Genomic DNA, 57,671 nt, shown 5'->3' with positions numbered 1-57,671 from the left:
TACCTGCCCGCCTTCAACGCGGGGGCCTGATACCACCAGTGCGTGTGCCGGGCCCGTTCGGCCGTCCGACGGGCAGGAGACCTCTGTTCGCAGGGGTCTCCGTCCGGCTTGACGCGGGGCGGTCCGCAGTCCATGGGCGGGGCCGCGGCCGGAGCGTTTCCGTCCGTTTCCGTTCTGTCCAACTCGCCCTGAAATCAGGCGGATTCATGAGCGGGGTGTCAACCTCCGTATGTGTGTGCGCAATCCTGCGACCGGGATACACGAGTGTCACCGCGGGGCGATAGGGTTAACCTGCCCGGGCCGGGTGCCCTCGTACGGGTGGGGAGTGACATGGAACAGATAGCGATGCGGAGCAGGCCGCGTGTGCCTGCCATCACATGCGGGAGCGGTGCGACGAGTTCGCGCCTCGACCGCCATCTCGCGGTGCTCGGCGGCCCTGCCGTGCCACAGCGCGAGGCTGCGGAGGCGACCCTGCTGATGCGTGAGCTCACCTCGCGCGATGCCGCCCACCGTCGTCGGAGCAAGAGTGCGCGGGTCTCGCTCTTCGCGCCGTTGCGACGGCTGAGGCGTTCGCTCTTCGGCAGCCGCCGCTGACCCGACGGCCCGTCACGACCGCTCGACCGGTCCTCCGCCCGGGCTCCCCGGCCAGGGTCCGTCGCCCGGCCCCGCTCGGGGTCGCGAGTGACCACACCGTCCCGGCGCTGCGCTGCTGTCCGCCCTCCCGTCATCCCCAGGGCCCACAGCAGCGCTTCGGTGTGTTCGCGGGGCATCGGAGGGTGACGGCCGGGAGTTCCGAAAAATACTTCGGCGTCGAAGCACTTCTAGACTGTATGTATGTCCGGAAAGCGAGCAGCGCGCCTGAGCCCCGACGAACGACGGGCCCAGCTGGTCGCCATCGGCCTGGACATGCTCACCGACCGGTCACTGGACGAACTCTCCACGGACGACGTGGCGCGACGGGCCGGCATCTCGCGGGGGCTGCTCTTCCACTATTTCGACTCCAAGCGCGACTTCTACCGCGCCGTGGTGCAGCAGGAGTGCGACGACTTCGTCGCAGCCACGGAACCGGACCCCTCGCTGGGGCCCGTTCCCTGGCTGCGATCCTTCATCGCCGGTTTCGTGCGGTACGTACTGGAGCACCGCAGGGTCATCTCGCCCTGGTCCGCGGTGCCGCGGGCAGTCACCCCGCGGTGGAGGACATCGTCGACTCGACCAGGGCCACCCTCGCCCGGCGGGTGGCGGAGGGGCAGCGGCGGCTCGGGATGCCGGACTCGCCGAGGCTGGCCGTCGCCGCCCGCGCCTGGACGGCGTTCGCGGAGGAGGCCGTGACCAGCTGGCCGCACGGTGGACCCGATGCGCCGGCGGAGCTCGGGGCCTTCCTGGAGTCGAGCTTCATCAGCCTGCTCGGCGCCCTGGACCGGCCCTGCGCGCTGCCCCGGTGAACGGGGCGGGCGAGGGTCACTCGCCGCCGCGCGCGTAACGCCGTACGGACAGCGGGACGAACACCACGAGGAGCACCACCGACCAGGCGAGCGTTCCGGCCACCGGGTGGGCGACCGGCCAGGCGGCGTCGGCGGCCGGGGACGCGTTGCCGAAGAGGTCGCGGACGGCCGAGGCCACGGCGCTGATCGGGTTCCACTCCGCGACAGTCCGCAGCCAGTGCGGCAGATTGTCGGTCGGGATGTACGCGCTCGACAGCAGCGGCAGGACGAAGGTGGCACTGCCCAGCTGCCCGGCCGCCTCCTCGTTGCGGATCAGCAGGCCCAGCCAGCAGCCCACCCAGGACGTGGCGAAGCGGAACAGCAGCAGCAGCCCGAAGGCGCCCAGGGCGGCGAGCGGGCCGCCCTCGATCCGCCAGCCGACCGCGAGCCCGACCAGGATCAGCGGGACGATGCCGACGGCCGTGGTCAGCAGGTCGGCGGCGGTCTGGCCGAACGGAACGGCGGGCCGGCTCATCGGCAGCGCGCGAAAGCGGTCCATCACCCCGCGATGGCAGTCCTGTGCGGACTGGAACATCCCGGTCATGATGCCGCCCGCCGCCGTCGCGGCCAGCAGCCCCGGCACCAGGAACGCCCGGTACTCCTGGCCGGGCACGGCCAGCGCGCTGCCGAAGACGTACCCGAAGAACAGCAGCATGGTGATCGGCATGGTCTGGGTAAGGATCACCACGCCCGGGGCCGCCTTGATCCGCTGCAGATGGCGGCCCAGCATGGCCAGGCCGTCGGCGACGGGGCTGCTCGTGGCGGGCGCGGCGGGCCGTTCGTGGACCAGTGTCGTGCTGCTCATGCTGCCGTCTCCTTCAGGGGTGGGGAGGTGCGGCTGTCGCCGCGGTCGGTCAGGCGGAGGAAGACCTCGTCGAGGGTGGGCGGGCGCAGGCTCGCGTCCACCAGCGGTACACCCGCGGCGTCGAGTTCGCGGACGATACGGGGGAGGGTGAGCGTGGCATCCGTCGCGACGGCGCCCACGGTGCGGCGCTCGTGGTCGAGCACCGGTTCGGCGCCGGTGAGCTGGTCGAGCACACCGGCCGCCGGGACCAGTGCCGACTCATGGGCGACGATCACCTCGGCGTAGCTGCCGATGCGGGACTTCAGCTCGGCGGGGGTGCCGCGGTGGGCGGCCCGGCCCCGGTCGATCAGCACGATGTCGTCGGCCAGCTGGTCGGCCTCCTCCAGGTACTGCGTGGTGAGCAGCACGGTGGTGCCCCGGCCGGCCAGCTCCCGTACCGCCGCCCAGATCTGGTTGCGGCTGTGCGGGTCGAGGCCGGTGGTCGGCTCGTCCAGGAAGAGCACCTGCGGGCGGGTCAGCAGGCTGGCGGCGAGGTCGAGGCGGCGGCGCATGCCGCCCGAGTAGGTGCGGGCCGGGCGGTCGGCCGCCTCGGCCAGCTCGAAGCGTTCCAGGAGTTCGTCGGCGCGGGTGCGTGCCGCCTCTCCGCGGAACCGTTGCAGCTTGGCGAAGAGCCGCAGGTTCTGCCGGCCGGACAGCTCGCCGTCGACCGAGGCGTCCTGCCCGGTGACCCCGATGGCCGCGCGCACCGCGCCCGCCTCGCGCACCACGTCGTGGCCCGCGACCAGGGCGCTGCCGCCGTCCGGCGCCGTCAACGTGGTGAGGACCCGGACGGCGGTGGTCTTGCCCGCCCCGTTCGGCCCCAGCACCCCGCAGACGGTGCCCTCGGCGACCGCGAGATCGAGCCCGCGCAGCGCGTGGACATCGCCGTATCGCTTCTCCAGACCTTCACTAAGTACAGCGTACGTAGTCGTCATGCGCCCACCGTATCGCACTACGTACGGTGTACGTAACTACGATGGTGGGCGAGGTGATGATCGATGGTGGGGCGACCCGCTGTACCCGAAGTGATCTGGGCGCGCCCCGAGCGTGCGGGCCGGGGCCCCAAGCCCGCGTTCAGCCGTGCGGACATCGCGGCGGCCGCCATCCGTATCGCCGATGCGGAGGGCTTCGACGCGGTGTCGATGCGCAAGGTCGCGGCTGAGCTCGGCTGCGGCACGATGTCGCTCTACAACTACGTGCCGCGCAAGGAGGACCTGCACGAGCTGATGCTCGACGCGGTCAGCGGCGGGTACGAATTTCCCGAGCCGTCCGGCGACTGGCGTGCCGACCTCGCCGCACTCGCCCACCAGGCCCGCGCGATGATGCACCGCCACACCTGGGTGCCCCGGCTGATGTCACCCGTGTACGGCTTCAGCCCGAACGCCCTGCGGTACATGGAGTACGCGCTCAGCTGTCTGGACGGGGTCGACGCGCGGTTCGGCGAGAAGATGGAACTGATCGCGATGGTCAACGGAGTGGTCACTACCTATGTGTCCAGCGAGATCGCGATGGCGGAGCGCAGCCGGTCGCTGCCCTGGTCCGAGGAGCAGGAGAACGCCGTGCGCACCGGCTATCTGATCAGCCAGATCGCGACCGGGAAGTATCCCCGGATGGCGGCCGGGTTCGCCGAGGACCCCGGGCCGATCGACATGGACGGGGTCTTCGACCGGGCGCTCGGCCGGGTGCTGGACTCCTTCGGCCGGTAGTACTTGAGGCGCCCCGTCACAGCAGTGCGAACTGCCCGTCCGGGCCCTCCTCCTGATGGCCGAGCACCGAAGCGGGCCGCCGGGCCGTGGCCGCGACGGGCAGGACGCCCGCCGCCCGGAGCTCGGCGGCCGTGATCGACGGGCCGTCGGCGAGGCCCTCCTGGCGGGGGCGGAGCCCATCGAGCAGGGCGAGCAGGGTGATCAGCTCCAGCAGCTGGGAGGTCCACTCCTGGGGCCAGGCGTGCGGCCGGACCGCCTCCAGACCGTCCGATCCCTGCGCACCGGCCGCCGACCGCCGCTCGAACCAGAGCTCCAGCATCCGGACCCCGCCCACCCGGAACTCCCAGGCCCCGGGCGGTACGGGCGAGATGCGGCCCGTCCCCACCGTGAGCGTCTCGCTGTCCGCGTCGTACGCCAGCCCGGCCGGTACGGGCGGAACCGCGGCCCGCACATAGGGCCGCCGCCCGCCGGGCAGCCGTGGCCGCTCCGCGCCGCGGGCCCCTCGCAGGTGCAGCCGCAGCAGCTCCTGGCCCAGCTCCACCCCGGCGGACCAGCGCGCGGGGTCGGCGGGCAGCGGCACCACGCATCCGGCGGGGGAGTGGCGGGCCGCCGCGAGCACCCAGGCCAGCACCGAACGGGCGGTCACCGAGTCCCCGTGGCGGGTGCGCAGCAGGTTCAGCAGCCCGGGGGCCAGATTGGGCTCGTGGCCCTCGGGGCGCCGGAACAGCGGCCGGATCCGGCCGGGCCGGCCCGCGGGGGAGTGGCCGTCCGGCAGCAGCGCCGTCACCGACAGGGCGGGGCCGGTGTCCTGGGGCACGTACCCGTGTTCCACGGCGAAGAGCTGGTGCCCGTCGGCGACCCGCCACAACTCGGGGCGGGCGGCGTCGATCAGCCGGTGGTCGGGGAGCAGCCACTGCTCGTCGAACGGGCCGTGCGCGATCCGTACCGGCTCCGGGCAGGGCCCCTCCTCGCGGGCGAACCGGCCGGTTCCGGTGGCCTGTCCGGGCAGCGCAGCCACCGGGGTCAGCGGGGTACGGGAGCGGGTCGCCCGGAACAGCCGCTCGCGTTCGCCGGCCGGGGCCCGCACCAGCCGTTCCCAGCGTGCCCTGAGCGAGGCGGCGTCGGGGGCGATCACCCAGGGGCGGCCGGTGCGCAGCGGCCGCACGGACCAGGGCATCAGGTCGTCGAGGAGCGGGGCGTCCATGTCCCGGGCATCACCGGAGCCGCCCGCCGCCCGTGCCGCCACCGTGTCGTCCTCCCCGTCGCCACGTCCGCCCGCCTTCCCGGGCATCGTAACCGCGCCCGTGCGGCAGGTCTCAGGGACCGCTCGGCCGGTTCAGTGCGCCTCCACGGTGACCGAGAAGGAGAACCGGTCGCCCCGGTAGCGGATCTGCGCCACGTCGACCACCTGGCCGCTCTCGTCGTACGTCACGCCCGTGTAGAACAGGATCGGGCTCAGCAGCGGGACCTGGAGGAGTTCGGCGGTGGCCGGGTCGGCCAGGCGTGCCTCGACGGTGTCGGTGATGCGCGCGATGCTGACGCCGACCCGGTCGCGCAGCACCTTGGTCATCGGCCAGCGTTCGAGATCGGCGACGTCCAGACGGGCCGCGACCTCCGGACGCACCACGTTCTCCGCCCAGTTGGTGGGTTCGTCGCTGTCCCCGTCGCGGCGCAGCCGGCGGTAGCTGACCAGCTCGGCGCAGTCGGGGAAGTACTCGGTGAGCTCTCCCGGCACGGGGACCGGGCCGTGGCCGAGCACCGAGGTCCGCTCGCCCGACTGCTGGGCCACGATCGCGTCGATCGAACCCAGCAGCCGGACCGGCGACACCCGGCGGGCACGCGGCTCGATGAAGGTGCCGCGCCGCCGGTGCCTGCTGATCAGCCCTTCCGTCTCCAGCTCCTTGAGCGCCTGGCGCATCGTCAGGACGCTGACGCCGTAGTGCGCGGCGAGCTGTTCCTCGGTCGGCAGCCGCGCCGAGGCGTCCTTGGCGCGGCCCAGTATCGAGGCGCGCAGGGACTGCGAGACCTGGTACCACAGCGGCAGCTTGCGGTTGAGCACCAGCGAGTCGGGGGCGAAGGCCGGCCCCGGGGAGATCTTGGGCGTCTGAGGCACCTGGGGCCTTTCGTTCGGACCGGGCCGGGGAGCGGTGGTGTCGCCTACGGCCTGAAGTTGCGGCTCAGACCCTGCCACACGTCGTCGTAGCCGTGCTGAAGGTGTCCGGCGGTCGCCGCCTGCTCCGTCGCCGTCACCGGCCAGCGGGTCTCGAACATGAAGGCGAGGCCGTCGTCGATCTTCTGCGGCTTCAGCTCCGCCTCGCTGGCCCGGTCGAAGGTCTCCCGGTCCGGGCCGTGCGCCGACATCATGTTGTGGAGCGAGCCGCCGCCCGGGACGAAGCCGCCCTTGCCGGCCGTCTTCGCGTCGTACGCGCCCTCGACCAGGCCCATGTACTCGCTCATCACATTGCGGTGGAAGTACGGCGGCCGGAAGGTGTCCTCGCCGACCAGCCAGCGCGGCGCGAAGACGACGAAGTCGACCCCGGCCAGGCCGGGGGTGTCGGACGGCGACGTCAGCACCGTGAAGATCGACGGGTCGGGGTGGTCGTAGCTGATCGAGCCGATCACGTTGAACCGGCGCAGGTCGTAGACGTACGGGGTGTGGTTGCCGTGCCAGGCGACCACATCGAGGGGCGAGTGGTCGTAGGTCGCCGACCAGAGGTTCCCGCAGAACTTGTTGATCACCTCCACCGGGCGGTCGTCGTCCTCGTACGCGGCGACCGGGGCGAGGAAGTCCCGGGCGTTGGCCAGGCCGTTGGCTCCGATCGGGCCGAGGTCGGGGAGGGTGAACGGCTGGCCGTAGTTCTCGCAGACATAGCCGCGGGCGGTGGCGTCGAGCAGCTCCACGCGGAAGCGGACGCCGCGCGGGATCAGCGCGACGTTCCCCGGTTCGGCGCGCAGCAGGCCCAGTTCGGTACGGAGCAGCAGGCCGCCGCGCTCGGGGACGATCAGCAGTTCGCCGTCCGAGTCGCTGAACACCCGGTCCGTCATGGACGAATCGGCGTGGTAGAGATGCACGGCCATGCCGGTGCGCTGAGCCGCGTCGCCGTTGCCGCCCAGGGTCCACAGGCCCGCCAGGAAGTCCGTTCCGGCCGCGGGCTCGGGCAGCGGGTCCCAGCGCAGCCGGTTGGGGTCGGGCACGGATTCGGTGAACGGAGCGGTCCGGACCGCGCCGTTGCCGATGCGGACGAAGGGGGGATGCGCGGCCGACGGGCGGATCCGGTAGAGCCAGGAACGCCGGTTGTGGGCGCGGGGTTCGGTGAAGGCCGAGCCGCTCAGCTGCTCCGCGTAGAGCCCGAGGGGCGCCCGCTGGGGGGAGTTGCGGCCGTGCGGCAGTGCCCCTGCCACCGCCTCCGAGCTGTGCTGATTGCCGAAACCGGCGGAATGCTCCAGCGCCTCCGCCGTCTTCCTCGCCTGCTCGATGCCGCTCATGTGTGCTCCCGGTGCCGAAGGAATCCTATGGGTAACCGTAGGAATCGAATCGGGGTGAGTCAACGGCATCCGTGAGGCACCCGGGTGTCCGGGGGCCCAAATGCGTGGCGCACAGGGGGGTTCCAAAAGTTGAACAATGCTCTACTCTCCCGCACATGTCGTGGACACGAAGACTTCTGGTGATCCTGGCGGCCCTCGCCGCCGCCCTCCTCGCGGCCCCGGCCGCCCAGGCGCACGAGGAACGTCCGGTCACCCTGCCCGACGGCACCGGAAGCGTCCCCGTGTACCGCACCGGCGAGCCCGATCTGCTGGTCTGCAAGACCGACCGGGCGGACTTCGAGCGCCGGGTGTCCGGCTTCCCGGACGCGCTGCGGGAGCGGAACCTGAAGCTCTTCGAACGGTGCCGCAAGTCCGGCTACCGCCATCTGCAGCAGGCCGTCGACGCGGTGGACCGGCCCGGCATGAACATCGCCGTCCTGCCCGGCCTGTACGAGGAGGAGCCCTCGCTGCCCAAGCCGACCGGGGAGTGCGCCCGGCTGAAGGCGCGCAAGTCCCAGCTCGGCTACCAGATCCTGTCGTACGCCCAGCAGGCGCGGTGCCCGCACAACCAGAACCTGGTGGCCGTCCTCGGCAAGAAGGACCTCCAGATCGAGGGCACCGGCGCCGAGCGCACGGACGTGGTCATCGACGCCAAGTACCAGAAGCTCAACGCGATCCGCGCGGACGGCTCCGACGGCGTCTACTTCCGCAACTTCACCGCTCAGCGCACCACCTTCAACTCCCTGTACGTCCTGGCCCAGGACGGCTTCGTCATCGACTCCGTCCTCACCCGCTGGAACGACGAGTACGGCTTCCTGACCTTCGCCAGCGACCACGGGCTGTACAAGAACTGCGAGTCGTACGGCAACGGCGACTCCGGCATCTACCCGGGCAGCGCGTCGGACATCAACGACGGCTACGGCTACGACGTGCCGCGCTACTCCATCGAGATCACCGGCTGCCGCAGCCACCACAACATGGTCGGCTACTCCGGCACCGCGGGCGACTCCGTCTACGTCCACGACAACGAGTTCGACCACAACATGGGCGGCGCCTCGATGGACAGCGCCTTCCCCGGCCACCCCGGACTGCCGCAGAACCACGCCCGCTTCGAGCGCAATCTGATCCATGACAACAACGCCGACTACTACCGCTACGTCGCCGACGGCACCTGCGCCGAACCGCCCGTGGACCGCGGCTACGAGGAGGGCGTCGTCTGCCCGCAGATCTCCATGCCGCCGGGCTCCGGCATCATCACCGCGGGCGGCAACTGGAACCGGTACGAGAACAACTGGATCTACGGGCAGCAGCGCGCCGCCTTCGTCCTGACCGCTGTCCCCGCCTACATCCGGGGCGAGGAGGCGCTGTCCAAGCAGGCCGACACCTCGCACCACAACCGGTACGCGGGCAACCACCTCGGCGTGGACAAGGCGGGCAACTCCCGGCCCAACCGCACCGATGTGTGGTGGGACGGCCAGGGCGAGGGCAACTGCTGGCAGTCGGACGCCGGACCCTCCTCCCCACGCGCCCTGCCCGCCTGTGGCGCCGAACGCGGCGCAGTGTCCGGGCACGCCGACCGGCTCTTCGGTGAACCGGTCAAGCTCGCCCAACTGCTCGTCTGCGCCGACTACAACGTGCAGGCGCGCCGGCTGCCGGCCGGCTGCGACTGGTACGGGGCGCGGGGCATCGAGCGCATCGAGGTGCAGATCGCGCTGACGGTCGCGGTGGTGCTCGCGCTGGTCGGCGGGGTGCTGTGGTGGCGCAGACTGCGCGGCAGCCGGCTCGCCACGGTGGTCACGGGGCTCGGTGCGATCGGCCTCGGGCTCGATGTGGCCGGGTCGACGATGGGGCTGTCCGCCTCATATGTGCCCGCGCTGGCGCTGCTGCTGACCGGGGTGTGGTGGACCGGGATCGGTCTCGTGCTCCGCAGGGAGCGGCCCTGGCTGGGCTGGACCACGGTGGTGCTGGGTGCGCTCACGCTGCTGGACGCCGTGGACAAGGCCGTGTTCATGATCCCGTGGATTCCGCTCAGCCCGGCCTGGGTGCGTGGGCTGCTCGGCGTGGTCTGGGTGCTGTGGGCCGTGGTCGCCGCCGCCCGCCACGGCGAACGGGACACCACTGACGCCCCGGGTTCCCCGGACGCGCCCGATGCCCCGGGCTCCGTGGATGCGTCGGATGCGCCGGCCGAAGGTGCGGCCCCGCGTTCCGCGCAGACCTCTGCCCCTGCTCCCGCTCCTGGCCCTGCGCCCGCCCCGGAAGGAGACGCGTCGTGAAGCGTTCCCCCAGGCCCCTTCGGGCCACTCGGCCGACCCCTGCCACTCGGCCGACCCCTGCCACCCGGCCGACCCCGGCCGCTCGGCCGCGCCGGGCCGCCCGGCCGGTCGCAGTCGCCGTCACCCTGCTCACCGCGGGCGCACTCGTCCTTGGCGTGAGCGCCTGTGGCGGGCGGGCCACCACCCATCACAAACCCGGCACCAGCCATGAGCAGGCCGGCGGCAGCGTCGGCAAGCTGCTCGCCGCCGACGACGGCGCCGGCAGCCGGCTTCGCCAGGTCGACGCCGAGGGCGCCCCCTCGGTGGCGGTCGCCGTACGGCCGGACTCCGAGGACGGGTGGAACGTCCACCTCTCCGTACGGAACTTCAAGTTCACCCCGGACAGCGTGGGCGGCGCCGCTCTTCCCGGGCGCGGCCACGCCCGGCTGTTCCTCGACGGCCACCCCCTAGCCCGCCTGTACGGCTCCTGGTTCCACCTCCCCGCCTCCCTCGTCCGCGGCGCAGGAAAGGGCGGCACCGAACTCACCGCACGGCTCTACGCCGACGACCACACCGCCTGGGCCGTGAACTCCGCCCCCGTCCAGGCCTCCACCCCCCTCTCCCCGGTCACCCCCTCCAGAGCGGCCACCGCCCCCGAAGGGAGCGGCTCCGCGACACCCCGGCCCGACACGACACTTGTCGAGATCGTCGTCTCCGACGGAAAGGTCAGTCCCGCCCCCGGCCGGACCGAGGTCAAGAAGGGCCGGACCGTCGAACTCCGGGTGCGCAGCGACCGCGCCGACCACCTCCACGTCCACGGCTACGACAAGGAGGCCGTCCTGCCCGCGGGCAGGACCGTCACCCTGACCTTCACCGCCGACCGCAGCGGGCTCTTCGAGGTCGAGACGCATGAGTCCGACCTGCTACTGACCCAACTCGTCGTACGGTGAGCGTCCTCGCCCACGGCATCGGCGCCCAGCACGACCTTCCGCTGTCCCCCTTCTACGCCTTCGCGGGTGCCTTCGCCGCGCTCTTCGTCTCCTTCCTCGCGCTCGGCCTGCTCTGGTCCGCCTCCCGGTTCCGCGGCGACCGGGCGGGCCGGCCGCTCCCGTCCGCCGTCCAGCGTCTTGCCGACGCCCGTCCCACCCGTATCGCCCTGCGGGCACTCGGCCTCGCCGCCGCCCTGTACGTCACGCTCCAACTCCTCCTCGGTCCGGACGACCCGGACCGCAACCCGGGCCCCGGCGCCGTGTACGTACTCCTCTGGGTCGGGCTGGTCCCGGCCTCGCTCCTCCTCGGTCCCGTCTGGCGGATGGTCAACCCGCTGCGCACCGTCCACCTCCTCGTCTGCCGTGCTCTGGGCCGTGACCCCGCCGCGGGCCGCCCCCTTCCCGCACGGCTCGGTCTGTGGCCCGCCGCCACCGGGCTCCTCGCCTTCACCTGGCTCGAACTCGTCGCCCCCGATCCCGCGTCGGCCACCGCCCTCCTGCTCTTCCTCGCCCTCTACACCACCGTCCACCTCGCGGGCGCCGCCCGCCACGGCGCCGGATGGTTCGACCGGGGGGACGCCTTCGAGGTCTACTCGGGGCTGCTCGCCCGGCTCTCCCCGCTCGGCCGCCGCCCCGCCGACCGCCGCCTCGTGCTCCGCTCCCCTTTCAACGGGCTCGACTCCACCCCGCGGACTCCCGGGCTCGTTGCCACCGTCTGCGTCATGCTCGGCTCCACCGCCTACGACGGCTTCTCCGACGCCCCGTCCTGGATCAACACCGTCCAGACCTCACCCCTGGGCCGCACCACCACCGCCACTCTGGGGCTCCTGGGCGCCGTCGCCCTCGTCGCCACCCTCTATGCCCTCTGCGCCGGTGCCGTACGGCTGATCTCCGGTCAACTGCGCCACCCCCTCACGGCCTTCGCCCACTCGCTCGTCCCGATCGCCCTCGGCTATCTGATCGCCCACTACTTCACACTCTTCGTCACCGAAGGTCCACGCACGGTCATGGTGGCATTCGGCACTGACAATCCGTCCCCGCCCGAGTCGCCCCTGGGCCCCGGCGGTGTCGCCACGCTCCAGGTCGCCGCGATCGTCCTCGGCCACGTACTCGGCGTCATCGCCGCCCACGACCGTTCCGTACGCCTCTTCCCGTCCGGCCGCGCCGTCGCGGGACAACTCCCACTGCTGGTCCTGATGATCACGTACACCATCGGCGGGCTGTCACTGCTCATCGCGTGAGGACCACGCTGCCCGGCGCATCAGGATCACGCCGCTCGTCGCGTGAGAACCGACGTCGCTCATCGTGTGAGAACCACGCCGGAAACAGGCGGTCACCGCCGCAGAGGAGACCCACGGCATCATGGAGCCCGTGCCCCATACGAACACGAACCTCCGCCGCGCCCCCGTGCAGCAGCGCAGCGCCGAGCGCCTCGCCCGGATACTCGACGCCTGCGCCGAACTCCTCGACGAGACCGGCTACGAGCAGTTGTCCACCAGGGCCGTGGCCAGCCGTGCCGGGGTCCCGATCGGCTCCGTGTACCGGTTCTTCTCCAACAAGCGAGCGCTGACCGACGCGCTGGCCCGGCGCAATCTGGACAGTTACGCCGAACGCGTCACCGCCCGTCTGGCCGTCATCCCGGCCGCGGACTGGCGCGGCGCCATCGATGCCGTGCTGGACGAGTACCTGGCGATGAAGCGCTCCGTGGCCGGATTCGCGCTCGTCGACTTCGGTGCGGCGGCCCCCGAGGAGGACCCCGCCAACGACGCCAACCAGCGGGTCGCGGGCCGGCTCGGCGAACTCCTCTCCGGGCATCTGGGCACCACCTCCGACGAGGATCTGTCGCGCACCGTCCTGGTCTGCGTCGAGGCCGCCGACGCCCTCCTCCAACTCGCCTTCCGCGCCGACCCGTCGGGCGACCAGGCCATCGTCGCCGAGACCCGCACCATGCTGCGGGCCTACCTGGCGCGCGTACTGGAATGACGAGCACGGCGGCCTCCCCGCCGTGCGTACCGGTCGGTATGCTCGCCGTGCTTGTCCACGTACGCGCGCCACCGCTGTCGCCGCCCCGGGGAGGGCCCATGTCGCACGACCCCAGCAGCTCCCGTACCGCCCTGCGCATCTGCCCCCTCTGCGAGGCCACCTGCGGGCTCAGCCTCACCATCGAGGGGACCAGGGTCACCGGCGCCCGCGGCGACCGGGAGGACGTGCTCAGCCACGGCTTCATCTGCCCCAAGGGCGCGTCCATCGGCGGGCTGGACGCCGACCCCGACCGGCTGCGCACCCCCCTCGTCCGCAGGGACGGCGTCCTGACGGAGGCGACCTGGGGCGAGGCGTTCGACGTGATCGCCCGCGCTCTGCCCGCCCTGACCGAGGAGCACGGGCCGCAGGCGGTCGGCGTCGTCCTCGGCAACCCGAACGTGCACACCGTGGCCGGCGCGCTCTACCCGGGTGCGCTGCTCTCCGCCCTGCGCACCCGGGCCCTGTTCACCGCGAGCACCCTCGACCAGATGCCCAAGCACGTCTCCAGCGGACTGCTCTTCGGGGATCCGAACGCCATCCCGGTGCCCGACCTCGACCGCACCGGCCATCTGCTGATCCTCGGCGCCAACCCGCTGGAATCCAACGGCAGCCTCTGCACCGCCCCCGACTTCCCCGGCCGGCTCAAGGCGCTGCGCCGGCGCGGCGGCACCCTCACCGTCGTCGACCCGCGCCGCACCCGTACCGCCCGCCTCGCCGACCGGCACGTCGCCATCCGCCCCGGCACCGACGCCCTTCTCCTCGCCGCCCTCGCCCACGTGCTGTTCGACGAGAAGCTCACCGACCCGGGCGCGCTCGCCGGCCATGTCGAAGGGCTCGACGAAGTGGCGGACGCCATGGTGGAGTTCACGCCCGAGGCGGTCGCCCCGGCCTGCGGCGTGGACGCCGCCACCATCCGTACGATCGCCCGCGAACTGGCCGCTGCCCCCTCCGCCGCGGTCTACGGACGCATCGGCAGCTGCACCGTCGAGCACGGCACCCTCGCCAGCTGGCTCGTCGACGTACTCAACATCATCACCGGCAACCTCGACCGCCCCGGCGGTGCGCTCTTCCCGCTCTCCGCCACCGCCCGCGCGCCCCGCCCCGCCGCCCCCGGCAAGGGCTTCGCCCTCGGGCGCTGGACGAGCAGGGTCTCCGGCCACCCCGAGGCCAGGGGCGAACTGCCCGTCGCCGCGCTCGCCGAGGAGATCGAGACGCCGGGGGAGGGCAGGATCCGCGCCCTGATCGTGCTCGCCGCCAACCCGGTGCTCTCCGCACCCGACGGCGACCGGCTCGACCGGGCCCTCGGCGGGCTCGACTTCATGGTCAGCGTCGATCCGTATCTCAACGAGACCTCGCTCCACGCGGACGTGGTGCTGCCCCCGCCGCCGCCCTCGCGCAGCGCCCACTTCGACTTCGCGTTCAACGCCCTCGCCGTGCGCAACCAGGTCCGCTACACCCGGCCCGCCGTGCCCCTGGAGGACGGCCTGCTCGACGAGAGCGAGATCCTGGCCCGGCTCGTCCTCGCCGTCTCCGGGACGCACGGGGCCGACCCGTCCGCGGTGGACGACCTGGTCATCGACCGGACGCTGACCAGGGCCGTGGCCGACCCGCACTCGCCCGTGCACGGCCGCAGCCCCGCCCCGCTCGCCGCCGCCCTCACCGGCCGCACCGGGCCCGAACGCCGCCTCGACCTGATGCTCCGCCTCGGACCGTACGGCGACGGCTTCGGCGCCGACCCGGACGGCCTCACCCTGGAACGCCTGCTCGATCATCCGCACGGCATCGACCTCGGACCGCTCCGGCCCAGGATCCCGGAGGTCCTGGCCACCCGCAGCGGGCGCATAGAACTTCTCCCCGGACCGATCGCCGCCGACCTGCCCAGGCTCCGCCACGCGCTGGCCGACCGGCAGGGACCGGACGCGCTCGTCCTCGTCGGCCGCCGCCATCTGCGCTCCAGCAACAGCTGGCTGCACAACATCGCCGAACTGAGCGGCGGCTCCAACGTCTGCACCCTGCAGGTGCACCCCGCCGATGCGGCCCGGCTGGGGCTGGTGGACGGCGGCCCGGCCACCGTCGCATCGGACGGCGGCGCGGTCACCGTCCCGGTCGAGATCACCGACGGCCTGCGGCCGGGAGTGGTGAGCCTCCCGCACGGTTGGGGCCACCACCGCCCCGGCGCCCGGCTCTCCGTCGCCGCCGCCCGCCCCGGTGTCAACGTCAACCAGCTGCTCGACGGCACCCGGCTCGACCCGCTCTCCGGCACCGCCGTGCTCAACGGGTTCCCGGTGACGGTCACCCCCGCCAAACCATGACCCCCATGTTGACCTGGGGTTTTGCTCGTATTGCTCGCATGTCAACATCTTGTTAACGCTTCGAGTCGCGCCCTAACGTCATCCGCACCGCCGAGTCCGGTGGGAGTTCAAGGGTGAGCGATAGGTATCCACATGCTGACAATCCTCGGCTTCGCCATGATTGCGACCTTCCTGGTCCTGATCATGCTGAAGAAGATGTCGCCGATCGCGGCGCTGGTCCTGATCCCCGCGCTGTTCTGCGTCGCGGTCGGGCAGGGCGCGAAGCTCGGTGACTACGTCATCGAAGGCGTCGGCAATCTGGCCCCGACCGCCGCGATGCTGATGTTCGCCATCGTCTACTTCGGCGTGATGATCGACGTCGGCCTCTTCGACCCGATCGTGCGGGGCATCCTGCGCTTCTGCAAGGCAGACCCGATGCGGATCGTCGTGGGTACGGCGGTGCTCGCCGCCATCGTCTCCCTCGACGGTGACGGCTCCACCACCTTCATGATCACCGTCTCGGCGATGTATCCGCTCTACAAGCGCCTCAAGATGAGCCTGGTCGTGATGACCGGTGTCGCCGCCACGGCGAACGGCGTGATGAACACCCTTCCCTGGGGCGGCCCCACCGCCCGCGCCGCCACCGCGCTCAAGCTCGACGCGGGCGACATCTTCGTCCCGATGATCCCGGCGCTCGGCGTCGGACTGGCCGCCGTCCTGCTGCTCGCCGTCGTGCTCGGCCGGCGCGAGCGCAAGCGGCTCGGCATGCTCACCCTCGACGAGGCGCTGGCCACCGGGACGGCCATGGAGCCGGAGACCGTGCTGGTCGGGGCGGGCAGCGGCAGCGACCGCACCCGCAAGAACTCCGGCGGAGCCGGAACGGGTACGGGTACGGGTACGGGCACGGGCGGCGACGCGGCGCAGGACGCGGGACCGGACGCGGACGGGGACATCGACACCGACACCGACGGGGACGAGGGCTTCAAGGGGCTGGACCCGAACCGGGCCACCCTGCGCCCGAAGCTCTACTGGTTCAACGCGGGCCTCACCATCGCCCTGCTCACCGCGATGATCATGGAACTGATGCCGATCCCGGTGCTCTTCCTGCTCGGCGCGGCCCTCGCCCTCACCGTCAACTTCCCCCACATGCCCGACCAGCGGGCCCGGATCGCCGCCCACGCCGACAACGTCCTCAACGTCTCCGGAATGGTCTTCGCCGCCGCCGTCTTCACCGGAGTCCTCTCCGGCACGGGCATGGTCGAGCACATGGCCGACTGGCTCGTCGGCGCGATCCCGGCCGGCATGGGACCGCACATGGCGATCGTCACCGGCATCCTCAGCATCCCGCTGACGTACTTCATGTCCAACGACGGTTTCTACTTCGGTGTCGTCCCGGTGCTCGCCGAGGCGGGCGCCGCCCACGGTGTCTCCCCGCTGGAGATCGCCCGCGCCTCCCTGGTCGGTCAGCCCCTGCACATGTCGTCCCCGCTCGTCCCGGCCGTCTATGTGCTCGTCGGCATGGCGAAGGTCGAGTTCGGCGACCACACCAGGTTCACCGTCAAGTGGGCGGCGCTCACCTCGCTGGTGATCCTCTGCGCCGGCCTCCTGTTCGGCATCATCTGACCGTGCGCACCTCCCAGGAACCCGGCAGGAGCTGGCTGCTGCGCCTCGTCATCGCCTTCGCCTTCGCGCAGGGGGCGGTGTCGATGGCGCGGCCCGCCGTCTCCTACCGGGCTCTTTCGCTCGGCGCCGACGAGCGCGCCATCGGTGTGATCACCGGGGTGTACGCGCTCCTCCCGCTCTTCGCCGCCGTCCCGCTCGGGCGCCGCACCGACCACGGACGGTGCGCGCCCCTGCTGCCCTTCGGCGTCGTACTGATCGCGGGCGGCTGCGCCCTGAGCGGCCGGGCGGACTCGCTGACCGCGATGGCGGCCTGGAGCGGGGTGATGGGCCTGGGCCACCTCTGCTTCGTCATCGGTGCCCAGTCGATCGTCGCCCGCCAGTCCGCCCCGGCCGAACAGGACCGCAACTTCGGGCACTTCACCATCGGCGCCTCCCTCGGCCAGCTCATCGGCCCGATCGCCGCCGGGTACCTGATCTCCGAGCGGGACGGCGCCATGGCTTGTACCAGCGCGCTCGCCCTGCTCGTCTCGGCGGCCGTCGCCGCCGTCTCCTTCGGCTCGCTCTGGCGCATCGAGCACCGGTCAGCGCCCGCGGCCCGCCGGGCGGAGCCGGCCGCGAAGGTACCCGTCGGCCGCATCCTGCGGGCCCGCGGGGTCCCGGCCGGGATCTTCATCAGCCTCGCCGTGCTCTCCGCGACCGACATCCTCACCGCGTATCTGCCCGTCGTCGGCGAACACCGGGGCATCGCCCCCGCCACCATCGGTCTGCTGCTCAGCCTGCGTGCCGCCGCCACCATCGCCTGCCGCCTGGTGATGACCCCGATGCTCACGGTCCTGGGCCGTACGGCGCTGCTCACCACGACCTGCCTGCTGGCCGGGGTCCTCTGCGCGGGCCTCGCCCTGCCCGTACCCGTGGCCGCGCTGGCCGTGATGCTCGCCGTGCTCGGCTTCTGCCTCGGGGTCGGGCAGCCGCTCTCGATGACCACCGTCGTCCAGGCCGCCCCGCCGGAGGTCCGGTCCACCGCGCTCGCCCTCCGGCTGACCGGAAACCGCCTGGGGCAGGTCGCGGCCCCCGCGTCCGCCGGTCTGATCGCCGGGATGGCGGGCACCGCGGCACCGTTCGTCATGCTCGGCGCCCTCCTGGTCGCGGCGGCGGGACTGGGCGTACGAGGCGGGCGTCGGGACCGGAAGGCCGGTGCCGCCCCTACGCGGGACGGGGAGCCCGGTGCCGCCCCGGCACCGCGGCCCCGGCGGCGCCCCACCGACCGGAACCGCGCCTGACCCCCGGCGGAGGCAGTGAGCTGCCGCCCGAACCCATTCGTTGACCTCAAGTCCACTGGAGGTCGTACGTTCCTCCCATGAGCATGGAAACCACGGCGTGGACACAGCTCCACAACGTCATGAACGCGCAAGCGGACCGACGCCCCTTCGACCGGAACACCCTGCGGCGCATCGCCGCGTTCGCCCGCCCGCACCGGCGCCGGGTCGCCCTCTTCCTGATCCTGAGCGTGGCGACGGCGCTGCTCGCGGTCGCCACCCCCGTCCTCGCCGGCCGCGTCGTCAACGCCATCGTGACCGGCAAGGAGTCGGGCACCGTCACCCGGCTGTCCCTCCTCATCGCCGTGATCGCCGTGGCGGAGGCCGCGCTCGGCCTGGTCAGCCGCTGGCTCTCGGCCAATCTCGGCGAGGGCCTGATCCTCGATCTTCGCACCGCCGTCTTCGACCATGTGCAGCGCATGCCGGTCGCGTTCTTCACCCGGACCCGCACCGGCGCGCTCGTCAGCCGACTCAACAACGACGTCATCGGCGCCCAGCGGGCCTTCAGCAACACCCTGTCCGGCGTCGTCAGCAATGTCGTGACCCTGCTGCTCACGCTCGGCGTGATGCTCTCCATCTCCTGGCAGATCACCGTGCTCGCACTGGTGCTGCTGCCGGTCTTCGTCCTGCCGGCCCGCCGGATGGGCTCCCGGATGGCGAGACTCCAGCGGGAGGCCGCGGCCCACAACGCCGCGATGGGCACCCGGATGACCGAGCGCTTCTCCGCCCCCGGCGCCACCCTGATCAAGCTCTTCGGCCGCCCCGCCGACGAGTCCGCCGAATTCGCCGTCAGGGCGGGCCGGGTGCGTGACATCGGTGTACGCACGGCCATGGCCCAGTCCGCGTTCATCACCGCCCTCACCCTCGTCTCCGCGCTGGCCCTCGCCCTGGTCTACGGGCTCGGCGGGTTCTACGCGCTGCGCGGGCAGCTGGACGCGGGCGCGGTCGTGGCCCTGGCCCTCCTGCTGACCCGGCTCTACGCACCGCTCACCGCACTCGCCGGGGCGCGCGTCGAGGTGATGAGCGCGCTCGTCAGCTTCGAGCGGGTCTTCGAGGTCCTCGACCTCAAACCGCTCATCGACCAGAAGCCCGACGCCCGCGCGGTCCCGGACGGCCCGGTGTCCGTCGAGTTCGACCAGGTGCGGTTCGGCTACCCCTCCGCCGACAAGGTCTCGCTCGCCTCGCTGGAGGACGTCGCGAGCCTCGACACCCGCGGCGGCGACGAAGTGCTGCGCGGCATCTCCTTCCGCGCCGAACCCGGCCAGACCGTCGCACTCGTCGGCTCCTCCGGCGCCGGCAAGTCGACCATCGCCCAACTGCTGCCCCGCCTGTACGACACCGACGAGGGTTCGGTACGCATCGGCGGCGTCGACGTACGCGACCTGACCTCCGACACCCTGCGCGACACCCTCGGCATGGTCACCCAGGACGGCCACCTCTTCCACGAATCGGTCCGCGCCAACCTGCTGCTCGCCCGCCCCGGAGCCACCGAGGAGGACCTCTGGGACGCGCTGCGCCGCTCACGCCTGGACGGACTCGTCGCCTCGCTGCCCGACGGGCTCGACACCGTCGTCGGCGAACGCGGCTACCGGCTCTCCGGCGGCGAACGCCAGCGCCTCACCATCGCCCGGCTGCTGCTGGCCCGCCAGCGCGTCGTCATCCTCGACGAAGCCACCGCCCACCTCGACAACACCTCCGAGGCGGCCGTCCAGGAAGCACTCACCGAGGCACTCGCCGACCGCACCGCGGTCGTGATCGCCCACCGGCTCTCCACCGTACGGGCGGCCGACCTCATCCTGGTCGTGGAGAACGGGCGGATCGTGGAGCGGGGCACGCACGACGAACTCCTCGCGGCCGGCGGCCGGTACGAGGAGCTGTACCGCACCCAGTTCGAGAACCCCGGTGCGGAGCCCGCGGAAATCGGCTGACGACGGCCGCCCGGGGACCGGCGGCCGGCGGGGGACACGGAACGCAGGGGGACGCCCGGACCGTCGGCCGCCCCGCCCGCCAGGTGCCCGGACCGTCAGCCGCCCGGACCGACGGCAGCCCAAAGGGCCCGGCACGGGCGGCGGGCCCCCGGTGGGGCCCGCCCGGACGCCGGATCAGCCGGGAAACCCGGTTCCGGTGGCGCCCCAGTCCGCCCCGGCGGCCCCGGCCGCCGCGAACGCCCCTGCCGGATACGGGAGTTCCGCTGCCAGGGACGTGGCCCGGCCGAACTCCTCGTGCGCCGCCCGCTCCCGGCCCAGCGTCGCGAGCGCGGCCGCGCGCACCGTGTACGCCTCGGTCAACGACAGCCGCTCGCCTGCCTGTTCGGCACGCACCGTCTCCTGCGACGCCAGCCGGACCGCGTGCTCCGCGCGCCCCGACAGCAGGTGTGCCCAGGCCAGCAGCGGGGCCGTGCCGGGCCCGCTGTCGCCGGCCAGCGCCACCAGCGCCTCCCGCGGCCGGTCCTCGCGCAGCAGGAGCTCCGCCCGTGCCGTGCGCACCTCGTGCACGGCCTGCTCGTCGCCCTGGGCCCCGGCCACCTCCCCGGCGCGCACCAGCAGCTCCGCAGCCCCCGGCCCGCCGGTCCTGATCAGGACCCGGGCCAGCGCGGCCAGGGCGTACGGGGTGCACCACTCGGCGCGCTCGCCCGTCTCCCGTACCGCTGTCCGGGCCTGCTCCTCGGCCTCCGCGAACTCCATTAGCAGCAGGTGAAGTTCGGCAAGGTTGGCGCGCTCGAACGCGACCGCCGTCGGATCGCCGGTGTGTTCGGCAAGCCGCAGCGCCCGCCGTCCCGTCGAGACTGCCTCGGCGAGTCGCCCGGACCGGCGGGCATGCTCCCGCTGGACGGAGAGAACCGTGACGAGCAACTCCTGATCTCCGTACGCCTCCGCGTGCGGAAGTGCCAGATCGGCCGCCGGGCGGGCCTCGCTCAGCCGGCCCGCCAGCCCGAGCGAGGTGGCCTGCATGCCCAGGGCGCGGGCCAGCAGTCCGCGCCGCCCGCTCCCCGGCACGGCATCGGCGGCCTGCTGTGCGGTCCGGGCGTGGGTGTGCGCCGCCTCGTACTGCCCGGTCACGAACTTCAGGACCGCCCCCGCCAGATGGTGGGTCGCGACCGTGAGCGCCGGGGTGTCCGGCCCCGGCGGGTACCGGTGGAGCAGCGCCTCGCCCTCGTCCGTCGCGCGGTGCTTCGCCAGCACCTCGGTCAGCCGTGCGGCGGCCAGCACCTGGCCGTCCGGGTCGCCCCGCCGCACCATGTCGTCCAGGGCCTCGCGCAGCACCGCCGCCGCCTCGTCGTAGCGGGCCATCCGGCGCAGCACCGCGCCCCGGTCGATCCGGACCCGGGCCGCGTCGGCGGCCAACGCGTCCAGCCTGGTGGTCAGTTCGGCGTAGTAGCGGTCCGCCGTGTCATTGGCGCACAGCGCGGCGGCGCGTTCGGCGGCCTGCCGCAGATACTGCGTGGCGCGCGGGTCGTCGGCCCGGGACAGATGCGAGGCCAGCGTGTCGACCGCTTCCGGCCTGCGCCGCAGGACCGCCTCCGCGTACGCCGAGTGCAGTCGGCGGCGACGGGCGGCGGACAGGCCGTCGTAACAGGTCAGCCGCACCAGTGGATGGCGGAAGGCGAGACCGGGCAGCGGCCGGCCGCCGACCACCACCGGCCGTTCTGCCACCACCGACGCCGCGACCGCCGCGTCCACGGCCTCCGTCGCCTCCGCGGCCGACAGCGGCGGATGCAGCCCGCGCTCGGCGACGTCCAGCACCTCGGACAGCGCGGCGCCCCCGCCCGCCACCGAGACCGCCTCCACGACCCGCCGTGCCGCCGGGCCGAGCCGGGCCAGCCGCGCGGCCACCAGTTGCCGCACCCCCTCCGGGGCGCTGAGCCCCGCCGGATCGGAGCCCTCGCCGACGGAACGGGCGAGCTCCACGGTGAAGAGCGGATGGCCGAGCGACAGCTCCCAGACCCGGTCGAGCCCGGTCCGGGCGCCCGCGTCCTGTGCCACCGCCAGGCACTCCGCCCGGCTGAGCCGCCCCAACTCAACGGCGCGGGCAAGTCCTTGACGTATCAGGGACTCCAGCGCGGCGCGCCGTGCGTCCGTCGCGTCGAGCTCCTCCGCGCGGTACGTCACGACGAAGCGCCAGTCCGTCCCGGTGGTCACCGCCCGGCGGGCCAGATGGCTCAGCAGCTGGTACGAACCGGTGTCGGCGGCGTGCAGATCGTCCAGGACCAGCAGCACAGGTGCGGTCGCCGAGAGATCGCCGAGCAGCCCCGCCGCCGCCCGGAACAGCCGGTCGCGCTCCTCCTCCGGACTGCGTTCCGTGCCTGCCCCGATCTGCCCCAACGAGGGGAGAAGGGTGGCGAGTTCAGGATGCTCGCTGCCGATCCGGGCCCGCTCGGACGGTGGCCGGTCGGCCAGCCACGCATCCAGGGCCTCGACGAAGACGCCGTACGGGGTGTGCCCCTCGGCGTCGTGGCCCGCGCCCCACAGGACCGCCGCGCCCTCGCCCGCCGCCCGCCGTGCCGCCTCGGTCACGAGCCGGGTCTTGCCGAGCCCCGCCTCGCCGCCGACGAGTTGCACGGGTGGTGCGTCGGGTGCCAGCAGCAGGCCGAGCGCCCCCTCGCGCCCGCGCAGCGGTGCGGGGGCCGGGCCGCGCAGCACGGCCGGCGGCGCGAAGCCGCCGGCGGGCCGCTCCACCGGGGCCATGGAGCTGCCGCTGTCGAGGGCGAGCAGATGGAGCCGCTCGGTCTCCGGGCCGGGCCGCAGGCCGAGTTCGGCGTCCAGGGACTCCCGGCAGGCGTGGAACTGGCGCACGGCCTGGCGCCGGAGTCCCTGCCTCAAGTAGGCGCTGATCAGGACCTGGTGGGCGCGTTCGTCGGCGGGGTTCTCGTCGAGGGCGCGCCGGGCGGCGGTCGCGGCCTCCTCGGGTGCGCCCTCTTCGAGAAGGGCCTCGGCGAGCGCGATCCGCAGCCGCTCGGACGTCACGGCCAGTTGTGTGCGCCGGGCCTCGGCCCAGGGCGCGTACCGGTCCTCGGGCAGCAGTTCGCCCGTGAACGCGTCGAGCGCGGCGGCGAGTCGCGGGGACGACCCCGAAGCGAGCGCCGGCTCCGCGAGGCGCTCCGCATGGTCGGCGTCGATCCAGACGGTGTCCGGATCGAGGCGCAGGAGCGCGCTGTCGGAGGTGAGGTAGGACGAGGCGGCGCGCGGCGCGAGCTCCGGTTCCAGGGCGCGGCGCGCGGCGTGCAGGGCGACGCGCAGGCTGCCGAGCGCCGCGGACGGGTCGGCGTCGGGCCAGCAGATCTCCATGGCCTGTTCGCGGTGCAGGCTGTGTCCGGGGGAGACCGCGAGGAGCTTGACGAGGGCGCGGGCGCTGGGCCGTGGCCATCGCTCGGCGAGTGCGGGCCCGCCGTCGCGAGTCACCCGGAACCCGCCGAAAAGGTGCAGGCGCAGCAGCGGAGGAGCGGATTCCGTACCGTGGTTCGCGTCGTCCGCACCCATAGGGGCGCACTTTAACTCCCCTTCTCCGGACACACGGCGGGCCCCCCGAACGGATGTCCGGGGGGCCCGCGGGTGACGGCGAGCGTCAGGAGAGGGTGTTCACGGTCATCTGGGAGATGGCGGTGAACTGGTTCAGGTACCGGCCGCCGAGCAGCTCGGTCGTCCGGTCGAAGCCCGTCTCGTCGAAGCCGAGGTTCACGACCTCGTCGACGCCGTCACCGTCCAGGTCGCCGGCGAAGTACTCCCGGGCGCCCATCAGCGTGACCCGGCCCAGGGTGCCCGGGTAGTTGTGGCCCGCGGTGAGCACGGCCGGGTCGTAGAGGTCCAGGCCCGCATCCGTGCCCGCGACGAGGAGCCGCTTTCCGCCGGGTGCGGTCAGGAAGCCGCCGGTCTCCGCGGGGGCCAGGGTGAACATCGAGTAGTCCTGGCCGCCGGCCGCGTAGGTGCGGAAGGAGGCGGTCCCCGCGAGGATCAGCCCCTCCGGCCCGGTGAAGTAGTTCCCGAGCGTCCAGGCGCCGCCGGCCAGGCCCTGGTGGAGCACCTCCCCCGTGCGGCCGTCGCGGATCTCGACGACGTTCTGCACGCCGGCCGCGTCCGGGGCGCCCGACGCGGTCGTGGAGGTCGCCGTCATCCAGGTGTAGACGACCGCGTGCCCGTCGGCGTACGGGATCTCCGGCGAGGTGAAGACACCCCGGCTCAGGACGGCGCCGTACAGCTTGCCGTCGACGGCCTCGGCCGGGGCCTTCGGGGACGCGGTCCAGAGCACGGTGCCCTTCGCCGCGTCGAGCGCGACGCCGTCGACGGCGGGCGAATCCTTGTCGAGGGAGCCGTTGCTGGTGTACTGCGCGTAAACCCGGCCCTCGCCCACCGCGGGGTCGCCGAACACGACGTCGCCCGCGCTGTCCGGCGCCGCGTACGTCCACAGCGCCGACCCGTCGCCGCGGTAGGCCCGCAACTCGTCCGTGGGCACCAGGATGTCGGCGCTCCCGTCGCCGTTCAGGTCGGCCACCGTCACCGAGCGGACGAACTGCCCGTTGCCGTCGATGCGTTCGAGGACCTTGCCGGTGCGCCCGTCGAGGACCGCGACCGCCGTGTCGGCGGCGACCGCGAAGTCGTCGACGCCGTCACCGTTGACGTCGCCCTTCTCGATCCGGTGGACCTGGCCCGGAACCGTGGCCTTCCACAGGAGCTTCGGCTTGCCCGCGGTCAGCGACGGACCCGAGTAGGCCCACACGCCGTCGGACCTGCCGCCGACGACGAGGTCGTTCTTCCTGTCGCCGTCGAGGTCGGCCGAGGCCGAGGACGACAGGTCGCCCTGGAGGGGCAGCACGCCCTGCTGCTTGCCGTTGCCGAGCCCGTAGGTGCGCAGGTTCTGGTTCTGGTCGACCGTCCGGACGTGCTGACCGCTGCCGTCGCGGTAGACCTGGGCGAACATCGGCGAAGCGCCGGTGCCCTTGTGCTGCCAGCGCACGGTGCCGCGGCCGGAGAACACGGTGAGCGAGGCGTACTGCCCGCCCCCGGGGTTCTCGGCGGTGTTCATGCCGGTGTCGTCCTGGGCGGCCGTCACGAGGCTGCCGTCGACGACGTCGAGGCTCCACACGCTCGGACCGTCGTGGCTGTTGTCGGCGGCCCGCTTGACGGTGGAGGACCACAGCAGGGTGGCCGGGTCCGCGCCGTCCACGACCCGGACGGTGTTGGCGTTGAGGAACAGGTACGGGTCGAGCGTGGACTCGCTGACCACGTACTCGGGCTTCCGGTCGCCCCGCAGGTCACCGATCGTCATGTCGGTGGGCAGCGCGTTGATCCGGGTGTCGAGCGTGGTCCGCCTGCCGTCGGCCAGGGAGTACGAGGCGATCTCGTACTGCACGCCGTCGTTCGGGTCGGACTGCTCCAGGGCCACGAGCCGTCCGCGCGCCGTGTCCAGGTGCAGCTGGCGGGAGTAGAGGGCGCTGTCCGTCTGCCACTTGACCTTGCCGTCGGCGGTGTCGAGCACGAGGGTGCGCCCGGTCCCGGCCGACGTGGCGGTCCTGCGCCGGCTGTACGAAGCAGCGACGAGCCCGCCGCCCAGGTCCTCCAGGGCGCCCCACGCGGTACTGGTGCGCACCCCCGTGTCGTACGTCCACGTGTCGGTGGGTTCGAGCGCCCCGTCGGCGTACGAGAAGCGGATGCCGGAGACGGTGGCGGTCGCGGCGGCCGGGGAGTTGAGGTTGTAGTAGGGCGCGTCCGTGACGACGAGCGTCCTGCCGACGAGCTTCACGTTGTAGGCGTACGCGTACAGCTTCGACCACAGCGTCCTGCCGGTCCTCCCGTCGAGGACCGTGACGAAGGTGCCGTTGGCGAGGGTCGAGCCGGGCGAGGTGAAGGGGCGGTACGGACTCACACCGACGCTCGCCGAGAACACCACGTCGTCCACGCCGTCGCCGGTCAGGTCGCCGGTCACGTACCCCTGGTCGGAGGCGGGTGTGAACGGGCTCACCGCGTTGTAGCCCATGACGATGCGCGCCGGGTACGGCTCCGCCTGCCACGGGCGGCTGGGCTTGACACCCCAGTCCGCGTACAGCGAGGCGTTGTCGCGTCGCCACAGGGCGGTGCCGTCGGCCTTGCTGCGCTGGACGCTGCCGAGGCTGTGCAGGGTGAAGTAGTCGCCGCCCCTGCCCCCGGCGGGAACGGTGGCGGCCAGGCCGCGTACGCCTTCCAGCGCGGACTTGGGGGAGAGGGTGACGGCACCGTCGGTGCTGGTGCTGGTGCCTTCATCGAGGTGCGAGCCGGAGCCGTCGGCCGTCCCGGAGGTGCCGGAGTCCTTGCCGGAGCCCTGGTTCGCGCCCTGCGGGTCGACCGTCTCGCGGTCGGCGGCCGCGTAGGCGTCCAGCCGGGCGTGGTCCGCCAGCTGTTCGGCCTGGCTGTCGGTGAGGGTGAGCAGGCCGTTGCCGTCGTCGGCGGCCAGCGCGGTCGGTGCGGCGCTCAGCGCCAGACCGGCCGCGACCAGCGCGGAGGCGAGCCGCAGCGCACGCCGGGAGTCGGTTCTCATCACTTGGTTCCCTGTGAGATGCGGATGGCGGACCGGTCCGCGAGGACCGGCTCGTCGAAGGAGTACTGGAGGGCGTCGGTGCCGGCCTGGTTCTCGATCCCGACGGTGGCGCTCGCGCCGTTGCCCGGCACGGAGAGGTACTGGAGGGTGACCGCGCCGGTGACCTCGTCGAAGACGGCCTCGAAGGAGACGCGGCCCGGACTTCCGTCCGCGAAGGCGGCGTTGTTCCAGACGACCGCGAACGTACGGCTGCCGGCCCTGCCCGTGAGCGCGGTCTGCACACTGGACTTCCTGTCCAGGGTCAGGTCGTCCCAGAAGGCGGCGACGGTGCCGTTGGGCTTGTCCGCCGAGGGGAGCGCGACGTTCTCGTAGTCGCCGAGCCGCGGCTCCAGGAAGTTGATCAGGCCGTTCGTGGTGACGCTCGCGCTGGAGTAGGAGACGCCGTACAGCTTCACCGGGAAGGGCAGCGCAATCGTCTTCGCGTCCTCGTCACCGCTGAGCGCGACCTTGCCGCTGCCGCTGATCCAGGAGTACGCCGCCGGGGCGCAGCTGTTGCCGGCGCCGTCGGAGCGGGCGGGCACCCGGGCGGTGAGCGTCTCGTCGCCGTCCACGGCCAGCTCGCCGTGGTACGTGCCGTTGCACAGGACGGGCGCGGCGGGAGCGGCGGTCAGCGTGTACGCGCCCTCGGCGACCTTCGGCAGCGTGAACCGGCCGGCGGCGTCGGTGGTGACGGCGGCGACCGGAGTGCCCGCGACCTGGACGGTGGCCTTGGCCAGGGGCTTTCCGGTGACGTCGAGAACGGTGCCGGACACGGCGTGCGAGCCGACCGGGGCAAGGGTGAAGTCCTTGGTGGCCTGCTCACCGGTGGTGACGGTGATGCCGGCCCCGGAGCCGTCCGCGTAGCCGTAGCCGCTGAGGGCGAAGTCGTAGGAGCCCGCCGGGAGCGTGAGCCGGTAGGAACCGTCCGCCGAGGTCGTCACGGTGCGGGTCGAGACGGAGCCCGAGGCCTTCACGGTGACGCCGGAGAGCGCGGAGCCGGTCGCCCTGTCGGTGACCTTGCCGGTGACGACGGCCGCGGTGTGCGGGGCCCTGTCGACGGAGGCGAAGATGTCGAGCCTGCCCTCGCCCCAGACGTTGTTCGCGTCGACGGTGCCGCCGCAGTGCGTGTCGTCGACGTCGACGGCACCCTCGTCGAGCAGTGCGCGCGTCTCGTCGATGTCGCCGATGAGGGAGGGGGCGGACGACCACAGCAGGGCGACGGCGCCTGCGACGTGCGGTGTCGCCATCGACGTACCGGAGATGGACTTGTACGTGCTGCCCGGCCAGGTGGAGCGGATGTCCACGCCCGGTGCCGAGATGTTCGGCTTCATCGAGCCGTCGAGCCGGGACGGGCCGAAGCCGGAGAACGAGGCGATCTCACGGTCGGCGCCGTACGCGCCGACGCCGTACGCGGGTGCCTGCGAGCCGGGCGCGTGCCCGGTCGAACAGGTCGTGCCGTCACCGTCGTTGCCGGAGGCGAACGCCTCGAAGATGCCGGCCGCGTTCCACGCCTCGACGATGTCCTGGTAGAACGTCGTGTCGCCGCCGCCCCAGGAGTTGTTGACGATGTCGGGCGCGAGATCCGGGCGCGGGTTCTGCCCGTTGTGGTCGGTCGGGGCGAGGATCCACTGGCCCGCCGCGAGCAGCGACGCATCCGAACACGACTTGGACTCGCAGCCCTTGGCCGCGATCCACTTGGCGCCGGGCGCCACACCGACGCCGCCCGCACCGGCCATGGTGCCCATGGTGTGCGTGCCGTGGCCGTTGTTGTCGCAGGGGGCCGAGGCCGGGCACTGGCCCGTCGGGTCGAACCAGTTGTAGTCGTGCGTGAAGGAGCCGTCGCCGTTGTTGCCCCGGTAGTTGCCCTTCAGCGCAGGGTGGTCGTACTGCACACCCGAGTCGACGTTGGCGATGACGATGCCCTCGCCGCGGTCGTCGTACTGGTCCCAGACCTGGTCCGCCCCGATGTCCTCGACGCCCCATTCAGGGGTGACCGGATCGGCGTCGGCCGCGGCGTCCGACGCCGCGCTCTCGGTGGCGTCGAGCTCGTAGTGGTGCTCCTTGACGATGCTTGCCACGTCGGAACGGTGCGACAGGGCCTCGACGAGGTGCTGGTCGCCGGTCACCTTGACCGCGTTGGCGATCCAGAAGGACTCGTAGCCGACCTTCTCCTTGTCCAGGAAGGCCGTGAGCGGCCGCTGGCTGTTCCTCGCCTCGGCGCGCAGCGCCGTGAACGCCGCCTTCGCCTTGGCCGCATGGCCACGCCCGCCCTTGGCCGGGGACAGGTCCGCCTGCTTCTTCAGGACGACGAAGAAGGTCGACTCCCCGCCCTTCCCGACAGTGTCGAGAACGGCGGAGTCGACCTCGGCGGTGCTCTGCGCGGCGGTGCTCCGCACCGTCGCGTCGGACTGCGCGAAGGCGGGGGCCGGGCCGGTCAGCACGGCCGCCGCAGCGATCGCGGCCGCCCACGAATGGGGTCTCCCCTGTTCGAGCAAAGTCGAGAACTTGGGGAAAGATCTGCGCCGTGGGGATCGGGGCAGGTGCACGGGAATGCTCCTCCTGGAGGGGTACGGGGGATCCCGTCCCGGTGGTCCCGGAACCGCGGGGGAAGTCACGGAGCGGGGCGGGCTGGTCCCGGACGCTAGGAGGAGGGCGTTACTGGCGTATTACTGGCCCGGCCGGACGGACATCCGGCGCACGGCGTGACACCGTGACGGGAGCCATGGCGAGCGGCCCTGGTGATAGGGCCCCTGGCGCCCAAAAACTAACAGCGCTAGTTTGGGGCGCGGACGACTACGCCGTGACCACGGCCCCCGGGAGGAACGCGATGAAGGCCCACGACGGTATGTACATCGGCGGCGAGTGGCGCACCGCCGCGGGCACGGACACTATCGCGGTGGTCGATCCGGCGGACGAGCAGATCATCGCCCATGTCCCGGCCGGCACCGCCGAGGACGTCGATGCCGCGGTACGGGCCGCGCGCGCCGCGCTCCCCGCCTGGGCGGCCACCGCGCCCGCCGAGCGGGCCGGGCGGATCGCCGCCCTGCGCGACGTGCTCGTCGCCCGCAAGGACGAGATCGCCGCGACCGTGACCGCCGAGCTCGGCGCGCCGCTGCCGTTCTCGCAGGCGGTGCACGCGGGTGTGCCGGTCCTGGTGGCCGGCTCGTACGCCGAGCTCGCCGCCTCGTACGCCTTCGAGGAGAAGGTCGGCAACTCCACCGTGTACGCCGAGCCGGTCGGTGTCGTCGGCGCGATCACCCCGTGGAACTACCCGCTGCACCAGATCGTCGCCAAGGTCGCCCCCGCGCTCGCGGCGGGCTGCACGGTCGTCCTCAAGCCCGCCGAGGACACCCCGCTGACCGCCCAGCTCTTCGCCGAGGCGGTCCATGAAGCGGGCGTTCCCGCAGGAGTGTTCAACCTGGTCACCGGCCTCGGCCCGGTCGCCGGACAGGCGCTGGCCGAGCACGACGGCGTCGACCTGGTCTCCTTCACCGGCTCCACCGCCGTCGGCAAGCAGATCGGCGCCACGGCGGGCGCGGCCGTCAAGCGCGTCGCCCTCGAACTCGGCGGCAAGTCCGCCAACGTCATCCTGCCGAGCGCCGACCTCGCCAAGGCCGTCGCCGTGGGCGTCGCCAACGTCATGGGCAACTCCGGCCAGACGTGCAGCGCCTGGACCCGGATGCTGGTGCACACCTCCCGGTACGACGAGGCGGTCGCGCTCGCCGCGGAGGCCGCCGCCAAGTACGGCGACCGCATCGGCCCCCTCGTCAACGCCAAGCAGCACGCACGGGTGCGCGGCTACATCGAGAAGGGGGTGGCGGAGGGCGCCCGCCTCGTCGCGGGCGGCCCCGAAGCCCCGCGCGAACAGGGCTACTTCGTCAGCCCGACCGTGTTCGCCGACGTCACCCCGGAGATGACCGTCGCCCAGGAGGAGATCTTCGGTCCCGTCGTCTCGCTCATCCGCTACGAGGACGAGGACGACGCCCTGCGCATCGCCAACGGCACCGTGTACGGCCTCGCGGGCGCGGTCTGGGCGGGCGACGAGGCCGAGGCGGTGGCGTTCGCCCGACGGATGGACACCGGGCAGGTGGACATCAACGGCGGCCGGTTCAACCCGCTCGCCCCGTTCGGCGGCTACAAGCAGTCCGGCGTCGGCCGCGAACTCGGCTCCCACGGGCTCGCGGAGTACCTCCAGACCAAGTCCCTCCAGTTCTGACCGATCCGGTCGCCCCGCCCCGCCCCGTTCCTCCGTCGTCCACCGTCAAGGAGCCCGTCCGTGGTCCGCGCCGCCGTACTGCCCGCCGTCTCAGCTCCCCTGGAGATCACCGGCATCGAACTCCCGGAGCCCGGCCCCGGTCAGGTGAGGGTCGCCCTCGCCGCCGCCGGGGTCTGCCACTCCGACCTCTCGCTGACCAACGGCACCATGCGGGTGCCCGTCCCCGCCGTCCTCGGCCATGAGGGCGCGGGCACCGTCGTCGCGGTCGGCGAGGGCGTCGGCCATGTGGCACCCGGCGACGGCGTCGTCCTCAACTGGGCGCCCTCCTGCGGGAGCTGTCACGCCTGTGCGCTGGGCGAGGTCTGGCTCTGCGCGAACGCCCTGAACGGCGGGGGCGCCGTGCACGCCCGGCGCGCGGACGACGGCAGCGAACTGCACCCCGGTCTCAACGTCGCCGCGTTCGCCGAGGAGACGGTCGTTCCCGCCGGCTGCGTCCTGCCCGTGCCGGACGGCATCCCGCTCACCGACGCGGCCCTCCTGGGCTGCGCGGTCCTCACCGGATACGGCGCCGTGCACCACTCGGCGAAGCTGCGCGAGGGCGAGACGGTCGCGGTGTTCGGCGCCGGGGGAGTGGGGCTGGCCGCGCTCCAGGCCGCCCGCATCGCCGGTGCCTCGCGCATCGTCGCGGTCGACGTCTCCCCGCAGAAGGAGGAGCTGGCCCGCCGGGCCGGTGCCACCGACTACGTGGTGGCCTCGGAGAACACCGCGCGTGAGATCCGGGCCCTCACCGGCAGGCAGGGGGTGGACGCCGCCATCGAGTGCGTGGGCCGCGCCGCCACCATCCGTACCGCCTGGGAGTCGACCCGGCGCGGCGGCCGGACCACGGTCGTCGGCATCGGCGGCAAGGACCAGCAGGTCACCTTCAACGCCCTGGAGCTCTTCCACTGGGGCCGCACCCTCTCCGGCTGCGTCTACGGCAACTCCGACCCCGCACGGGACCTGCCCGTCCTGGCCGGCCACGTCCGGGAGGGCCGGCTCGACCTGAGCGCCCTGGTGACCGAGCGCATCACCCTCGACGGCATCCCGGCGGCGTTCGACAACATGATCGCGGGCAAGGGCGGCCGGGCCCTGGTGGTCTTCTGACAGCCGTCCGCGATTCCCGCCGCACCAGGACCTACGGGCCGACCGCCCGGTCCGTGGTGAGCAGCCGGGCGTCCATCTCGCCCTGCTCGAAGAGCCGGGAGGCCGGGCCCACGATCAGCGGGTCCGGCTCGTGGGCCACCGCCGTGTCCTTGTCCGGGTAGTCGAAGCGGTGCAGCACATGCCGGATCGCCTCCAGCCTGGCCCGCTTCTTGTCGTTGCTCTTCACCACGGTCCAGGGCGCGTCCGCCGTGTCCGTGTGGAACAGCATCAGCTCCTTGGCCTCCGTGTACGCGTCCCACTTGTCCAGCGAGGCGAGGTCGACCGGGCTGAGCTTCCACTGCCGTACCGGATCGATCTGGCGGATCATGAACCGGTTGCGCTGCTCGTTGCGGGAGACGGAGAACCAGAACTTCACCAGGTGGATGCCGTCCCGGGCGAGCATCCGCTCGAAGCCCGGTGCCTGGTGCATGAATTCGAGGTACTCGCGGATGGTGCAGAACCCCATCACCCGTTCCACACCGGCCCGGTTGTACCAGGACCTGTCGAACAGCACGATCTCCCCGGCGGACGGCAGATGTGCCGTGTACCGCTGGAAGTACCACTGGGTGCGCTCGCGTTCGGTGGGCTTCTCCAGCGCCACCACCCGCGCGCCACGGGGGTTGAGGTGCTCGGTGAACCGCTTGATCGTGCCGCCCTTGCCCGCCGCGTCCCGCCCCTCGAAGAGGATGACGAGGCGTTCGTCGCGCTCCTTCACCCAGTGCTGGAGCTTGAGCAGTTCGATCTGGAGGGCGCGCTTGGACTTCTCGTACGCCTTGCGGCCGAGCTTGTGGTCGTACGGGTAGTTCTCCCGCCAGGCGTCCCGGGCCCGGCCCTCGGGCGTCACCAGGACCGGATCGTCGTCGCCGCTGTCGGCCACCCGGAAGCCTTCGAGCCCGGAGCCGCCGTACCGGGCCGCCTCGGTGAGCGCGTCCAGCATGGCTTCCCGGTCCCCGCTCTGCTGCTTCTTCGCGTCCTTCTTCTTCGCGTCCCGCTGCTCCGTCCGCTCAGCGCCGGTCGGCTTCCCGGTGTTCCGCGTCATGTCGGTGTCCCTCCACCGGCGGTGCCGGATCTTTTCGCGTCAGGCCAGTCTGCGGACGCATCCGGGAGACCGCCACCCCGGCCGGGCAGAGCGGCCCGCCGCCGACGGTGAGCGGCGCGGGCACCTCGTCCAGTACCAGCCAGGACATCAGCACCACCAGCGCCGGCACCGCGTACGTGGTGGCGCCCATCCGTCCCACCGTGGTCCTGGCGAGCGCGTAGGCCCAGGTGGTGAAGGCCAGCGCGGTCGGGAAGAGACCCGGATAGACCATGTTCAGGGTGGCGGACAGCGGAGCGTCGGCGGCGTCGGAGATCAGCGCACCGGAGAACGGCAGACAGGCGACGGTGCCGACCAGGCAGCCGAAGGTGGTGATCTGCAGCGCGGAGCCGTGCCGCAGCGCGGGCTTCTGGCGCACCACCCCGGTCGCGTACGCCACGGCGGCCAGCAGACACAGCGCCACGCCGAGCACCGACGCACCGCCGTCCCCCGACATCGAGAGCCCCACCACCGCGGCGCCCGCGAACGACACGGCCATGCCCGCCAGCAGCCTCCCGGGCAGCCCCTCGCCCAGCATCCGGGCACCTCGGGCCTCTCGTTTGGATCAGGCCGGGCTCGCGGGGTCCGGCACGCACGCTCGCCGCGTTGTCGTCAGTCGCCATGGCTCCGCCATGCCTCCCTCCTCCGCCTTGCGATCGCACGCACCAGACCCCGCTTCCTGATCCGGCCTGATCCAAACGAAAGGCCCGAGCAGCGCGATCAGCAGCGGTCCGATGTTCACCACCATCGCGGCCGTGCCCGCGTCGACCTGCTGCTCGCCCCAGTTGAGCACCACCATGTACAGCCCGAACCAGAGCAGCCCGGACCAGATGATCCCCGGCCAGGCGGCCCGCGAAGGCAGCCCCTCGCGCCGCACCACCAGGAGCACGCCGAGCGCCAGCGAGCCGGCCAGCAGCCGGCCGAGGGCGAGCGCACCGGGCGAGTAGGCCTCACCGGCGCTGCGGATGGAGACGAAGGCGGAGGCTCAGAGCAGCACGGTGGTGCAGGCCGCGGCGGTGGCCCGCCAGTCGCGGTGGGCGGCGGGCGGCGGGATCGGGGGTGTGGTCATGGCCCCGACGGTAGGGCCGCGACCGTTCGGCCCCTACCGAATTGTTTCCGGCTCGACGCCGAGGCGTTCGTACAGCGCCCGCTCCCCGGCCGGGGTGGCCTTCACCGCACGCCCGGAACCGATCCGTACGCACCACCCGGCATCCAGCGCATGGCGGCACAGCGCGGCGCCCGCCACCCCGGCCAGGTGCGGCCTGCGCTCCGTCCAGTCCAGGCAGCTCCGTACGAGGGGACGCCGTGAAACCGTCTCCAGGCCGATGCCCAGCTCGTCGAACCAGCGCAGGCCCTCGCCGGTGAGCGCGAAGCCGGTGTCCTGGGCCAGCAGTCCCCGTACGGTCATGGCGTCGGCGATCGCGATGCCGATCCGACCCGCGAGGTGGTCGTAGCAGGTACGGCCGCGGGCCATCGCGCTGTCCGCGCTCGCCGCGCCCAGGGTGCGCGGCCGCAGGGGCGCTGAGCCGGGGACGACGTGGGCCGCCAGGTCCTCGACGAGGTGCGCGATCCGTTCGTCGGCCAGCCGCAGATAGCGGTGGCGGCCCTGCCGCTCCTCGGCCAGCAGCCCGCCCGTGACGAGCTTGCCGAGGTGTTCGCTGGCGGTCGACGGTGCCACGGAGGCGTACCGGGCCAGTTCGCCGGCGGTCCAGGCGCGGCCGTCGAGCAGGGCCAGGCAGAAGGTCGCGCGGGTCTCGTCGGCGAGGAGCGTGGCCAGGGCGGCGAGCCGGGGCGCTGCCGGGTCGGGGTGTGCCATGCGTGCCATGGGAACCAGGATGCGTCAGGGACGCTTCGGTGCGGGCCGAACCGTTCCGCCCGTTGCCAGCAGTTCGTACTGGGCCGAGAGGCCGTCGACCAGGGCCCGCAGCCCGGTCTCGAAGGCCCCCTCGTCGACCTTCCGGCCCCGCTCGGCCAGCAGATGGGCCTGGCCGAGGTGCGGGTAGTCGGCGGGGTCGTACGCCGTCTCGTCGTCGACGAAGCCGCGGGCGAAGGAGCCCAGTGCCGAACCGGTGATGAAGTAGCGCATCAAGGCCCCGATGTACGTGGCCTGGGCGGGCGGCCAGCCGGCCCTGACCATCGCGCCGAACACCGCGTCGGCGACCCGGAGTCCGGCCGGCCTGCGGCCCGGCCCCTGGGCCAGCACCGGAACGATGTGCGGGTGCTCGGTGAGCGCCGCACGATAGGAGACGGCCCAGTCGTGCAGGGCGGCGCGCCAGCCGCGGGTGTCCGACTCGTCGAACATCGACAGGTCGACCTGCGCGGACACGGCGTCCGCGACCGCGTCCAGGATCTCGTCCTTGTTGCGGAAGTGGTTGTAGAGCGAGGGTCCGCTGACCCCGAGTTCGGCCGCGAGCCGACGGGTGGAGACGGCGTCGAGCCCCTCGGAGTCCACGAGTGCGCTCGCCGTCTCGACGATGCGGTCTCTGCTGAGGAGGGGCTTGCGCGGTCGGGCCATGCGGCACATAGTAGGGCCTGCAAGCAGAAAACTAGCAGTGCTAATTAAAGTGTGGGAGTCGAAGGATGAACCTGGAGCTCAGCGAGGAGCAGGAAGCCGTCCGGCAGCTCGCCAAGGACTTCGTCGCCCGTGAGGTCGCCCCGCACGTCGTGGCGTGGGACCGGGCCGAGAACGTCGACAAGTCGATCGTGAAGAAGCTGGGCTCCGTCGGCTTCCTCGGGCTGACCGTCCCCGAGGAGTACGGCGGCTCCGGCGGCGACCACCTCGCCTACTGCCTGGTCACCGAGGAGCTCGGGCGCGGCGATTCCTCCGTCCGGGGCATCGTCTCCGTCTCCCTCGGCCTCGTCACCAAGACCATCGCCGCCTGGGGCGACGAGGAGCAGAAGCGGCACTGGCTGCCGAGGCTCACCGCGGGCGAGGCGATCGGCTGCTTCGGCCTCACCGAGCCCGGCACCGGCTCCGACGCCGGAAATCTGACGACGAAGGCCGTGCGGGACGGTGGGGACTACGTCATCAGCGGCAGCAAGATGTTCATCACCAACGGCACCTGGGCCGACGTCGTGCTGCTCTTCGCCCGCACCAACGACACCCCCGGCCACAAGGGCATATCCGCCTTCCTGGTCCCCACCGACACCCCCGGCCTCAGCCGCCGCACCATCCACGGCAAGCTCGGCCTGCGCGGCCAGGCCACTGCAGAGGTGGTCCTGGAGGACGTCCGGGTGCCCGCCTCGGCGCTCATGGGGCCGGAGGGCAAGGGCTTCTCCATCGCCATGTCCGCCCTGGCAAAGGGGCGGATGTCGGTCGCGGCCGGCTGTGTCGGCATCGCACAGGCCGCCCTCGACGCGGCCGTGGGCTACGCGGGCGAGCGCGAGCAGTTCGGCAAGTCCATCGCGAGCCACCAGCTCGTCCAGGAGCTCATCAGCGACATCTCCGTGGACGTCGACGCCGCCCGGCTGCTGACCTGGCGGGTGGCGGACCTCATCGACCGCGGCGAGGACTTCGCCACCGCCGCATCCAAGGCGAAGCTCTTCGCCTCCGAGGCCGCCGTCCGCGCCGCAAACAATGCGCTCCAGGTCTTCGGCGGCTACGGATACATCGACGAGTACCCGGTCGGCAAGCTGCTGCGCGATGCCCGGGTGATGACGCTGTACGAGGGCACCAGCCAGATCCAGAAGCTGATCATCGGCCGCGCGCTCACCGGGGTCTCCGCCTTCTGATGCCCGCGCCGCCGCTCGAACGGGCGTCTGAGTACCCGGCTGAGTATCCGAGCGGATGTGGCGTACGCCACGTCGGCCGATGCTGGGCGTCATGAGTGAGACAGCACAGGTCAAGCAGCAGGGCACCGCGGCCTTCTATGGCCAGGCCGTCGCCTCCTTCGGGGTGGCGATGGGCGCGGTGGCCCTCGGTATCTACTTCCTGGACGCCGACGCCTGGGTGCGCGGCTTCCTCGCGATCGGCGTCCTCTACCTCGTCACCTCCTGCTTCACCCTGGCCAAGGTCATCCGTGACCGCCAGGAAGAGGGGCGGATCGCCAGCCGGGTCGACCAGGCCCGGCTGGAGAAGATCCTCGCCGAGCACGACCCCTTCCAGAAGCTCTGACGATCCCGCCGGACGGACCCTAAGCGCTTGCTCAGGTTCGGGGTATGGTGTTCGTCCTGCTGATGAGAGGGGCGAGTGACGATGAGCACGGCGGAGGAGACCGACGGCGACAGCGCGCCGTGGGCCGAGGTGACGCCCGAGGCGGCCAGGCGGCTGCTCGTCGCCGCCGTCGACGCCTTCGCCGAGCGCGGGTATCACGCCACCACCACCCGCGACATCGCGGGCCGGGCGGGGATGAGTCCCGCCGCGCTCTACATCCACTACAAGACGAAGGAAGAACTGCTCCACCGGATCAGCCGGATCGGCCACGACCGCGCCCTGTTCGTCCTGGAGGCGGCCGCCGACGGCGGGGGCACGGCGGCCGAGCGGCTGGCCGAGGCCGTACGGTCCTTCGTCCGCTGGCACGCCGAGCGGCACACCACCGCCCGTGTGGTCCAGTACGAACTCGACGCCCTCGGCGAGGAGCACCGCATCGAGATCGTCGAACTGCGGCGCAGGAGCGATGCGGTGGTGCGCCGGATCATCGGCGAGGGCGTGCAGGCGGGGGAGTTCGACGTCCCCGACGTGCCGGGCACCACGCTCGCCGTGCTCTCGCTCTGCATCGACGTGGCGCGCTGGTTCAACGAGCAGGGCAGCCGGACGCCGGACGAGGTCGGCGAACTCTACGCCGACCTCGTGCTGCGCATGGTCGCGGCCAAGCGCTAGTGCGCCCTCGGGAGTATCAGAAGTAGTAGCGGGACACCGACTCGGCCACGCACACCGGCTTGTCGCCGCCCTCGCGCTCGACCGTGACGACGGCGGTGACCTGCACGCCGCCCCCGGCCTCCTCGACGCTCTTCAGGACGGCCGACGCGCGCAGCCGCGAGCCCACCGGCACGGTGGAGGGGAAACGGACCTTGTCCGTCCCGTAGTTGATGCCCATCTTCATGCCCTCGACCCGCATGATCTGCGGTACGAGCGCAGGCAGCAGCGAGAGCGTGAGATAGCCGTGTGCGATCGTCGCGCCGAACGGCCCGGCGGCGGCCCGCTCCGGGTCCACGTGGATCCACTGGTGGTCACCGGTGGCGTCGGCGAAGAGGTCGATCCTCTTCTGGTCGATCTCCAGCCAGTCGCTGCGCCCCAGTTGCTCGCCCACTCCGTCGCTCAGCTCCTGCGCGGACGTGAAGATCCTCGGCTCTGCCATGTCCCTGGTCCCTGCCTTTCCAGCTCTGGGCATACCTCATCGCACTTTCTAAGCGCTTGCTCAGCATGGTTGGCGGGTGCGTTCCTGTCAACGACGGACCCGGCACGAGGCGGGACAGTAGGGTTGGAGGGGTGCCCCAGATCCCACAGACGCTCCATGAGCTCACGGTCGGACAGCTCTCCGCGCGCAGCGGCGCCGCTGTCTCGGCCCTGCACTTCTACGAGGCCAAGGGCCTGATCAGCAGCCGCCGCACCAGCGGCAACCAGCGCCGCTACACCAGGGACGCGCTGCGCCGGGTGGCGTTCATCCGCGCGGCGCAGCGGGTCGGCATCCCGCTCGCCACCATCCGGGACGCCCTCGCCGAACTCCCCGAGGAGCGCACCCCGAACCGCGAGGACTGGGCACGGCTCTCCGCGTCCTGGCGCTCCGAACTCGACGACCGCATCGCACGGTTGGGGCGCCTGCGGGACCACCTCACCGACTGCATCGGCTGCGGCTGCCTGTCGCTGGAGAACTGCGTGCTCTCCAACCCCGACGACGTCTCCGGTCAGCGGATCAGCGGCTCCCGCCTGATGCCGGAGCGGCCGGCCGGGCACCCGTAGCTCAGGACGCCGCACGTACGGGTGCCGGGCGGGCGCGGTCGGGCCGTACGCCCTCGTCCCGCTTCATGCCACCGATGCCAGATCCCGCCGCGGTGTGCTCCGGGCCTTCGCCAGTGCCCGCGGGGTCAGTACCGGCTGCGGCACCACGATCCCGCAGTCCGTGCAGACCGGGCCCGACCACGGCTCGTGGAGCCAGCGGAGGTCGGCGCCCGCGCAGACCGGGCAGGCAGTGCCGGGGGCCGACTCCAGCGCCGCGATCAGCCGGCTCACCACCTCGGCGAGCGGCGCCGACGGGTGCACCGCCGGGTCCTCGCAGCGGGCGACCCCGTTGCCGCCCCAGCTGCGCCGGTGCCAGTCGTCGAACGCGCCGGGCCGGCGCAGCCCGTCGTGCTTCTCCCGCCTGCGGCGTTCGGCGAACCCTGCCTCGTAACCCAGCCAGACCGCCCGCGCCGCCTCCAGTTCGTCCAGCGCGCGCATCAGCCGCGCCGGATCGGGGGACCGGTCCTCGGGCCCGATACCGTGCCGCACGCACAGATGGTCCCAGGTCGCCCGATGTCCGTAAGGGGCGAACCTCTCCAGGCACTTGCGCAGCGAATACCGCCGCAGTGCCAGATCGTTCCGTGGATCGCGGACCTGTCTCGCAAGACTCCGGAATCCCGCCACCGCACCGTCACCTCCGTCGCTCGTACTTCGGCGTCAAGGGATGGACGTACGGCCGCCCCGATCGGATCCCGCGGAGGCTGATGTTGTCCGGAATTCGGTACGGTCCGTCAGTGCGGTGCCGCTGCGGTCGATGCCGTGTGACGATTCGGAAAAGGTGACGGTTGCTCACCTTACTGGCGAGTCATACCGCCGGTAACCTCCGGCGCATCGGCCTCTCGGAGGAGCACGCATGCCCCCACGCACCATCAAGTTCAGAGCCGCCACCGTCGCGGCGGTTCTGGTACTCGGCACCACCCTGCTCGCGGCCTCGCCGCAGGCCGGCGCCACGGAACCCGCTCCCGTCACCGACTACTGCCAGGGGCAGTGCGCCGACATCCTGCCGCCCGGCGAGAACGGCAACGCCACCCTCGTCGACATCCTCGGCAACAAGGCGTTCGGTACGCATCCCAAGCACAGCGACGACCAACTCGACCGCTACAACGGCCTGGTGGCCGGCCAGTCGGGGCTCACCGACCAGAAGCTGACCGACTTCTTCAACGATGCCTCGTTCGGCGTGCCCAAGAGCCAGGTCGAGTCCGTCACCTCGCCCCGGGACGACGTCACCATCACCCGTGACAAGGCGACCGGAGTCCCGCACATCAAGGGCACCACCCGCTACGGAACCGAGTTCGGCGCCGGATTCGCCGCCGGGCAGGACCGGCTCTGGCTGATGGACCTCTTCCGCCACATCGGACGCGGCGAACTGACCTCGTTCGCCGGCGGCGCCCTCGCCAACCAGGGCCTGGAGCAGCAGTTCTGGCCGCAGGCCCCGTACACCGAGGCCGATCTCGAAGCCCAGGTCGAGTACATCAAGACCCATGAGGGCGCCCGCGGCGAGCAGGCAATGGCCGATGCCCAGGCGTACGTCGACGGCATCAACGCCTACCGGACGAAGTCCAAGAACGGCCGCTACTTCCCGGGCGAGTACGTCCTCACCGGCAAGGTCGACGCCATCACCAACGTCGGCGAGATACAGCCCTTCAAACTGACCGACCTGATCTCCATCGCCTCGGTGGTCGGCGGTCAGTTCGGCGGCGGCGGTGGCGGGGAGGTGCAGGCGGCGCTCTCGCTGCTGGCCGCCCAGCAGAAGTACGGAGTGGCCGAGGGCACCAAGGTCTGGGAGTCCTTCCGCCAGCGCGAGGACCCCGAGGCAGTGCTGACGATCCATGACGGCACCTCGTTCCCGTACGCGGGCAAGCCCGGCAAGGCGCGCGGCACCGCGCTGCCCGACGCCGGGTCCGTCACCGCGGAACCCGTGATCTACGACCGCACCGGCTCCGCGGGCACCGACAAGAAGGCCCCGGTCAAGGCCCCGGCCCCGCTCAAGAAGGCCCAGGGCATCTACGACGACGGCGTCATCCCCGAGGACTCGCTGCCCGGTTCGGGATCCGGCGCCCAGAAGCGCGGCATGTCCAACGCCCTGCTGGTCTCCGGGAAGAACACCGCGAGCGGAAACCCCATCGCCGTGTTCGGGCCGCAGACCGGCTACTTCGCCCCGCAGCTCATGATGCTCCAGGAACTCCAGGGGCCGGGCATCAGCGCCCGCGGTGTCTCCTTCGCCGGTGTCGGCATGTACATCCAGATGGGCCGCGGCCAGGACTACGCCTGGAGCGCCACCTCGGCCGGCCAGGACATCACCGACACCTACGCCATCGACCTGTGCGAGCCCGACGGCTCCACGCCGACCAAGGACTCCACGCACTACGTCTACCACGGCGCCTGCACCGCCATGGAGACGCTGGAGCACACCAACTCCTGGAAGCCGACCGTCGCCGACTCCACGGCGAAGGGCTCCTACCGGATGCAGGTGAGGCGCACGAACTACGGCATCGTCACCCACCGCGCCACCGTGGGCGGCAAGCCCGTCGCGTACACCTCGCTGCGCACCACCTACCGCCACGAGGCCGACTCGATCATCGGCTTCCAGATGCTCAACGACCCGTCGTACGTCAAGGACGCCGCCTCCTTCCAGCGGGCGGCCGGCAACATCGACTACGCCTTCAACTGGTTCTACGCCGACTCCCGCACCGCCTCCTACTACAACAGCGGCATGAACCCGGTGCGCGCCGCGGGCGTCGACCCGGCGCTGCCGGTGCGGGCCGCGCGGGCCTACGAGTGGCAGGGGTACGAACCGGCCGCCAACACCGCCGCGTACACCCCGTTCGCCGCGCACCCGCACTCCAGCGGGCAGGACTACTACATCTCCTGGAACAACAAGCAGGCCAAGGGGTACGCCACCGCGGGCTTCGGCCTCAGCGCCGTGCACCGGGGCGATCTGCTGGACGACCGGGTGGCGAAGCTGGTCGAGGAGGGCGGGGTGACCCGCGCGTCCCTCACCCGGGCCATGGCCGAGGCCGCCGTCACCGATCTGCGCGGCGAGCAGCTGCTGCCCGAACTGCTGAAGGTGATCCGCTCCGAGCCGGTGACCGATCCCGGACTCAACGGCGCCGTCCAGCAGTTGGAGTCCTGGCGGGCCTCGGGCTCGCAGCGCCGGGAGAGCAGCCCCGGCTCGCACACGTACACCCACGCCGACGCGGTGCGGATCATGGACGCGTGGTGGCCGAAACTGGTCGAGGCCGAGTTCAAGCCGGGGCTCGGTGACGACCTTTACGGAGCGCTGACCGTCAACGTCGCCACCGACGAGTCCCCGGCGGCGAGCCACGGGGCGAGCGGGGCGCACAGCGGATCCGCGTTCCAGTACGGCTGGTGGGGCTTCGTGGACAAGGATCTGCGCCAGGTCCTGGGGAAGCCGGTCAAGGGGCCGCTGGCCAGGACGTACTGCGGCAACGGTGATGCGGGCAGCTGCCGTGACGCGCTGCTCGCGACCCTCAAGCAGGCCGTGGCCCAGCCGGCGACGGAGCTCTACCCCGGGGACGACAACTGCAAGGCGGGCCAGCAGTGGTGCGCCGACTCGATCGTCCACCGGCCGCTCGGCGGGATCGGCCAGAAGGCGATCCACTGGCAGAACCGCCCGACGTACCAGCAGGTGGTGGAGTTCCCCGCCCACCGGTAGGGGGATGAGCCAGAGAGCCGGGCGGGTCCGAGTTCCTCGGGCCCGCCCGGCGTCGTGTCACCGGTACTGGAGGTACCGCTTGCGCACGGCACGGAACGCGGCGAGATCCTGCGCCCAGGCCCCCACCACCTCGTCCGTGTCCGCCCCCGCGTCGATCATCGTGCGGACCCGGGTGTTGCCGGTGAGCTTGTCGATCCAGTTGTCGGCACGCCAGGCGAACCCGCTCCACGTCTGCTTCGCCGTCACCAGCAGCGCGATCCCGGTGCGTACCGGATCGAAGACCTCGCGGTCCTGGACGTGCACCTGCACACCGCCGACCGTCCTGCCCTGGAACTTGGAGAACGTCGGCGCGAAGTACGCCTCGCGGAACGCCACCCCGGGCAGGTCGAGCGCGTTCGCGGCCGCCGCCCAGCGGTGGTCGATGCCCTCCGCGCCGAGCAGTTCGAACGGCCGGGTGGTGCCGCGGCCCTCGGAGAGGTTGGTGCCCTCGAACAGGCAGGTCCCCGAGTAGACGAGCGCCGTGTCGGGTGTCGGCATGTTGGGGCTCGGCGGCACCCACGGCAGCCCGGTCGTGTCGAAGAAGTCCGAGCGCTTCCAGCCGGACATCTTCACGATGCGCAGGTCCACCGGCCGCTCGGCCAGGAACCGGGCGTTGAAGAGCAGGGCCAGCTCGGTGACCGTCATGCCGTGCGCCTGGGCGATCTCCCGGCGGCCCACGAAGGTGCCGAACGCCGGGTCGAGCACCGGGCCGAGCGCCGCCCGCCCGGTCACCGGGTTCGGCCGGTCCAGGACGACGAACCGCTTCCCGGCGAGCGCCGCCGCCTCCATGCAGTCGTACAGCGTCCAGATGTACGTGTAGAAGCGGGCGCCAGCGTCCTGGATGTCGAAGACGACCGTGTCCACGCCGGACGCCGTGAAGACATCGGCGAGCGGCTGACCGCTCTTCAAGTACGTGTCGTAGACCGGAAGTCCGGTCGCCGGGTCGTCGTACCGCCCCTCCGAACCGCCCGCCTGCGCGGTGCCGCGGAAGCCGTGCTCGGGCCCGAAGACGGCGACCAGGTCCACCCGCTCGTCCGGGTGCATCACATCGACGATGTGGCGCACGTCGGAGGTGATCCCGGTCGGGTTGGTGACCACCCCGACCTTCTCGCCCTTCAGCAGCGCATAGCCGTCCGCCGCCAGCCGGTCGAAGCCGGTACGGACCCGGCCGTGCCCCTTGCCCGCGGCGGGAGCGGCGCTCGCGGCCCCGGTCCCGGCGGCCGTCGCCGCGAGGGCCCCCACCGCACCGCCGGCGGCCAGCAAACCACGTCTGGACAGGCTCATTCGGCTACCTCCATGATCGCGACCTCTGTCATGGTCACGCACGCTAGCGCGCGTTCAGGCCGTACGGAACGAGCCGGACGGGACGGTTGTGACGGGAGTGCCTCCAGAGCGCTCTCCACCCCTTCCGTTCCGGCATACCGACTGGTTAGTCTGCCAGGGCAGTCGGCTGAGAGAGGCGGGACCCGATGAGTGCGGTGCAGGGCGCGGGCGTGGTGGTCACAGGGGCCGGAGGCGGCATCGGAGCCGCCCTGGCCCGCGGATTCGCCGCCCAGGGTGCACGGGTCGTGGTCAACGACCTCGACGAGGCGAGGATCAAGCCGCTGGCCGAGGAGATCGGCGGCATCGCCGTCGCCGGTGACGCCTCGCGGATCGTGGACGCCGCCAGGGACGCGCTCGACGGCACCGTCGACGTCTACTGCGCCAACGCCGGCCTCGCCTCGCCCGGCGACGCCTTCGCGGACGAGGAGGTCTGGGCCGCGGCCTGGGACGTCAACGTGATGGCCCACGTCCGCGCGGCCAGGGCGCTGCTGCCCGACTGGCTGGAGCGCGGCAGCGGCCGCTTCGTCACGACCGCGTCCGCCGCCGGGCTGCTGACGATGATCGGCGCCGCGCCGTACAGCGTCACCAAGCACGGTGCCGTCGCCTTCGCCGAATGGCTCTCGCTCACCTACCGCCACCGCGGCGTCAAGGTCCACGCGATCTGCCCGCAGGGCGTACGGACGGACATGCTCACCGCCGCCGGATCGGCCGGGGAACTCGTCCTCGCCCCCAGCGCCATCGAGCCCGAGGCGGTCGCCGAAGCGCTCTTCGACGCCATGGCCGAGGACCGCTTCCTCGTCCTGCCGCACCCCGAGGTCGCCGGGTACTACAGGGCCCGCAGCAAGGACACCGACCACTGGCTCGGCAGCATGAACCACCTTCAGCAGAAGTGGGAGGAGACCGGCGCATGACCGAGTCCGTCTACGCCGCCAAGCCCTGGGTCGCGCTGCTCAGCGAGGCCCAGCGGGCCCCCGTCGACCCGGCCGCGACCCTCGTCCACGCCTTCCGGGACTCCGCCGCCCGCAGCCCCGGGCACCCCGCGCTCGCCTACTTCGACGGACGGCTGAGCTACCGCGAGACCGACGCGCTCTCCGACTCGGTGGCCGGCCATCTCGCCGCCCAGGGCCTGGAACGCGGCGACCGGGTCGCGATCACGCTGCAGAACACCCCGCAGTTCGTGATCGCGCTGCTCGGCGCCTGGAAGGCCGGCGCCACGGTCGTCCCGCTCAACCCGATGTACAAGTCCGGCGAGGTCGGCCACGTACTGAAGGACGCCGAGGTCACCGCGCTGATCTGCGCGGACCGGGCCTGGGAGGCGTATCTGCGGGACACCGCGGCCGGCGCCCCGACGGTACGGATCGCGCTCACCACCAGCGAGCTGGACCTCCAGACACAGAACGACGCACGCGTGCTCGGCTTCGAACGGCTGCCCGTGCCCGAGGACACCGACGACCTGGTCGCCGTCGCCCGGCAGGGCAACAAGGCCCCCGTCGGCCGCGAACCCGCCGCCGCCGACGTGGCGCTGATCAGCTACACCTCCGGGACCAGCGGCACCCCCAAGGGCGCCATGAACTCCCACGGCAACATCATGATCAACGCCGAGCGCCAGCGGACCGGGCACCCCGTCGCCGAAGGCTCCTCCTACTTCGCGCTCGCCCCGCTCTTCCACATCACCGGCATGGTGTGCCAGCTGGCCGCCTGCCTCACCAACGCGGGCACCCTCGTCCTCGCGTACCGCTTCCACCCCGGCGTCGTCCTCGAAGCCTTCGCCGAACACCGCCCCGCCTACACCGTGGGCCCGTCCACCGCCTTCATGGCGCTCGCCGCCCACCCCGGCGTCACCCCCGAGCACTTCGCCTCCTTCCGGGTCATCTCCTCGGGCGGCGCACCGCTGCCGCCCGCACTGGTCGAGAAGTTCCGGGCGGGCTTCGGCCCGTACATCCGCAACGGCTACGGCCTCACCGAGTGCACCGCCCCCTGCGCCTCGGTGCCGCCGGAGCGCGAGGCCCCCGTCGACCCGGTCTCCGGGACCCTGTCCGTCGGCGTCCCCGGCCCCGACACGGTGGTCCGGATCCTCGACGAGAACGGCGCGGAGGTGCCCTTCGGCGAGCAGGGCGAGATCGCCGTCCGAGGCCCGCAGGTCGTCTCCGGCTACTGGCGGCTGCCCGAGGCCACCGCCGCCGCCTTCCCGGACGGCGAACTGCGCACCGGCGACATCGGGTTCATGGACAGCGCGGGCTGGCTCTACGTCGTCGACCGCAAGAAGGACATGATCAACGCCTCCGGCTTCAAGGTCTGGCCGCGCGAGGTGGAGGACGTCCTCTACACCCATCCGGCGGTCCGGGAGGCGGCCGTCGTCGGCGTCCCCGACACCTACCGCGGCGAGACCGTCCGCGCCTACGTCAGCCTGCGGCCCGGCGCCTCGGCCGGGCCGCAGGAGCTGAGCGCGTACTGCAAGGAACGGCTCGCCGCGTACAAGTACCCGCGCGAGGTCGAGATCCTGGCCGAACTTCCGAAGACGGCGAGTGGGAAGATCCTCAGGCGGGAACTGCGTTCCCCTCGATGACCGATTCACGCGGAAGGAAGGTGGCGGCAATGGCCAAGGCGACGGACGGGGACACGGCTCCCGTCCCTCAGCGGCTGCTGGCCGCCGCCACCCGGCTCTTCGCCGAGCAGGGCTACGACCGCACCTCGGTCCAGGAGATCGTCGAGGCGGCAGGCGTCACCAAGGGAGCGCTCTACCACTACTTCGGCTCCAAGGAGGACCTCCTCCAGGAGGTCTACGCCCGGGTGCTCCGCCTCCAGCAGGAGCGCCTCGACGCCTTCGCCGACGCCGACGCCCCCGTCGAGCAGCGGCTGCGCGACGCCGCGGCGGACGTGGTCGTCACGACCATCGAGAACCTCGACGACGCCTCGATCTTCTTCCGGTCCATGCACCACCTGAGCCCGGAGAAGAACAAGCAGGTCCGGGTGGAGCGGCGCCGCTACCACGAGCGTTTCCGGGCGCTGGTGGAGGAGGGGCAGCGCAGCGGGGTGTTCTCCACGACCACCCCGGCCGACCTGATCGTCGACTACCACTTCGGTTCGGTCCACCACCTGTCCACCTGGTACCGCCCCGACGGCCCGCTCAGCCAGCAGGAGGTCGCCGACCACCTGGCCGATCTGCTGCTGCGCGCCCTTCGGCCCTAGCCGGCCGTTCCGGCCGGGCCTGTCAGCCGGCCGCTCCGGGCGGGCCCATCAGCCGGTCGAGCAGTGCCTCCGCCGCCGGGTTGCCCGGCCGGGGTGCCCGCCCCGCCAGGACCACGGTCCGGCCGGGCTCCGGCTGGCGGATGCTCACACACGGCAGCCCCGCGTCCTCACCGATCCGCCGGGGCACGATCGCCACGCCGATCCCGGCCCGTACGAGATCGACGAGCAGCCGGATCTGGGTGACGTCGCAGGTGATCCGGCGCTCCAGCCCGCAGTGGGCGGCCAGCCTCCGCACCGCGGTCTCCAGCCCGGTGCCCGCGCGGAAGTCCACGAACGGCTCGTCGGCGAGATCCTTGACCAGGGTGCGTCCGGCGGTCGCCAGCCGGTGGCCCGGCGCGGTGATCAGCACCAGGTCCTCGTGCCAGGTCGCGAACCCGACGATGCCCTCGGGGAGTTCGGCGGCGTCCGGGGCGAGATAGGCGAGGTCCAGCTCCCCGGCCCGCAGCCCCGAGACCAGCTCCGGCGTGGTCGCCTCGCGCAGCGAGATCTGCACCCCGGGCCACCGCCGGTGGTACGAGGCCAGCTCGGCCGCCAGATCCACGCAGGTCAGCGTCTGGATGGTGCCGATCCTGACCCGGCCGGTCACCAGCCCCGCCACGGCCGCCACCGCGTGCCGTGCCGCCTCGGTCCCGGCGAGCACCGACCGGGCCGCCGGCAGCAGTGCCCGGCCCGCCTCGGTGAGGATCACCCGCCTGCCGGTCCGGTCGAACAGCTCGGCCCCCAGTTCCCGTTCGAGGTTGCGCACCGAGGTGCTCAGGGCGGACTGCACGATCAGCTCGGCACGGGCCGCGGCGGTGAAACCGCCGTGCGTGACGACCGCCATGAAGTGGCGGAGTTGGCGTAGCTCCATCCATCTACGGTATCGATCCCAGCCAGCTGAACCATCTGTTGGACCGATCACGGATGCGGGCCGAAGCTGGAGGTATGACTCACATCCAGCCGTCCGCCCACGTCCCCGCGCTCTGGACCGCGGCGTACGGTCCGCACCATGCGCCGGCCGTACGCCTCGCCGCCCGGTGCCTCCTGCGGATCAGGGCCTTCGTCCGTGATCTGGCACTGGCGGACCACGTGGGGTCCGGCGGCTACTGAGCCGGCTGCCGGGCGGGCGCACGGGCCCGAAACCCGTTGGTGGGGCCGAAGAGAGCCCGGCTAGCATCCGACGATGCAGACGTCCGCCGAGGAACGGTTCCACGCCCTGGAGAGACTGATCGGGCACGAGGACCCCGGGCAGCGTCATCTCGGGCTGGTCCTGCTGACCGAGCGCCTCACCGACCGCCCACCGTCCGACGACGGGGAGACGGACGCGCTCGCCGGGCTGCTGCCCGCAACACTGACCGGGCTGCCGGAGGCGGATCTCCTGCTGGCCGGGCTCTACGAACGGCTCGGCCACCGTCTCGTGGGCCGTCCCCGGCCGCAGTGGCGCACGGCCGGGCAACTGCCGGCGGCGGTACGGATCGCCTGGCTGCGCGCCGATGTGCTGCACGACCCCGGGGTGCTCCGCGACGAGGCTCCGGGCGAACTCCTTTACCAGGCGGTACGGGGGGCGGGCATCGCCGGCACGCCCCGGCCGGCGCGGCTCGTGGACGAGCTGGCGGGCAGCGGCGATCCGGTGCTCCGGGCCGAGGCGCTGCGGCTGGCCCGGGAGGGGCTGCACGCCGGACTGCTGGCCCCGGCGCTGGTCCGGGAGGCCCTGATCGGCCTGCTGGGCGCGGGCAGCACCCCGGTCGCCGTCGGTGCGCTGGGCGAGCTCGCCGAACCGTGGGCGGCGACGGATCCACTGCCGCCCGAAATCCTCGCCCCGTTCCTCGCCGCCGGTCCGGAGCGGGGAGGTCCGGACCGGGCCGGGGCGCAGGAGCCGGCGGGGGACTCGGTGCCGGTCCGGCCCGAGGTGGCCGACGCCGCCCTCGCGGCCGCCGCGCGCCACGGCCACCGGAGCCTGCTGCGCCGGGTCGCCGACGACCCCGGCCTACCGCCGGGCCTTCGCCGGCGCGGCATGGAACTGCTCGGTGACCTGGCGGAGCGCGACGACATCGGCGAGTTGACGGCCGTCGCCGCGCGCGATCCCCTGCTGCTGGGCGCACCGGCCGTGACCTGCCTGCGCGGACTCCACCGGCGCGGCCACTTCCCGGACGGTCCGGACGTCCCCGCCGTCGTCGGCCTGGCCCTGGCCGACCACTCGATCCCGCCCCGCGAAGTGGCGACGATCCTCTTCACCGCCCGAAAGGAGACGCTCCGGGTACTGACGGACGTACCGGCCGACGATCCGGGCTGGCCGCGACGGCTCGCCCTGCTGGTGGCCCTGGCCGGACAAGGGGCCGGCGACCTCCCGATCGGGGACGCGATCGCACGCGTCCTGCCCGCCGCCCCGGCCCCCGGGCCGTTCCTCGACGCGATCCGCGAACTGCGCCACGCGGACGCCGAAGAGGCCGTGATCGCCCTGCTGCCCGCCGCCCCGGCCGCGGCCCTGGACACCCTGGAGGCGATCGGCGGGGACCGCACGGCCGAGGTCCTGCGCGAAGGGCTGGGCCTCACCACGGGAGCAACGGCGCCCCATCTGCGCCCCGTACGCAACCGCGCCCTCGAACTGCTGTGGCTGCTGAACCGCGATCCGGAACTCCGCCACGGACTCCTCGCACGGCTGGACCCCGTCGATCTGCCGCCCCGCGTCGCCGCCGGTCTCGGCGCCCCGGACGAACGGGAACTGGCCCTGCTGAGCTCCCACCTGGACCCGGACGCACCGGAGGCGGCGCTGTGCCGGCTGGCGGCCCACGGCGACGCCGGCACCCTCCCGGTCATCGCCGACCTGCTGCTGCGCATCGTGGCCGAGCAGGCCGCGGCGGGGGAGCCGGGCGCGGCCACCCGGACGGGCGAGTACGGACAGCCGGCCGGTGAGCCGGTGGTGCCGCAGGAGGTCCTGGACGCGGTGAGCGCCCTGGGCCGCAGACTCCACGGACGGGGCGCGATCCGGCCGGTCTGCCTGCTCGGCGCCACGGACGCGCGAGAAGCGGGCGACGCACTCGCCGCGACCATGGCACTGGACCTGCTGGAGAGGCCCGGACTGTCCGACGGCGAGCAGGCGATCCTGCTCGAACTGCTCCTGCGGACCCCCTGGACGGGCACCCGGGCGAGGGTGCACCGGCTGCTGCGCCACCGCGACCGGCACGTACGCAAGCACGTCATCGCCCTCCTCGCCCGCGACGCCACCGGCGAGGACGCCCAGGCCCTGTCGGCGACGCTGATCGCGCTGACCGCCGCGCCGGACATCCAGACCGTCCGGCAGGCGCTGCTCGCCCTCGGCCACGCCCGCGCCCACTGGGCGAGCGCCGCGATCGCCGCCCGCCTCGACCATCCGAACATGAACATCAGGAAGACGGCGGCCGAGGCGCTGGTCCGCGCGGGCACCCCGGCGGCGCTCCCGAAGCTCCTCTTCCGGCTCGGACACGACGGCAACCCCGGTCTGCGCGGCAGCCTCGTCGCGGCCCTGCACGCGGTCCTCGGTGGCGCCTACGCGGCCACCCTCCTCGCCGCCGCCGAGCACAGCCGGGACGACGGAGCCCGTGAACTGCTGCTGGTGGGCCTCGACGGCACCCTCACCGCACGCTCGGTCCTCGCACTGGAGGACCAGGCCTCACCGGTGGCGGCCACGCTGCTCTCGCTGGTGGCGTCCCGCCGGGTCGGACTGGCCTCCGGCACGGTGCGGGACCTGGCGCCGGCCCTGGCCAGGCACGGGATCACCGTCCCGGCCGCCGAGCAGCCGTCGTCGGCGGCAGGTGAGGCGGACCGCGACATCAGGGCGCTGGTGGCCCGGGGCTGGGATCCGGTGGTCGCGCTGCGCGTCGCCGAGCGGGGCGGGCCGCTCGGCCGGGCCGGGCTGTTCGGCCCCGGCCCGTCGGAACGGCTCCGGCCGATGCTGGCCGAATGGCTCCGGCTCGCCGCCTCCCGGCCGGTGACCACGGGCGGGGAATCGCGGAACAAGGTGGTGCGGTTCGCGCTGCGGATCTGCGCCGAGCCCCGGGACGACGCGGAGCTCATGGTGTTCGCCCGGTCCGCCCCGGTCCTGCTGGACGCGCTCGCCGAGGCCCGGGACAGCGACCGGCACGACCTGATCGCCCTGCTCGAAGCGGTCGCGCCGAAGCTGCCGGCCACCGAGCGGCCGGCCGCCGTCGCCGCCGTACGGGCTCTGCGCCCCGCACCCGCGACGCCGAGCCGGTCCACGCTGACGCTGCTGCGCCGCCTCGGCGCGGTCCCGGTCCGCGCCGACCTCGACCGGGCCCTCGCGGACGCCCGGCTCGGCGCCGACCCCTGGCAGGCCGGGACAGCCGTGCTGCGTGAGGCCTTCGCCGTTCCGGAGACGGCCGCCGCCGACGCACCGCCCGCCGGGACCCGGGCATGGCGGGCCGCGCTGGACGAGGCGGTCCGCACCCCGGGCACGCTGGAGGAGTTCCGCCGGAAGGGCGACGGCGCGGTCCCCTCGCGGGACCGGCTGACCGCCCTGATCGAGGCCCACCGGGGTGCCGGCCCCGGGGTCCGGGCCGCACTGCTCGACTGGATGACGGCCCTTCAGCCCATCGACGCACCGCCCTGGACCATCACCGAGACCGCCCACGCGCCGGCCCCGCCACCACGGCAGGTACGCGTCGACGATCTCGACCAGCCCCGTTCGGCCGCCCTGCGGGAAAGGCTGCTGGCCATGCTGGGATCCCCCGACGCGGACCGCAGACAGACCGCCGCCCTCGCACTGGCGCGGTGGCCCGAACCGGAGGCCGGGCTGCCGGTGCTGCGCGCGTACCTCCGTGGCCGGATCGACCTGTCGGCCGGCCCCGGCGCCGACCTGGCCCGCGTACTGGGCGCGATCGACGTGACGGAGCTGCGGGGGGACGGCATCCTGCCCGAGCGGGTGGCGCTCGTCGCCCGGCTCGATCCGTGGGAGCTGGAACGGCTCGTCCCGCTGCTGCTGGAGTGGTGGGAGCACGCCCCGCCCGCGGTGGCCCGGACCGTCGCCGACGCGCTGCGCACCTGCCCCGCCGACGTGCTGGCCGCAGCCCTGGACGACCACCTCGACGCCGGGGCCTGGGGCTTCCTGGATCTGCTCGTCGGCCGTCCGCTCCTGCGCACCCCCGCACTGACGCGGACCCGCCGACGCCTGCGCGCCGAAGGGCGCGATGAGCTCGCCGACCGGCTCCTGCTCGTCGAGGGCCCGCTGCGCGGGCCGGACGCGGAGCGGGAGGACGCGGCGGCACTGGCTGCGCTCCGTGACCGAGGCACGGCGGTACCCGCCGGAGCCGGGCGGCGCCCGACCCGGCGGGAGCTGCTGGACCTGGCGGCGACCGGGTCACCGGAGCAGATCTGCCGGGCGCTCACGGAACTGGCCGGGACACACACCGGACCGGAGCCGGACCGGGACCGCCGACTCGTCGACCTGCTGGGCGAGTTGCTCACCCACCCCCGGTCCAAGGTCCGGCTCCGCGCCCATCGGACCTCACGGACGATGCTCGGCCGGCGGACCCACCTGGGCCACACCGAGCTCCTCCTGGACGACCCGCGTCCGGACGTGGTGCGCATGGCGATCCGTACGCTCTGCCGGGCGGGCTGGGAGCCCGCGCTCCCCGCCGTGACGGGACTGCTCGGACACCCGCACGCCGTCGTGCGCGGGACGGCGGCCGAAGCGCTCGCCGAACTGGGCGGGGCGGCGGTCCCCGCCCTCCGCAAGGCCGCCGCCCACGCCCGGCCCGACCGGCGCTCCCGCTACACGGACGTACTGGACCGGATCAGGGCCGGGGAGGACCAAGGCCTGCCCACAGAGCCCGGCCGCCCTACACGTACCGCTTGATCTCCCGCCGGGCCAGCGAGCGCTGATGCACCTCGTCCGGGCCGTCCGCCAGCCGCAACGTCCGTGCCGCCGCCCACAGTTCGGCCAGCGGGAAGTCCTGGCTCACCCCGCCCGCGCCGTGCAGCTGCACCGCCCGGTCGAGGATGTCGACCACCGCGCGCGGGGTGGCGATCTTGATGGCCTGGATCTCCGTGTGCGCGCCCCGGTTGCCCACCGTGTCCATGAGCCACGCAGTCTTCAGCACCAGCAGCCGCAGTTGCTCCACCGTGACCCGCGCGTCCGCGATCCAGTTCTGCACGACGCCCTGCTGGGCGAGCGGCTTGCCGAAGGCCGTACGGGACACCGCCCGCCGGCACATCAGCTCGATGGCCCGCTCGGCCATGCCGATCAGCCGCATGCAGTGGTGGATCCGGCCCGGCCCCAGCCGCGCCTGGGCGATGGCGAAGCCGCCGCCCTCCTCACCGATCAGGTTCTCTGCGGGCACCCGCACATCGGTGAACACGACCTCCGCGTGACCGCCGTGGTAGTGGTCCTCGTACCCGTACACCTGCATGGCACGGCGCACTTCGAGACCGGGGGTGTCGCGGGGGACCAGGATCATCGACTGCTGGCGGCGGATGTCAGAGCCGTCAGGGCCATCGGCAGTCGCTGTCTTGCCCATCACGATGAAGATCTCGCAGTCCGGGTTCATCGCCCCGGAGATGTACCACTTGCGGCCGTTGATGACGTAGTCGCCGCCGTCACGCACGATCCGGGTCTCGATGTTCGTCGCGTCGGAGGAGGCGACCTCGGGCTCCGTCATCGCGAACGCCGAGCGGATCTCACCGGCGAGCAGCGGCTCCAGCCACCGCTTCTTCTGCTCTTCGGTGGCGAACTGGAAGAGCACCTCCATGTTCCCGGTGTCCGGGGCCGCGCAGTTGAGGGCGGTCGGCGCCAACTGCGGGGAACGGCCGGTGATCTCGGCGAGCGGGGCGTACTGGAGGTTGGTCAGCCCGGCCCCGTACTCCGCGTCCGGCAGGAAGAGGTTCCACAGGCCCTGCCTGCGCGCCTCCGCCTTCAGGTCCTCGACCACCTGCGGGGTGTCCCACGGGGAGGCCAGCAGCGCGCGCTGCTCGTCGGCGGTCTTCTCGGCCGGGTAGACGTACTCGTCCATGAAGGCGAGCAGCTTGCCGCGCAGCTCTTCGGTGCGGGCGTCGAATGCGAAGTCCATGAGGGGTGATCAGCCTTCCTGGAGGGTGGTGAGGCCGTGCTCGATGAAGACGGGGACGAGGTCGCCGATGCGGTCGAAGCCGGCACCGACGGTCTGGCCCATGGTGTAGCGGTAGTGGATGCCCTCCAGGATCACGGCGAGCTTGAACCAGGCGAACGCCGTGTACCAGGAGATGGCGGAGGTGTCCCGGCCGGAGCGGGCGGCATAGCGCTCGATCAGTTCGGCGGGGGAGGGGTGGCCCGCCGCTCCGCTGGTGGTGGAGACCGGCGAATCGGCCAGACCGAGGTCGGAGCTGTACATCACCAGCAGACCGAGGTCGGTCAGCGGGTCGCCGAGCGTCGACATCTCCCAGTCGAGGACGGCCTTGATCCGGTCGTCGGAGCCGATCAGGACGTTGTCCAGCCGGTAGTCGCCGTGCACGACGGTGGGCGCCGGTGAGACGGGCAGCTCGCGCCCGAGCGCGGCGTGCAGTTCGTCGATGCCGGGCAGCTCGCGGTTGCGTGAGGCGTCCAGCTGCTTGCCCCAGCGGCGCAGCTGCCGGTCGAGGAAGCCCTCGGGCCGCCCGAAGTCGCCGAGCCCGACCGACTCCGGGTCCACGGCGTGCAGCGTGACCAGGGTGTCGACGAGCCCGAGAACCGCCTCCCGGGTGCGCTCGACGCCCAGCGGGGCGAGCTGCCCGGCCGTTCGGTAGGGGGTGCCCTCGACGTACTCCATGACGTAGAAGGGCGCCCCGGTCACCGAGTCGTCCTCGCAGAGCAGCACCGGTTCGGGCACCGGGACGGCCGTCGGGTGCAGCGCGCTGATCACCCGGTGCTCGCGCTTCATGTCGTGCGCGGTGGCCAGCACATGGCCCAGCGGGGGCCTGCGGACGACCCAGCGGCCGGTGCCGTCCGTGACGACGTACGTCAGGTTCGACCGGCCGCCCTCGATGATCCGGGCTTCGAGCGGTCCGCTCACCAGGCCCGGCCGCTCGCGGTCGAGATGTCCGCGCAGCCGGTCGAGGTCGAGACCTGGCGGGTGGACTGAGCTCATCGTGCGCACCTCCGGGGGTGAAAGACGGACGGAGACCATCATGCCGACCAGTCGGTATGTCGTCCAGTACGCGCCCGGAATCCATGGGGCGGCCTCGGGTCCGGATCCTTCGGGCGGACTCGCTCCGACTTGGTCCGGAGCCTGGTGTTAGGTCGTATCTCTGAATAAGGTTCACGTATGAATACAGAGCTGCTGATCGACGAAGTCCGGCTGACCCCGATCCTCATTGCCGACCCGCCGCTGCTCAACACCCAGGGCGTCCACCAGCCCTACACGCCGCGGCTGGTCGTGGAGGTCGTCACCCGAGGCGGAGTCACCGGCATCGGCGAGACGTACGGGGACGGCAAGTACCTCGAACTCGCCCGGCCGCTCGCCACCGCGCTCGCCGGACGCCCGGTCAGCGATCTGAACGGTCTGTTCGCTCTGGCCGACGAGGTGTGCGGTGATTCACGCGCCGCGGACGACCGGGTCGACGCGGGCGGACTGCGCGGCGTCCAGACCGCCGACAAGCTCCGGCTCTCCGTGGTCTCCGGCTTCGAGGTCGCCTGCCTGGACGCGCTGGGCAAGTCCCTCGGCCTGCCCGTGCACGCCCTGCTCGGCGGAAAGGTCCGCGACAGCGTCGAGTACAGCGCCTATCTCTTCTACCGCTGGGCCGCCCACCCCGAGGGCGGCGAGAAGGACGACTGGGGCGCCGCACTGGACCCGGCCGGCGTCGTCGCCCAGGCCCGGCGCTTCGCCCGCGAGTACGGCTTCTCCTCCTTCAAGCTCAAGGGCGGGGTCTTCGAACCCGGCCGGGAGATCGCCGCGATCCGCGCCCTGGCCGAGGAGTTCCCCGGGCAGCCGCTGCGCCTGGACCCCAACGGCGCCTGGTCGGCCGGGACCTCGCTGTACGTCGCCGAACAGCTGAAGGACGTACTCGAATACCTGGAGGACCCGGCGAGCGGCACGGAGCTGATGGCCGAGGTCGCCGCCGGTACCGACGTACCGCTGGCCACCAACATGTGCGTGACCACCCTCGCGGAGGTGCCGGAGGCCTTCGCCCGGGGCGCCGTGCAGGTGGTCCTCTCCGACCACCACTACTGGGGCGGGCTGCACCGTACCCGCGAACTGGCCGGGATCTGCCGCACCTTCGGCGTCGGACTCTCCATGCACTCCAACACCCACCTCGGCATCAGCCTCGCCGCGATGACCCATGTCGCGGCCACCGTGCCCAACCTCGACTACGCCTGCGACAGCCACTACCCCTGGCAGACCGAGGACGTCATCACCGCCCGCCACGTCTTCCGGGACGGCCGGCTCACCGTGTCCGACGCGCCCGGCCTCGGCGTCGAACTCGACCGCGAACGCCTGGCCGCCCTGCACCGGCGCTGGCTCGACGACGACGGCACGATGCGCGAGCGCGACGACGCGGCCGCGATGCGCAAGGCCGAGCCGGAGTGGGAGACGCCGACGATCCCGCGCTGGTGAGGGGCGCCTCGCCCGGGGCGGTGGCCTGACTTGCGGCTGTCCCGACCCGCACCGATGGTCGGTGCATGAAGGCGATCAGCTACAGCGGGTACGGCGGGGCCGACGTCCTGGAGTACGGCGAGCGGCCCGACCCCAGGGTCGGCCCGGACACCGTCCTGGTGAAGGTACGGGCCGCGGCCGTCAACCCGGTCGACTGGAAGGCCCGCGAGGGCTACCTCGACGCCGCCCTGCAGGCCGTGTTCCCGGTGATCCCGGGCTGGGACGTGTCCGGTGTCGTCGTGCAGCCCGGCGCGGCCGTCGACGAGTTCGCGGTCGGCGACGAGGTCATTGGCTACGTGCGGGAGGACTTCCTCTCCCGCGGCACCTTCGCCGAGTACGTCGCCGCACCCGTGCGCACCCTCGCCCGCAAGCCGCTGAGCCTCGGCTTCGAGGAGGCGGCCGGCCTGCCGCTGGCCGGTCTCACCGCCTACCAGGTCCTGCACCGCACCCTGCGGATCCGCGAGGGCGACACGGTCCTCGTCCACGCGGCGGCGGGCGGCGTGGGCTCGTTCGCCGTCCAGCTCGCCCGGCACGCCGGCGCCCGCGTCATCGGTACCGCGAGCGAGCGCAACCACGACCACGTCCGGCAGCTCGGCGGCGAACCGGTGGCCTACGGGGACGGTCTCGCCGACCGGCTGCGGGCCCTGGCCCCGGACGGCATCGACGCCGCGTTCGACACCGTCGGCGGCGAGGCGCTCCGGGTCTCCGCCGAAGTGCTGAAGCCCCAGGGCCGCCTGGCCTCCATCGCGGACGGCGAGGTCCTCGCGTACGGCGGCCACTACGCCTACGTACGCCCGGACGC

43 protein-coding genes and 3 pseudogenes (2 of these 46 only partly in view) are annotated in these 57,671 nt (G+C 72.6%); 27 read left to right on the top strand and 19 right to left on the bottom strand.

The genetic code is table 11. From position 1 onward, the window contains the following. From ACFYY7_RS27790 to ACFYY7_RS27775, 4 genes and pseudogenes are all read left to right on the top strand, one after another. Window positions 1-30, top strand: partial view of an SGNH/GDSL hydrolase family protein gene (locus ACFYY7_RS27790; protein WP_388665497.1) — the final stretch only. It extends 771 nt beyond the left edge of the window; the window shows 30 of its 801 coding nt (coding positions 772-801); the start codon falls outside the window, past its left edge; its stop codon occupies window positions 28-30. 300 nt (window positions 31-330) lie between these two features. Further along, complete coding sequence (locus tag ACFYY7_RS27785) at window positions 331-594, top strand: hypothetical protein (RefSeq protein WP_206433474.1); 264 nt, start codon at window positions 331-333, stop codon at window positions 592-594. Between the two features lie 240 nt (window positions 595-834). Then, window positions 835-969: pseudogene (locus tag ACFYY7_RS27780) on the top strand (TetR/AcrR family transcriptional regulator); the annotation flags it as partial. Window positions 970-1,037: 68 nt separating this feature from the next. Beyond that, the gene (locus tag ACFYY7_RS27775) at window positions 1,038-1,442 is read left to right on the top strand and encodes a hypothetical protein (RefSeq protein WP_388665495.1); all 405 of its coding nucleotides are present in this window, start codon (window positions 1,038-1,040) and stop codon (window positions 1,440-1,442) included. Between the two features lie 16 nt (window positions 1,443-1,458). Here ACFYY7_RS27775 and ACFYY7_RS27770 read toward each other — a convergent pair whose 3' ends face one another. Next, window positions 1,459-2,211 (bottom strand): ABC transporter permease, encoded by a 753-nt coding sequence (locus tag ACFYY7_RS27770; RefSeq protein ID WP_388665630.1) that lies wholly within the window; start codon window positions 2,209-2,211, stop codon window positions 1,459-1,461. A 71-nt stretch (window positions 2,212-2,282) separates the two neighbouring features. After that, the gene (locus ACFYY7_RS27765) at window positions 2,283-3,260 is read right to left on the bottom strand and encodes an ATP-binding cassette domain-containing protein (RefSeq protein WP_388665493.1); all 978 of its coding nucleotides are present in this window, start codon (window positions 3,258-3,260) and stop codon (window positions 2,283-2,285) included. Window positions 3,261-3,323: 63 nt separating this feature from the next. On the opposite strand from ACFYY7_RS27765, the gene ACFYY7_RS27760 reads away from it, so the two are divergent. After that, on the top strand, window positions 3,324-4,031 hold the full coding sequence (locus ACFYY7_RS27760; protein ID WP_388665491.1) for a TetR/AcrR family transcriptional regulator: 708 nt from the start codon (window positions 3,324-3,326) through the stop codon (window positions 4,029-4,031). A gap of 16 nt (window positions 4,032-4,047) precedes the next feature. Here ACFYY7_RS27760 and ACFYY7_RS27755 read toward each other — a convergent pair whose 3' ends face one another. The 3 genes from ACFYY7_RS27755 to hmgA are packed head-to-tail and all read right to left on the bottom strand — an operon-like array spanning window position 4,048 to window position 7,517. Next, window positions 4,048-5,322 carry a type ISP restriction/modification enzyme gene (locus tag ACFYY7_RS27755; RefSeq protein WP_388665489.1) on the bottom strand — a complete coding sequence of 425 codons (1,275 nt, stop codon included), beginning with the start codon at window positions 5,320-5,322 and terminating at the stop codon, window positions 4,048-4,050. Between the two features lie 45 nt (window positions 5,323-5,367). Next, the gene (locus ACFYY7_RS27750; RefSeq protein WP_388665487.1) at window positions 5,368-6,144 is read right to left on the bottom strand and encodes a GntR family transcriptional regulator; all 777 of its coding nucleotides are present in this window, start codon (window positions 6,142-6,144) and stop codon (window positions 5,368-5,370) included. 44 nt (window positions 6,145-6,188) lie between these two features. Beyond that, a complete protein-coding gene (hmgA, locus tag ACFYY7_RS27745; protein ID WP_388665485.1) occupies window positions 6,189-7,517 on the bottom strand; it encodes a homogentisate 1,2-dioxygenase in 1,329 nt (442 codons plus the stop codon). 155 nt (window positions 7,518-7,672) lie between these two features. On the opposite strand from hmgA, the gene ACFYY7_RS27740 reads away from it, so the two are divergent. The 8 genes from ACFYY7_RS27740 (at window position 7,673) to ACFYY7_RS27705 (ending at window position 19,977) form a co-directional block, all read left to right on the top strand. After that, window positions 7,673-9,829: a right-handed parallel beta-helix repeat-containing protein gene (locus tag ACFYY7_RS27740; protein ID WP_388665484.1), complete on the top strand. Its 2,157-nt coding sequence runs from the start codon at window positions 7,673-7,675 to the stop codon at window positions 9,827-9,829. A gap of 125 nt (window positions 9,830-9,954) precedes the next feature. Next, complete coding sequence (locus ACFYY7_RS27735; protein WP_388665628.1) at window positions 9,955-10,758, top strand: cupredoxin domain-containing protein; 804 nt, start codon at window positions 9,955-9,957, stop codon at window positions 10,756-10,758. Next, window positions 10,755-12,038: a hypothetical protein gene (locus tag ACFYY7_RS27730; RefSeq protein ID WP_388665482.1), complete on the top strand. Its 1,284-nt coding sequence runs from the start codon at window positions 10,755-10,757 to the stop codon at window positions 12,036-12,038. The genes ACFYY7_RS27735 and ACFYY7_RS27730 overlap by 4 nt, the downstream gene beginning before the upstream one ends. Window positions 12,039-12,159: 121 nt before the next feature. Further along, window positions 12,160-12,780, top strand: coding sequence for a TetR family transcriptional regulator (locus ACFYY7_RS27725; protein ID WP_388665480.1), 621 nt, complete (start codon window positions 12,160-12,162; stop codon window positions 12,778-12,780). Window positions 12,781-12,878: 98 nt separating this feature from the next. Then, window positions 12,879-15,131 carry a molybdopterin-dependent oxidoreductase gene (locus tag ACFYY7_RS27720; protein WP_388665478.1) on the top strand — a complete coding sequence of 751 codons (2,253 nt, stop codon included), beginning with the start codon at window positions 12,879-12,881 and terminating at the stop codon, window positions 15,129-15,131. A 132-nt stretch (window positions 15,132-15,263) separates the two neighbouring features. After that, window positions 15,264-16,733 carry a CitMHS family transporter gene (locus ACFYY7_RS27715; RefSeq protein ID WP_388665476.1) on the top strand — a complete coding sequence of 490 codons (1,470 nt, stop codon included), beginning with the start codon at window positions 15,264-15,266 and terminating at the stop codon, window positions 16,731-16,733. Next, window positions 16,730-18,013 (top strand): MFS transporter, encoded by a 1,284-nt coding sequence (locus ACFYY7_RS27710; RefSeq protein WP_388665626.1) that lies wholly within the window; start codon window positions 16,730-16,732, stop codon window positions 18,011-18,013. The genes ACFYY7_RS27715 and ACFYY7_RS27710 overlap by 4 nt, the downstream gene beginning before the upstream one ends. A gap of 77 nt (window positions 18,014-18,090) precedes the next feature. Continuing rightward, window positions 18,091-19,977: an ABC transporter ATP-binding protein gene (locus ACFYY7_RS27705; protein WP_388665474.1), complete on the top strand. Its 1,887-nt coding sequence runs from the start codon at window positions 18,091-18,093 to the stop codon at window positions 19,975-19,977. Between the two features lie 174 nt (window positions 19,978-20,151). Here ACFYY7_RS27705 and ACFYY7_RS27700 read toward each other — a convergent pair whose 3' ends face one another. The 3 genes from ACFYY7_RS27700 to ACFYY7_RS27690 form a co-directional block, all read right to left on the bottom strand. After that, complete coding sequence (locus ACFYY7_RS27700; RefSeq protein ID WP_388665472.1) at window positions 20,152-23,526, bottom strand: ATP-binding protein; 3,375 nt, start codon at window positions 23,524-23,526, stop codon at window positions 20,152-20,154. 85 nt (window positions 23,527-23,611) lie between these two features. Then, on the bottom strand, window positions 23,612-26,554 hold the full coding sequence (locus ACFYY7_RS27695; RefSeq protein WP_388665470.1) for an FG-GAP repeat domain-containing protein: 2,943 nt from the start codon (window positions 26,552-26,554) through the stop codon (window positions 23,612-23,614). Beyond that, the gene (locus ACFYY7_RS27690) at window positions 26,554-29,139 is read right to left on the bottom strand and encodes a S8 family serine peptidase (RefSeq protein WP_388665468.1); all 2,586 of its coding nucleotides are present in this window, start codon (window positions 29,137-29,139) and stop codon (window positions 26,554-26,556) included. Before ACFYY7_RS27690 ends, ACFYY7_RS27695 begins: the two co-directional genes overlap by 1 nt. A gap of 281 nt (window positions 29,140-29,420) precedes the next feature. Here ACFYY7_RS27690 and ACFYY7_RS27685 point away from each other — a divergent pair, with 281 nt between their 5' ends. Together ACFYY7_RS27685 and ACFYY7_RS27680 are read left to right on the top strand one after the other, a co-directional pair. After that, on the top strand, window positions 29,421-30,809 hold the full coding sequence (locus tag ACFYY7_RS27685; protein WP_388665466.1) for an aldehyde dehydrogenase family protein: 1,389 nt from the start codon (window positions 29,421-29,423) through the stop codon (window positions 30,807-30,809). A gap of 60 nt (window positions 30,810-30,869) precedes the next feature. Further along, window positions 30,870-31,952 (top strand): Zn-dependent alcohol dehydrogenase, encoded by a 1,083-nt coding sequence (locus tag ACFYY7_RS27680; protein ID WP_388665465.1) that lies wholly within the window; start codon window positions 30,870-30,872, stop codon window positions 31,950-31,952. 31 nt (window positions 31,953-31,983) lie between these two features. On the opposite strand, the gene ppk2 is transcribed toward ACFYY7_RS27680, so the two are convergent. The 5 genes and pseudogenes from ppk2 to ACFYY7_RS27655 form a co-directional block, all read right to left on the bottom strand. After that, the gene (gene ppk2 / locus ACFYY7_RS27675; protein ID WP_388665625.1) at window positions 31,984-32,928 is read right to left on the bottom strand and encodes a polyphosphate kinase 2; all 945 of its coding nucleotides are present in this window, start codon (window positions 32,926-32,928) and stop codon (window positions 31,984-31,986) included. A 67-nt stretch (window positions 32,929-32,995) separates the two neighbouring features. Beyond that, window positions 32,996-33,613: pseudogene (locus ACFYY7_RS27670) on the bottom strand (DMT family transporter); the annotation flags it as partial. A gap of 162 nt (window positions 33,614-33,775) precedes the next feature. Further along, window positions 33,776-34,135, bottom strand: a pseudogene (locus ACFYY7_RS27665) (EamA family transporter); the annotation flags it as partial. 33 nt (window positions 34,136-34,168) lie between these two features. Continuing rightward, entirely contained in the window at window positions 34,169-34,891 is a 723-nt protein-coding gene (locus ACFYY7_RS27660; protein WP_388665463.1) for an ArsR/SmtB family transcription factor, read from the bottom strand. Window positions 34,892-34,906: 15 nt separating this feature from the next. Next, window positions 34,907-35,581, bottom strand: a complete 675-nt coding sequence (locus ACFYY7_RS27655) for a TetR/AcrR family transcriptional regulator (protein WP_388665461.1) — start codon at window positions 35,579-35,581, stop codon at window positions 34,907-34,909. A gap of 65 nt (window positions 35,582-35,646) precedes the next feature. On the opposite strand from ACFYY7_RS27655, the gene ACFYY7_RS27650 reads away from it, so the two are divergent. From ACFYY7_RS27650 to ACFYY7_RS27640, 3 genes are all read left to right on the top strand, one after another. After that, window positions 35,647-36,798, top strand: a complete 1,152-nt coding sequence (locus tag ACFYY7_RS27650) for an acyl-CoA dehydrogenase family protein (protein WP_388665459.1) — start codon at window positions 35,647-35,649, stop codon at window positions 36,796-36,798. Between the two features lie 91 nt (window positions 36,799-36,889). Then, complete coding sequence (locus ACFYY7_RS27645) at window positions 36,890-37,180, top strand: YiaA/YiaB family inner membrane protein (protein WP_266736154.1); 291 nt, start codon at window positions 36,890-36,892, stop codon at window positions 37,178-37,180. Between the two features lie 81 nt (window positions 37,181-37,261). Beyond that, on the top strand, window positions 37,262-37,885 hold the full coding sequence (locus ACFYY7_RS27640; protein WP_388665457.1) for a TetR/AcrR family transcriptional regulator: 624 nt from the start codon (window positions 37,262-37,264) through the stop codon (window positions 37,883-37,885). Between the two features lie 16 nt (window positions 37,886-37,901). Here ACFYY7_RS27640 and ACFYY7_RS27635 read toward each other — a convergent pair whose 3' ends face one another. Further along, window positions 37,902-38,363: a MaoC family dehydratase gene (locus tag ACFYY7_RS27635; protein ID WP_388665456.1), complete on the bottom strand. Its 462-nt coding sequence runs from the start codon at window positions 38,361-38,363 to the stop codon at window positions 37,902-37,904. A gap of 131 nt (window positions 38,364-38,494) precedes the next feature. Here ACFYY7_RS27635 and soxR point away from each other — a divergent pair, with 131 nt between their 5' ends. Beyond that, on the top strand, window positions 38,495-38,965 hold the full coding sequence (gene soxR / locus ACFYY7_RS27630; RefSeq protein WP_388665454.1) for a redox-sensitive transcriptional activator SoxR: 471 nt from the start codon (window positions 38,495-38,497) through the stop codon (window positions 38,963-38,965). Between the two features lie 63 nt (window positions 38,966-39,028). Here soxR and ACFYY7_RS27625 read toward each other — a convergent pair whose 3' ends face one another. Continuing rightward, entirely contained in the window at window positions 39,029-39,628 is a 600-nt protein-coding gene (locus ACFYY7_RS27625) for a hypothetical protein (protein ID WP_388665452.1), read from the bottom strand. Window positions 39,629-39,857: 229 nt separating this feature from the next. Between ACFYY7_RS27625 and ACFYY7_RS27620 the strand changes: the two genes are divergently transcribed. Then, window positions 39,858-42,680, top strand: a complete 2,823-nt coding sequence (locus ACFYY7_RS27620; RefSeq protein WP_388665450.1) for a penicillin acylase family protein — start codon at window positions 39,858-39,860, stop codon at window positions 42,678-42,680. 57 nt (window positions 42,681-42,737) lie between these two features. On the opposite strand, the gene ACFYY7_RS27615 is transcribed toward ACFYY7_RS27620, so the two are convergent. Further along, window positions 42,738-44,003, bottom strand: a complete 1,266-nt coding sequence (locus tag ACFYY7_RS27615) for an exo-beta-N-acetylmuramidase NamZ domain-containing protein (protein ID WP_388665448.1) — start codon at window positions 44,001-44,003, stop codon at window positions 42,738-42,740. A gap of 185 nt (window positions 44,004-44,188) precedes the next feature. On the opposite strand from ACFYY7_RS27615, the gene ACFYY7_RS27610 reads away from it, so the two are divergent. From ACFYY7_RS27610 to ACFYY7_RS27600, 3 genes are read left to right on the top strand one after another with little or no spacing between them, the layout of a single operon-like run. Then, a complete protein-coding gene (locus tag ACFYY7_RS27610; protein ID WP_388665446.1) occupies window positions 44,189-44,953 on the top strand; it encodes an SDR family oxidoreductase in 765 nt (254 codons plus the stop codon). Next, window positions 44,950-46,608 carry an AMP-binding protein gene (locus ACFYY7_RS27605; protein ID WP_388665444.1) on the top strand — a complete coding sequence of 553 codons (1,659 nt, stop codon included), beginning with the start codon at window positions 44,950-44,952 and terminating at the stop codon, window positions 46,606-46,608. Before ACFYY7_RS27610 ends, ACFYY7_RS27605 begins: the two co-directional genes overlap by 4 nt. A gap of 29 nt (window positions 46,609-46,637) precedes the next feature. Next, a complete protein-coding gene (locus tag ACFYY7_RS27600; protein ID WP_259929624.1) occupies window positions 46,638-47,231 on the top strand; it encodes a TetR/AcrR family transcriptional regulator in 594 nt (197 codons plus the stop codon). A gap of 22 nt (window positions 47,232-47,253) precedes the next feature. Here the strand turns inward: ACFYY7_RS27600 and ACFYY7_RS27595 are convergent, their stop codons facing one another. Beyond that, window positions 47,254-48,141, bottom strand: coding sequence for a LysR family transcriptional regulator (locus tag ACFYY7_RS27595; RefSeq protein ID WP_388665442.1), 888 nt, complete (start codon window positions 48,139-48,141; stop codon window positions 47,254-47,256). Between the two features lie 74 nt (window positions 48,142-48,215). Here ACFYY7_RS27595 and ACFYY7_RS27590 point away from each other — a divergent pair, with 74 nt between their 5' ends. Both ACFYY7_RS27590 and ACFYY7_RS27585 read left to right on the top strand, forming a co-directional pair. After that, on the top strand, window positions 48,216-48,380 hold the full coding sequence (locus ACFYY7_RS27590; RefSeq protein ID WP_388665440.1) for a hypothetical protein: 165 nt from the start codon (window positions 48,216-48,218) through the stop codon (window positions 48,378-48,380). 73 nt (window positions 48,381-48,453) lie between these two features. Beyond that, window positions 48,454-53,121, top strand: a complete 4,668-nt coding sequence (locus ACFYY7_RS27585; protein WP_388665439.1) for a HEAT repeat domain-containing protein — start codon at window positions 48,454-48,456, stop codon at window positions 53,119-53,121. On the opposite strand, the gene ACFYY7_RS27580 is transcribed toward ACFYY7_RS27585, so the two are convergent. Together ACFYY7_RS27580 and ACFYY7_RS27575 are read right to left on the bottom strand one after the other, a co-directional pair. Continuing rightward, entirely contained in the window at window positions 53,105-54,331 is a 1,227-nt protein-coding gene (locus tag ACFYY7_RS27580; RefSeq protein WP_388665437.1) for an acyl-CoA dehydrogenase family protein, read from the bottom strand. The two genes, ACFYY7_RS27585 and ACFYY7_RS27580, sit on opposite strands and share 17 nt — an antisense overlap. Before the next feature lie 9 nt (window positions 54,332-54,340). Beyond that, window positions 54,341-55,363: a phosphotransferase family protein gene (locus ACFYY7_RS27575; protein ID WP_388665435.1), complete on the bottom strand. Its 1,023-nt coding sequence runs from the start codon at window positions 55,361-55,363 to the stop codon at window positions 54,341-54,343. A gap of 177 nt (window positions 55,364-55,540) precedes the next feature. Here ACFYY7_RS27575 and ACFYY7_RS27570 point away from each other — a divergent pair, with 177 nt between their 5' ends. Together ACFYY7_RS27570 and ACFYY7_RS27565 are read left to right on the top strand one after the other, a co-directional pair. Next, complete coding sequence (locus ACFYY7_RS27570) at window positions 55,541-56,830, top strand: glucarate dehydratase family protein (protein ID WP_388665433.1); 1,290 nt, start codon at window positions 55,541-55,543, stop codon at window positions 56,828-56,830. A gap of 65 nt (window positions 56,831-56,895) precedes the next feature. Next, on the top strand, window positions 56,896-57,671 hold the 5' portion of the coding sequence (locus ACFYY7_RS27565; protein WP_388665431.1) for an NADP-dependent oxidoreductase. 169 nt of this gene lie beyond the right edge of the window; only the first 776 of its 945 coding nucleotides appear in the window; it begins with the start codon at window positions 56,896-56,898; its stop codon lies off the right edge, out of view.

Origin of the sequence: Streptomyces sp. NPDC001933 (assembly GCF_042890955.1) — a bacterium.
Taxonomy (GTDB): domain Bacteria; phylum Actinomycetota; class Actinomycetes; order Streptomycetales; family Streptomycetaceae; genus Streptomyces.
Note: the sequence above shows the minus strand (reverse complement) of the source record. Positions and strands in the feature narration are given on the sequence as shown.

Excerpts from the sequence above, each read along its gene's own strand:
- ACFYY7_RS27785 (WP_206433474.1), top strand. The coding sequence starts at position 331 with ATGGAACAGATAGCGATGCGGAGCAGGCCGCGTGTGCCTGCCATCACA.
- ACFYY7_RS27770 (WP_388665630.1), bottom strand. The coding sequence starts at position 2,211 with ATGCTGGGCCGCCATCTGCAGCGGATCAAGGCGGCCCCGGGCGTGGTG.
- ACFYY7_RS27765 (WP_388665493.1), bottom strand. The coding sequence starts at position 3,260 with ATGACGACTACGTACGCTGTACTTAGTGAAGGTCTGGAGAAGCGATAC.
- ACFYY7_RS27760 (WP_388665491.1), top strand. The coding sequence starts at position 3,324 with ATGGTGGGGCGACCCGCTGTACCCGAAGTGATCTGGGCGCGCCCCGAG.
- ACFYY7_RS27755 (WP_388665489.1), bottom strand. The coding sequence starts at position 5,322 with ATGCCCGGGAAGGCGGGCGGACGTGGCGACGGGGAGGACGACACGGTG.
- hmgA (WP_388665485.1), bottom strand. The coding sequence starts at position 7,517 with ATGAGCGGCATCGAGCAGGCGAGGAAGACGGCGGAGGCGCTGGAGCAT.
- ACFYY7_RS27740 (WP_388665484.1), top strand. The coding sequence starts at position 7,673 with ATGTCGTGGACACGAAGACTTCTGGTGATCCTGGCGGCCCTCGCCGCC.
- ACFYY7_RS27725 (WP_388665480.1), top strand. The coding sequence starts at position 12,160 with ATGGAGCCCGTGCCCCATACGAACACGAACCTCCGCCGCGCCCCCGTG.
- ACFYY7_RS27720 (WP_388665478.1), top strand. The coding sequence starts at position 12,879 with ATGTCGCACGACCCCAGCAGCTCCCGTACCGCCCTGCGCATCTGCCCC.
- ACFYY7_RS27715 (WP_388665476.1), top strand. The coding sequence starts at position 15,264 with ATGCTGACAATCCTCGGCTTCGCCATGATTGCGACCTTCCTGGTCCTG.
- ACFYY7_RS27705 (WP_388665474.1), top strand. The coding sequence starts at position 18,091 with ATGAGCATGGAAACCACGGCGTGGACACAGCTCCACAACGTCATGAAC.
- ACFYY7_RS27700 (WP_388665472.1), bottom strand. The coding sequence starts at position 23,526 with ATGGGTGCGGACGACGCGAACCACGGTACGGAATCCGCTCCTCCGCTG.
- ACFYY7_RS27695 (WP_388665470.1), bottom strand. The coding sequence starts at position 26,554 with ATGAGAACCGACTCCCGGCGTGCGCTGCGGCTCGCCTCCGCGCTGGTC.
- ACFYY7_RS27685 (WP_388665466.1), top strand. The coding sequence starts at position 29,421 with ATGAAGGCCCACGACGGTATGTACATCGGCGGCGAGTGGCGCACCGCC.
- ppk2 (WP_388665625.1), bottom strand. The coding sequence starts at position 32,928 with ATGCTGGACGCGCTCACCGAGGCGGCCCGGTACGGCGGCTCCGGGCTC.
- ACFYY7_RS27660 (WP_388665463.1), bottom strand. The coding sequence starts at position 34,891 with ATGGCACGCATGGCACACCCCGACCCGGCAGCGCCCCGGCTCGCCGCC.
- ACFYY7_RS27655 (WP_388665461.1), bottom strand. The coding sequence starts at position 35,581 with ATGGCCCGACCGCGCAAGCCCCTCCTCAGCAGAGACCGCATCGTCGAG.
- ACFYY7_RS27650 (WP_388665459.1), top strand. The coding sequence starts at position 35,647 with ATGAACCTGGAGCTCAGCGAGGAGCAGGAAGCCGTCCGGCAGCTCGCC.
- ACFYY7_RS27645 (WP_266736154.1), top strand. The coding sequence starts at position 36,890 with ATGAGTGAGACAGCACAGGTCAAGCAGCAGGGCACCGCGGCCTTCTAT.
- ACFYY7_RS27640 (WP_388665457.1), top strand. The coding sequence starts at position 37,262 with ATGAGCACGGCGGAGGAGACCGACGGCGACAGCGCGCCGTGGGCCGAG.
- ACFYY7_RS27635 (WP_388665456.1), bottom strand. The coding sequence starts at position 38,363 with ATGGCAGAGCCGAGGATCTTCACGTCCGCGCAGGAGCTGAGCGACGGA.
- ACFYY7_RS27620 (WP_388665450.1), top strand. The coding sequence starts at position 39,858 with ATGCCCCCACGCACCATCAAGTTCAGAGCCGCCACCGTCGCGGCGGTT.
- ACFYY7_RS27615 (WP_388665448.1), bottom strand. The coding sequence starts at position 44,003 with ATGAGCCTGTCCAGACGTGGTTTGCTGGCCGCCGGCGGTGCGGTGGGG.
- ACFYY7_RS27610 (WP_388665446.1), top strand. The coding sequence starts at position 44,189 with ATGAGTGCGGTGCAGGGCGCGGGCGTGGTGGTCACAGGGGCCGGAGGC.
- ACFYY7_RS27605 (WP_388665444.1), top strand. The coding sequence starts at position 44,950 with ATGACCGAGTCCGTCTACGCCGCCAAGCCCTGGGTCGCGCTGCTCAGC.
- ACFYY7_RS27600 (WP_259929624.1), top strand. The coding sequence starts at position 46,638 with ATGGCCAAGGCGACGGACGGGGACACGGCTCCCGTCCCTCAGCGGCTG.
- ACFYY7_RS27595 (WP_388665442.1), bottom strand. The coding sequence starts at position 48,141 with ATGGAGCTACGCCAACTCCGCCACTTCATGGCGGTCGTCACGCACGGC.
- ACFYY7_RS27590 (WP_388665440.1), top strand. The coding sequence starts at position 48,216 with ATGACTCACATCCAGCCGTCCGCCCACGTCCCCGCGCTCTGGACCGCG.
- ACFYY7_RS27585 (WP_388665439.1), top strand. The coding sequence starts at position 48,454 with ATGCAGACGTCCGCCGAGGAACGGTTCCACGCCCTGGAGAGACTGATC.
- ACFYY7_RS27580 (WP_388665437.1), bottom strand. The coding sequence starts at position 54,331 with ATGGACTTCGCATTCGACGCCCGCACCGAAGAGCTGCGCGGCAAGCTG.
- ACFYY7_RS27575 (WP_388665435.1), bottom strand. The coding sequence starts at position 55,363 with ATGAGCTCAGTCCACCCGCCAGGTCTCGACCTCGACCGGCTGCGCGGA.
- ACFYY7_RS27570 (WP_388665433.1), top strand. The coding sequence starts at position 55,541 with ATGAATACAGAGCTGCTGATCGACGAAGTCCGGCTGACCCCGATCCTC.